49 protein-coding genes are annotated in these 50,307 nt (G+C 63.4%); 21 read left to right on the top strand and 28 right to left on the bottom strand.

Annotated features, from left to right (window positions below; genetic code table 11):
• Nucleotides 1-323 precede the first annotated feature (323 nt).
• From WCJ41_RS07715 to WCJ41_RS07675, 9 genes are all read right to left on the bottom strand, one after another.
• Nucleotides 324-758 (bottom strand): CBS domain-containing protein, encoded by a 435-nt coding sequence (locus WCJ41_RS07715; protein ID WP_336905267.1) that lies wholly within the window; start codon nucleotides 756-758, stop codon nucleotides 324-326.
• Nucleotides 759-899: 141 nt separating this feature from the next.
• Nucleotides 900-1,880: an LLM class flavin-dependent oxidoreductase gene (locus WCJ41_RS07710; protein WP_336905266.1), complete on the bottom strand. Its 981-nt coding sequence runs from the start codon at nucleotides 1,878-1,880 to the stop codon at nucleotides 900-902.
• A 4-nt stretch (nucleotides 1,881-1,884) separates the two neighbouring features.
• A complete protein-coding gene (locus WCJ41_RS07705; protein WP_336905265.1) occupies nucleotides 1,885-2,838 on the bottom strand; it encodes a UDP-glucuronic acid decarboxylase family protein in 954 nt (317 codons plus the stop codon).
• Nucleotides 2,839-2,844: 6 nt separating this feature from the next.
• Nucleotides 2,845-4,209 carry a UDP-glucose/GDP-mannose dehydrogenase family protein gene (locus WCJ41_RS07700; RefSeq protein ID WP_336905264.1) on the bottom strand — a complete coding sequence of 455 codons (1,365 nt, stop codon included), beginning with the start codon at nucleotides 4,207-4,209 and terminating at the stop codon, nucleotides 2,845-2,847.
• Nucleotides 4,210-4,340: 131 nt separating this feature from the next.
• Complete coding sequence (ugpC, locus tag WCJ41_RS07695; RefSeq protein WP_336905263.1) at nucleotides 4,341-5,408, bottom strand: sn-glycerol-3-phosphate ABC transporter ATP-binding protein UgpC; 1,068 nt, start codon at nucleotides 5,406-5,408, stop codon at nucleotides 4,341-4,343.
• A 7-nt stretch (nucleotides 5,409-5,415) separates the two neighbouring features.
• Entirely contained in the window at nucleotides 5,416-6,243 is an 828-nt protein-coding gene (locus WCJ41_RS07690; RefSeq protein ID WP_336905262.1) for a carbohydrate ABC transporter permease, read from the bottom strand.
• Nucleotides 6,243-7,160, bottom strand: coding sequence for a sugar ABC transporter permease (locus WCJ41_RS07685; RefSeq protein ID WP_336905261.1), 918 nt, complete (start codon nucleotides 7,158-7,160; stop codon nucleotides 6,243-6,245). The genes WCJ41_RS07690 and WCJ41_RS07685 overlap by 1 nt, the downstream gene beginning before the upstream one ends.
• Nucleotides 7,161-7,246: 86 nt before the next feature.
• Nucleotides 7,247-8,503, bottom strand: a complete 1,257-nt coding sequence (locus tag WCJ41_RS07680) for an ABC transporter substrate-binding protein (RefSeq protein ID WP_336905260.1) — start codon at nucleotides 8,501-8,503, stop codon at nucleotides 7,247-7,249.
• Between the two features lie 34 nt (nucleotides 8,504-8,537).
• Nucleotides 8,538-9,428: an N-acetylmuramic acid 6-phosphate etherase gene (locus WCJ41_RS07675; RefSeq protein ID WP_336905259.1), complete on the bottom strand. Its 891-nt coding sequence runs from the start codon at nucleotides 9,426-9,428 to the stop codon at nucleotides 8,538-8,540.
• A gap of 76 nt (nucleotides 9,429-9,504) precedes the next feature.
• Between WCJ41_RS07675 and WCJ41_RS07670 the strand changes: the two genes are divergently transcribed.
• From WCJ41_RS07670 to WCJ41_RS07645, 6 genes are all read left to right on the top strand, one after another.
• Nucleotides 9,505-10,386, top strand: coding sequence for a BadF/BadG/BcrA/BcrD ATPase family protein (locus WCJ41_RS07670; RefSeq protein ID WP_336905258.1), 882 nt, complete (start codon nucleotides 9,505-9,507; stop codon nucleotides 10,384-10,386).
• Nucleotides 10,383-11,384 carry an SIS domain-containing protein gene (locus WCJ41_RS07665; RefSeq protein WP_336905257.1) on the top strand — a complete coding sequence of 334 codons (1,002 nt, stop codon included), beginning with the start codon at nucleotides 10,383-10,385 and terminating at the stop codon, nucleotides 11,382-11,384. The genes WCJ41_RS07670 and WCJ41_RS07665 overlap by 4 nt, the downstream gene beginning before the upstream one ends.
• On the top strand, nucleotides 11,384-12,514 hold the full coding sequence (nagA, locus tag WCJ41_RS07660) for an N-acetylglucosamine-6-phosphate deacetylase (protein WP_336905256.1): 1,131 nt from the start codon (nucleotides 11,384-11,386) through the stop codon (nucleotides 12,512-12,514). The genes WCJ41_RS07665 and nagA overlap by 1 nt, the downstream gene beginning before the upstream one ends.
• Entirely contained in the window at nucleotides 12,511-13,575 is a 1,065-nt protein-coding gene (locus WCJ41_RS07655) for a Gfo/Idh/MocA family oxidoreductase (RefSeq protein WP_336905255.1), read from the top strand. The genes nagA and WCJ41_RS07655 overlap by 4 nt, the downstream gene beginning before the upstream one ends.
• Nucleotides 13,572-14,447 (top strand): protein phosphatase 2C domain-containing protein, encoded by an 876-nt coding sequence (locus tag WCJ41_RS07650; RefSeq protein ID WP_336905254.1) that lies wholly within the window; start codon nucleotides 13,572-13,574, stop codon nucleotides 14,445-14,447. The genes WCJ41_RS07655 and WCJ41_RS07650 overlap by 4 nt, the downstream gene beginning before the upstream one ends.
• Nucleotides 14,448-14,556: 109 nt before the next feature.
• Nucleotides 14,557-15,780 carry a hypothetical protein gene (locus WCJ41_RS07645; RefSeq protein ID WP_336905253.1) on the top strand — a complete coding sequence of 408 codons (1,224 nt, stop codon included), beginning with the start codon at nucleotides 14,557-14,559 and terminating at the stop codon, nucleotides 15,778-15,780.
• Here the strand turns inward: WCJ41_RS07645 and WCJ41_RS07640 are convergent.
• The gene (locus WCJ41_RS07640; protein WP_336905252.1) at nucleotides 15,777-18,101 is read right to left on the bottom strand and encodes a Tex family protein; all 2,325 of its coding nucleotides are present in this window, start codon (nucleotides 18,099-18,101) and stop codon (nucleotides 15,777-15,779) included. The genes WCJ41_RS07645 and WCJ41_RS07640 overlap by 4 nt on opposite strands.
• 187 nt (nucleotides 18,102-18,288) lie before the next feature.
• On the opposite strand from WCJ41_RS07640, the gene WCJ41_RS07635 reads away from it, so the two are divergent.
• A complete protein-coding gene (locus WCJ41_RS07635) occupies nucleotides 18,289-18,879 on the top strand; it encodes an A24 family peptidase (RefSeq protein ID WP_336905251.1) in 591 nt (196 codons plus the stop codon).
• Nucleotides 18,880-18,995: 116 nt separating this feature from the next.
• On the top strand, nucleotides 18,996-21,197 hold the full coding sequence (gene gspD, locus WCJ41_RS07630) for a type II secretion system secretin GspD (RefSeq protein ID WP_336905250.1): 2,202 nt from the start codon (nucleotides 18,996-18,998) through the stop codon (nucleotides 21,195-21,197).
• 5 nt (nucleotides 21,198-21,202) lie between these two features.
• Here gspD and WCJ41_RS07625 read toward each other — a convergent pair whose 3' ends face one another.
• Nucleotides 21,203-21,892, bottom strand: a complete 690-nt coding sequence (locus WCJ41_RS07625) for a hypothetical protein (protein ID WP_336905249.1) — start codon at nucleotides 21,890-21,892, stop codon at nucleotides 21,203-21,205.
• Nucleotides 21,889-22,467 carry a type II secretion system protein GspM gene (gene gspM, locus WCJ41_RS07620; protein ID WP_336905248.1) on the bottom strand — a complete coding sequence of 193 codons (579 nt, stop codon included), beginning with the start codon at nucleotides 22,465-22,467 and terminating at the stop codon, nucleotides 21,889-21,891. The genes WCJ41_RS07625 and gspM overlap by 4 nt, the downstream gene beginning before the upstream one ends.
• Nucleotides 22,468-22,533: 66 nt before the next feature.
• On the opposite strand from gspM, the gene WCJ41_RS07615 reads away from it, so the two are divergent.
• Nucleotides 22,534-22,941: a hypothetical protein gene (locus WCJ41_RS07615; protein ID WP_336905247.1), complete on the top strand. Its 408-nt coding sequence runs from the start codon at nucleotides 22,534-22,536 to the stop codon at nucleotides 22,939-22,941.
• A gap of 11 nt (nucleotides 22,942-22,952) precedes the next feature.
• On the opposite strand, the gene WCJ41_RS07610 is transcribed toward WCJ41_RS07615, so the two are convergent.
• The 9 genes from WCJ41_RS07610 to WCJ41_RS07570 all read right to left on the bottom strand — a co-directional run bounded on the left by WCJ41_RS07610 (nucleotide 22,953) and on the right by WCJ41_RS07570 (nucleotide 30,804).
• Nucleotides 22,953-24,035 carry a PilN domain-containing protein gene (locus tag WCJ41_RS07610; RefSeq protein ID WP_336905246.1) on the bottom strand — a complete coding sequence of 361 codons (1,083 nt, stop codon included), beginning with the start codon at nucleotides 24,033-24,035 and terminating at the stop codon, nucleotides 22,953-22,955.
• 2 nt (nucleotides 24,036-24,037) lie between these two features.
• Nucleotides 24,038-24,994 (bottom strand): hypothetical protein, encoded by a 957-nt coding sequence (locus WCJ41_RS07605; RefSeq protein WP_336905245.1) that lies wholly within the window; start codon nucleotides 24,992-24,994, stop codon nucleotides 24,038-24,040.
• Nucleotides 24,991-25,686: a prepilin-type N-terminal cleavage/methylation domain-containing protein gene (locus WCJ41_RS07600; RefSeq protein WP_336905244.1), complete on the bottom strand. Its 696-nt coding sequence runs from the start codon at nucleotides 25,684-25,686 to the stop codon at nucleotides 24,991-24,993. The genes WCJ41_RS07605 and WCJ41_RS07600 overlap by 4 nt, the downstream gene beginning before the upstream one ends.
• Nucleotides 25,683-26,057, bottom strand: a complete 375-nt coding sequence (locus tag WCJ41_RS07595) for a prepilin-type N-terminal cleavage/methylation domain-containing protein (RefSeq protein ID WP_336905243.1) — start codon at nucleotides 26,055-26,057, stop codon at nucleotides 25,683-25,685. The genes WCJ41_RS07600 and WCJ41_RS07595 overlap by 4 nt, the downstream gene beginning before the upstream one ends.
• Entirely contained in the window at nucleotides 26,041-26,493 is a 453-nt protein-coding gene (locus WCJ41_RS07590) for a GspH/FimT family pseudopilin (RefSeq protein WP_336905242.1), read from the bottom strand. Before WCJ41_RS07590 ends, WCJ41_RS07595 begins: the two co-directional genes overlap by 17 nt.
• A complete protein-coding gene (gspG, locus tag WCJ41_RS07585; protein WP_336905241.1) occupies nucleotides 26,474-26,929 on the bottom strand; it encodes a type II secretion system major pseudopilin GspG in 456 nt (151 codons plus the stop codon). Before gspG ends, WCJ41_RS07590 begins: the two co-directional genes overlap by 20 nt.
• An 18-nt stretch (nucleotides 26,930-26,947) precedes the next feature.
• Nucleotides 26,948-28,159 carry a type II secretion system F family protein gene (locus WCJ41_RS07580; protein WP_336905240.1) on the bottom strand — a complete coding sequence of 404 codons (1,212 nt, stop codon included), beginning with the start codon at nucleotides 28,157-28,159 and terminating at the stop codon, nucleotides 26,948-26,950.
• Nucleotides 28,159-29,814 (bottom strand): ATPase, T2SS/T4P/T4SS family, encoded by a 1,656-nt coding sequence (locus tag WCJ41_RS07575; protein WP_336905239.1) that lies wholly within the window; start codon nucleotides 29,812-29,814, stop codon nucleotides 28,159-28,161. The genes WCJ41_RS07580 and WCJ41_RS07575 overlap by 1 nt, the downstream gene beginning before the upstream one ends.
• A gap of 66 nt (nucleotides 29,815-29,880) precedes the next feature.
• A complete protein-coding gene (locus tag WCJ41_RS07570) occupies nucleotides 29,881-30,804 on the bottom strand; it encodes a hydrogen peroxide-inducible genes activator (protein ID WP_336905238.1) in 924 nt (307 codons plus the stop codon).
• Between the two features lie 149 nt (nucleotides 30,805-30,953).
• On the opposite strand from WCJ41_RS07570, the gene katG reads away from it, so the two are divergent.
• The gene (gene katG / locus WCJ41_RS07565; protein ID WP_336905237.1) at nucleotides 30,954-33,161 is read left to right on the top strand and encodes a catalase/peroxidase HPI; all 2,208 of its coding nucleotides are present in this window, start codon (nucleotides 30,954-30,956) and stop codon (nucleotides 33,159-33,161) included.
• 50 nt (nucleotides 33,162-33,211) lie between these two features.
• On the opposite strand, the gene WCJ41_RS07560 is transcribed toward katG, so the two are convergent.
• Genes WCJ41_RS07560 through WCJ41_RS07545 form a run of 4 tightly spaced genes read right to left on the bottom strand, consistent with a single transcriptional unit; the run spans nucleotide 33,212 to nucleotide 35,721 of the window.
• Complete coding sequence (locus WCJ41_RS07560) at nucleotides 33,212-34,033, bottom strand: LssY C-terminal domain-containing protein (protein ID WP_336905236.1); 822 nt, start codon at nucleotides 34,031-34,033, stop codon at nucleotides 33,212-33,214.
• A 5-nt stretch (nucleotides 34,034-34,038) separates the two neighbouring features.
• The gene (locus WCJ41_RS07555; protein WP_336905235.1) at nucleotides 34,039-34,938 is read right to left on the bottom strand and encodes a PP2C family protein-serine/threonine phosphatase; all 900 of its coding nucleotides are present in this window, start codon (nucleotides 34,936-34,938) and stop codon (nucleotides 34,039-34,041) included.
• Entirely contained in the window at nucleotides 34,935-35,273 is a 339-nt protein-coding gene (locus tag WCJ41_RS07550; protein WP_336905234.1) for an STAS domain-containing protein, read from the bottom strand. The genes WCJ41_RS07555 and WCJ41_RS07550 overlap by 4 nt, the downstream gene beginning before the upstream one ends.
• 25 nt (nucleotides 35,274-35,298) lie before the next feature.
• Nucleotides 35,299-35,721, bottom strand: a complete 423-nt coding sequence (locus WCJ41_RS07545) for an ATP-binding protein (protein ID WP_336905233.1) — start codon at nucleotides 35,719-35,721, stop codon at nucleotides 35,299-35,301.
• Nucleotides 35,722-35,843: 122 nt separating this feature from the next.
• Between WCJ41_RS07545 and WCJ41_RS07540 the strand changes: the two genes are divergently transcribed.
• A complete protein-coding gene (locus WCJ41_RS07540) occupies nucleotides 35,844-36,569 on the top strand; it encodes a GPP34 family phosphoprotein (protein ID WP_336905232.1) in 726 nt (241 codons plus the stop codon).
• 54 nt (nucleotides 36,570-36,623) lie between these two features.
• Here WCJ41_RS07540 and budA read toward each other — a convergent pair whose 3' ends face one another.
• On the bottom strand, nucleotides 36,624-37,349 hold the full coding sequence (gene budA / locus WCJ41_RS07535; protein ID WP_336905231.1) for an acetolactate decarboxylase: 726 nt from the start codon (nucleotides 37,347-37,349) through the stop codon (nucleotides 36,624-36,626).
• Nucleotides 37,350-37,557: 208 nt separating this feature from the next.
• On the opposite strand from budA, the gene WCJ41_RS07530 reads away from it, so the two are divergent.
• Genes WCJ41_RS07530 through WCJ41_RS07510 form a run of 5 tightly spaced genes read left to right on the top strand, consistent with a single transcriptional unit; the run spans nucleotide 37,558 to nucleotide 42,492 of the window.
• Nucleotides 37,558-38,049, top strand: coding sequence for a ubiquinone biosynthesis methyltransferase UbiE (locus WCJ41_RS07530; RefSeq protein ID WP_336905230.1), 492 nt, complete (start codon nucleotides 37,558-37,560; stop codon nucleotides 38,047-38,049).
• The gene (locus tag WCJ41_RS07525; RefSeq protein WP_336905229.1) at nucleotides 38,046-39,215 is read left to right on the top strand and encodes a class I SAM-dependent methyltransferase; all 1,170 of its coding nucleotides are present in this window, start codon (nucleotides 38,046-38,048) and stop codon (nucleotides 39,213-39,215) included. The genes WCJ41_RS07530 and WCJ41_RS07525 overlap by 4 nt, the downstream gene beginning before the upstream one ends.
• Nucleotides 39,212-41,584 (top strand): SpoIIE family protein phosphatase, encoded by a 2,373-nt coding sequence (locus WCJ41_RS07520; RefSeq protein WP_336905228.1) that lies wholly within the window; start codon nucleotides 39,212-39,214, stop codon nucleotides 41,582-41,584. Before WCJ41_RS07525 ends, WCJ41_RS07520 begins: the two co-directional genes overlap by 4 nt.
• Nucleotides 41,585-42,133 carry an ATP-binding protein gene (locus WCJ41_RS07515; RefSeq protein ID WP_336905227.1) on the top strand — a complete coding sequence of 183 codons (549 nt, stop codon included), beginning with the start codon at nucleotides 41,585-41,587 and terminating at the stop codon, nucleotides 42,131-42,133. It abuts the gene before it with no gap.
• Nucleotides 42,134-42,153: 20 nt separating this feature from the next.
• Nucleotides 42,154-42,492, top strand: a complete 339-nt coding sequence (locus WCJ41_RS07510) for an STAS domain-containing protein (RefSeq protein ID WP_336905226.1) — start codon at nucleotides 42,154-42,156, stop codon at nucleotides 42,490-42,492.
• Here WCJ41_RS07510 and WCJ41_RS07505 read toward each other — a convergent pair whose 3' ends face one another.
• Together WCJ41_RS07505 and WCJ41_RS07500 are read right to left on the bottom strand one after the other, a co-directional pair.
• On the bottom strand, nucleotides 42,493-43,473 hold the full coding sequence (locus WCJ41_RS07505; RefSeq protein WP_336905225.1) for an NAD(P)H-binding protein: 981 nt from the start codon (nucleotides 43,471-43,473) through the stop codon (nucleotides 42,493-42,495).
• A gap of 43 nt (nucleotides 43,474-43,516) precedes the next feature.
• Nucleotides 43,517-44,074: a YecA family protein gene (locus WCJ41_RS07500; RefSeq protein WP_336905224.1), complete on the bottom strand. Its 558-nt coding sequence runs from the start codon at nucleotides 44,072-44,074 to the stop codon at nucleotides 43,517-43,519.
• Nucleotides 44,075-44,205: 131 nt separating this feature from the next.
• On the opposite strand from WCJ41_RS07500, the gene WCJ41_RS07495 reads away from it, so the two are divergent.
• The 5 genes from WCJ41_RS07495 to WCJ41_RS07475 all read left to right on the top strand — a co-directional run bounded on the left by WCJ41_RS07495 (nucleotide 44,206) and on the right by WCJ41_RS07475 (nucleotide 50,083).
• The gene (locus WCJ41_RS07495; RefSeq protein ID WP_336905223.1) at nucleotides 44,206-44,664 is read left to right on the top strand and encodes a hypothetical protein; all 459 of its coding nucleotides are present in this window, start codon (nucleotides 44,206-44,208) and stop codon (nucleotides 44,662-44,664) included.
• Between the two features lie 131 nt (nucleotides 44,665-44,795).
• Nucleotides 44,796-46,190 carry a cytochrome ubiquinol oxidase subunit I gene (locus WCJ41_RS07490; protein WP_336905268.1) on the top strand — a complete coding sequence of 465 codons (1,395 nt, stop codon included), beginning with the start codon at nucleotides 44,796-44,798 and terminating at the stop codon, nucleotides 46,188-46,190.
• A gap of 3 nt (nucleotides 46,191-46,193) precedes the next feature.
• Nucleotides 46,194-47,198, top strand: a complete 1,005-nt coding sequence (gene cydB, locus WCJ41_RS07485; RefSeq protein WP_336905222.1) for a cytochrome d ubiquinol oxidase subunit II — start codon at nucleotides 46,194-46,196, stop codon at nucleotides 47,196-47,198.
• A gap of 311 nt (nucleotides 47,199-47,509) precedes the next feature.
• Nucleotides 47,510-49,543: a hypothetical protein gene (locus WCJ41_RS07480; RefSeq protein WP_336905221.1), complete on the top strand. Its 2,034-nt coding sequence runs from the start codon at nucleotides 47,510-47,512 to the stop codon at nucleotides 49,541-49,543.
• Between the two features lie 27 nt (nucleotides 49,544-49,570).
• The gene (locus tag WCJ41_RS07475; protein ID WP_336905220.1) at nucleotides 49,571-50,083 is read left to right on the top strand and encodes a hypothetical protein; all 513 of its coding nucleotides are present in this window, start codon (nucleotides 49,571-49,573) and stop codon (nucleotides 50,081-50,083) included.
• Nucleotides 50,084-50,307 lie beyond the last annotated feature (224 nt).

The following is a 50,307-nucleotide window of genomic DNA, read 5'->3' as shown; positions in this document are numbered from 1 at the left end:
GTATTGGCGAACTCGTTAACGTCCTGAGATCAGCACGGATTGCCGCTCTATCGCGGAAGGTGCCTCATCGGTCGTGGGGATGCAAGGGGACGCGCCCGTGACTCGGTTCGAAGTTACGCGATTGACAATTGCGGGCATCAAGCACCACGTGCTCGCGATCCGATCGGGAACCGAACACGGCCAGCAGCCACTAAGTGTCGGTATTTTTGTCGGTATTTTTATCAATTCGAGTGCTAAAAATGCTATATTTTATGGTTGCTTTTTGGGTATTCGAGTCACCTAAGCGCACCAGTTTTCCGAACATGCAGGGTTGGGGTCGGTCGCTATTTCAGCGACTCCGCCTCTTGGCGGATCGTGCGCATCATTTCGTCGATCTTTTCGATGCGCAGGCGGATGACGTCGCGCAGCGAAACGATGCCGGTGAGCTTGCCGCCGGCGAGGACGGGCAAGTGGCGCATGCCCTTGGCGTTCATGCGCTCCATGATATCTGTCTCGGGGTCTTCCGGGGTGCAGGTCTCGATGTCCCGGGTCATCACGTCTCCCGCAGTCTTCGTCAGCGCGGCGGCGGCATTGCCGGACAGCGCCCGGATCACGTCGCGCTCCGAGACGATGCCGGCGAGCGTGCCGCCCGGCCCGGTGACGACGAGGACGCCGACATGATGTTCGGCGAGCGCATCGACAACCTTCTGAAGCGGCGCCGAAGCCTCGACCGTGAAAACCTTCCAGCCCTTCTGATTGAGTATGCGTGAAACTGTCACCGCCGCCTCCCTGTGCTGAATTCGTGCACAAAGCTAACACGGTGCGGCGGAAGCCATATCAGCAAAACTACCGTAGGGCATGAGCGGCCACCGGATAATCGGCGTGGTTGCACGATTGCCCGCTTGGCGGACCCCGCTCGACTAGAAGCTCAGTCCCTTGATGAGTTCGAAGGAGCGGAACTTGGCACGCTGGTCGAAAATGGCGGAGGCGACGATCAGCTCATCGATGCCGGTGTGCGCTACGAAGTCTCGCAACTGACGCTCCACCGTCTGCGGCGCGCCGACGAAGGAGCATGTGAGCATGCGCGAGGCATGGATCTTCTCGGTGGGCGTCCAGTAGGTTTCGATGTCATCGATCGGCGGCGTCAGCAGGCCGAGCTCGTTGCGCACCATGCCGACGAAGCGCATCTGCACGGAGGTGAAGAGACGGCGGGCCTCTTCGTCACTGTCGGCCACGACGACGTTGGCTGCGGCCACGGCATAGGACCTGGCCAGCTGCTGCGAGGGCTTGAAGCGCTCACGGTAGATCGCCATTGCCTGTTCCAGCGCGTCGGGCGCGAAATGCGAGGCGAAGGCATAGGGCAGGCCCAGAAGGGCCGCGAGCTGTGCGCCATAGAGGCTGGAACCCAGGATCCACAACGGAACCTCGGTGCCCGCCCCCGGCACGGCGCGGATCATCTGCCCGGGCTCAGCGGGGGCAAGGAAGGCCTGCAGCTCCAGCACGTCATCGGGGAAGCTTTCGGCGGCCATCGCCTCGCGGCGCAGGGCACGCAGGGTGGCGCGGTCGGTGCCGGGCGCGCGGCCAAGCCCCAGGTCGATACGATTGGGAAAGAGAGAGGCGAGCGTGCCGAACTGCTCTGCGATGATGAGCGGCGCATGGTTGGGCAGCATGATGCCGCCGGCACCCACGCGGATCGTGCTGGTGTGGCCCGCGATATGGCCGATCACCACTGCCGTTGCGGCGCTGGCGATGCCTTCCATGTTGTGATGTTCGGCCACCCAGAAGCGGGTGTAGCCCAGCGCCTCGGCGTGTTGCGCCAGGGCCGCACTTTCCTGCAGCGCCTCACGCGGGGTGAGGCCCTGCCGGACGGGAACGAGATCGAGAACAGACAGTGCTGTCATGGCTTCACGTCAGCTTCCTGAAATAGTCGAGCGTCCGCTTCAGGCCCTCGGCGAGAGGGACCGTGGGCTGCCAGCCGAGTTTCTCTTTTGCGAGCGTGATGTCGGGCTGGCGCTGCCGGGGATCATCCTCCGGCAGCGACAGGTGAATGAGCTTCGAGCGCGAACCGGTGAGCTTCAGCACCTGCTCGGCCAGTTCGATCATGGTGAACTCGCCCGGATTGCCGAGATTGACGGGGCCTGTCACGTCCGCAGGCGATTCCATGAGGCGGAGGAAGCCTTCGACGAGATCATCGCTGTAGCAGAAGGAGCGCGTCTGCTTGCCATCACCGTAGAGCGTCAAATCTTCGCCGGCCAAAGCCTGGGTGATGAAGTTGGAGACGACGCGGCCATCCATCGGGAGCATGCGGGGCCCGTAGGTGTTGAAGATGCGCGCGACCTTGATATCCACCCCGTGATGGCGGTGATAGTCGAAGAACAGGGTTTCGGCACAGCGCTTGCCCTCGTCATAGCAGGCCCTGGTGCCGATGGGGTTGACGTGGCCCCAATAGTCCTCGCGCTGCGGATGGACTTCCGGGTCGCCATAGACTTCGCTGGTGGAGGCCTGGAAGATGCGGCAGCGCAGTCGCTTGGCCAGGCCCAGCATGTTGAGCGCCCCCATCACCGAGGTCTTGGTGGTGAGCACGGGATTGTGCTGGTAGTGCACGGGTGACGCAGGGCAGGCGAGATTGTAGATCTCGTCCACCTCGATCTTCAGCGGATTGCACACGTCGTGGCGCAGGAACTCAAAGCGCGGGTGATTGTGCAGGTGCTCGATGTTGCGCTTGGAGCCGGTGTAGAGATTATCCGCGCAGATGACCTCGTGGCCCTGCCCGATCAGGCGGTCGATGAGGTGGGAGCCGAGAAAGCCGGCTCCGCCGGTGACCAGGATGCGCTTGCGGCTTTGGTGGAGACGCGCCATGCCCTGCTACACTGCCTCCGACTTGAAGGGGATGACGTCAGCCGTCTGGCTGCCGGCGGGAATCACGCTGGTCCGGCCGATCGAATGATAGGTCATGCCCGAGTTCGCCGCATCGGCGATCGAGAACAGGTTGCGGAAGTCGACCAGCACCGGCTGGCGCATGTCACGCGCCAGGCGCTGCAGATCGAGGCCGCGGAACACGTTCCACTCGGTGAGGATGACCGCGGCATCGGCACCGATTGCCGCCGAGTAGGCATCGGCACACCATTGCACGGCGGTAAGTGCCTGGCGGGCATTGTCCATCGCCACCGGATCGAAGGCTGCCACCGAGGCGCCGCGCTTCTGCAATTCCGGAATGAGGGTGAGGGCGGCGGCATCCCGGATATCGTCGGTCTCGGCCTTGAAGGCGATGCCGAGAATGGCGATGCGCTTTCCTGACAGTGTGCCATCGACCGCCTGCTCAACCCGATCAGCCAGGGCCAGCTTGCGCGCCTCATTGGCGGCGATGACCCTCTCGACCAGTGAGAAGGGCCTGCCGTGCTGGCGCGCCGTGTGGGCGAGCGCGCGCGTATCCTTCGGGAAGCAGGAGCCGCCGAAGCCAGGACCTGGCGACAGGAACTGCAGGCCGATGCGCTTGTCGAGACCCATGCCGCGCGCGACATCTTCGATGTCCGCCCCGACCGTCTCGCACAGGTCGGCCAATTCGTTCACGAAAGCAATGCGCGTGGCGAGGAAGGTGTTGGCGGCATATTTGATGACTTCGGCCGCCTCGCAGGAGGTGACCAGAAGCGGCACGTTGCGCGTGGTGAGCGGACGGTAAAGCTGTCTCAGGACCTTTTCGGCCCGCTCGGAATTGACGCCAACCACTACGCGGTCCGGGCGCAGGAAATCCTCCACTGCGGAGCCCTCGCGCATGAACTCGGGGTTGGAGGCAACCTCGAAGTCGCCATCGGGCCTTGCCTTGGCGATGACCTCGCGGAGCTTCGCTGCCGTGCCGACCGGCACGGTGGACTTGGTGATGATGACGGTGAAGCCCTTCATCGCCCTGGCGATTTCCTCGCCTGCCGCGAAGACATAGGAAAGGTCTGCCCCGCCCTCGCCCTCGCGCGTGGGCGTGCCCACGGCGATCAGCACCACGTCGGCCTGGGCCACGGCATCCTTCAGATTGTCGGTGAAGGTGAGCCGGCCTGCGGCCCGGTTGGCGGCGACAATGGGCTCAAGCCCCTGCTCGTAAATCGGGATCTTGCCGCTTTCGAGGGCGGCGAGCTTGCGCGGGTCCCGGTCGACACAGGTCACTTCATAGCCGAAATCGGAAAAACAGGCGGCGGAGACAAGCCCGACATAGCCTGCGCCGATGACCGTGATCTTCATGACGTTGTCCTTGGTGCTGGGTGTAGCCGGGCGGATTTGCACTGGTATTTAAACGGTTCCATGAATTGAGGAAATAGCCATTACCCGGCGTGGCTTGTGCCGGTGTGGACGGGCTCGGCACGAATGCACGCTCAGCTGATGCGGCGGCCGTCCGGACCGAAGAGGTGGAGATGGGCGGGATCAAGCGCCACGGCGGCATGATCACCCGTCCGGAGGCCGGTATCGCCACGGATTTCTGCAATTGCCACGGTGCCGGAAGGCAGCCGCAGATGCACATATCCGGTTTCGCCGAGGCGCTCGACGAGTTCGACCACGGCGGCGAGCCGGGGGCCGCCACCCTCGTCCCCGGCAATCCTCATATGTTCCGGGCGAATGCCGAGCGTGACCTTGCAGCCCAATCCGGCTGCCGGCAGCGGCACAGCGAGCATGCCATCGGCGCCGAGGTCGATGCCATCAGGCGTGACCGTGCCCGGGAAGAAGTTCATGGCGGGCGAGCCGATGAAGCCTGCGACGAAGAGGTTGGCCGGCTTGTAATAGAGCTCGAGCGGCTTGCCCTGCTGCTCGATGCGGCCGTGGTTCATCACCACGATCTTGTCGGCCAGCGTCATCGCCTCGACCTGGTCATGCGTGACATAGACGATGGTGGCGGCGAGCAGCTTGTGGAGCTTGGCGATCTCGACCCTTGTGTTGATGCGCAGTGCTGCATCGAGGTTCGACAGCGGCTCGTCAAAGAGGAAGACCTGCGGCTTCCTCACGATGGCGCGGCCGATGGCGACACGCTGGCGCTGGCCGCCCGAGAGTTCGCGCGGGCGACGCTTCAGCAGCGGCTCCAGCTGCAGGATGCGGGCGGCTTCGCCCACGCGGGCTTCGATCTCTGCCTTGGGTGTTCCTGCAAACTTGAGGCCGAAACCCATGTTGGCGGCGACATCCATGTGCGGGTAGAGCGCATAGGACTGGAACACCATGGCGATCTCGCGCTGCGCGGGGGCGAGGTCGTTGACCTTGCGGCCACCGATGGTGATGGTGCCATCCGTCACGGGTTCCAGCCCGGCGATTGACCGCAGCAGGGTGGACTTGCCGCAGCCCGAGGGGCCGACGAGGACGACGAAGGAACCGTCCTCCACGTGCAAGTCGATATCCTTGAGCACCTCGACGGCGCCGAAGGACTTTTTCAGGTTTTCGATGCGGACTTCGGCCATGGGCGCCTCACTTCACCGCGCCCGAGGTGAGACCCCGGATCAGCTGGCGGGAGAAAATGACATACAGGAGCAGGACCGGTACGATGGCCGTCGACAGCGCGGCGAGCACCGCATTCCAGTCGGTGATGTATTGACCGAGGAACTGCTGCACGCCCAGCGTGATCGTCTGCTTGCCACCCGCTGGTGCGAGCAGCAATGGAAACCACAGATCGTTCCACACCGGGATCATGGTGAAGACGGCGACGGTGGCCATGGCAGGCCGGATCAGCGGCAGGATGATGTGGAAGAAGATGTTGTATTCCGACAGCCCGTCGCAGCGTGCTGCCTCGCGCAGGTCCTTCGGGATCTGGGCAATGAATTCGGAAAGAATGAAGATGGCGAGCGGCAGGTTCTGCGCGGTGTAGACGAGGATCAGCGCGGTCAAGGTGTTGATGAGGTTCAGCTCCGCCACAAGCTGGATGATGGCGACGGAGCCGAGCCGGATCGGCACCATGATGCCGATCGACAGGAACAGGGCGAGCAGCGTGTTCCAGCGGAACTTGTATTCCGTGAGCGCCCAGGCCGCCATGGCACCGAACAGCAGGGTAAAGAAAATGGTGCCGACCGTCACCGTGATGGAATTGAGGTAATAGAATGCCAGCGAGCTGTCATCAAAGACGCGGGCATAGCCGATGGGATCGAAGTTCGAGGGCAGCGGCGGGCGCAGCGGCGTGTTGAAGATGGCGCGCTTTGCCTTGAACGAGTTCATCACCACCAGCACGATGGGGAACAGCGCCAGCAGCGTGTAGAGCCCCAGTATGGCATGGACCATGAAGGCGGAGAGCGGCTTGCGCATCAGAAGCTGTACCTCTGGATGCGGCGCTGCACGAGAAAGAGATAGGCCATGACGCCGATCAGGATGATCAGCAGCATCATGGTGGCGATGGCCGATCCCATCGACGGGTCACCCAGCTGCAGCTGGTTTCCGAAGAAGGTGCGGTAGAACAGCGTGCCCATGATGTCGGTGGCGAAGTTGGGGCCGGCAAGCGCGCCCTTCATTGCGTAGATCAGGTCAAAGGCGTTGAAGTTGTTGACGAAGGTGAGAATGGAGACGAGCCCGATCGTAGGCCAGATCAGCGGCAGCTTGACCCAGATGAAGGCCTGGACCTGGTTGAGGCCATCGACCGTCGCGGCATCGATCAATTCATCGGGGATGGCCAGCAGCGCGGTATAGATCAGGATCATCGGGATGCCGACGAACTGCCAGACCGAGATCAGCGACACGGTGATGAGGGCCGAGGATTCAACGCCCAGCCACGGCGCGAAGAGAAAGCCCAGGCCGAAGAAGCCGAGGAACATCTTGGCCACGCCCCAGAGCGGCGACAGGATGAGTTGCCAGGCGAATCCGATGACCACGACGGAGAGCATGGTCGGCATGAAGATCAACGTGCGATAGGTGGCGCGGAAGCGCAGGCGCGGCAGGCTGAGCAATGCAGCGAGAAGCAGCCCGATGGGGTTCTGCACGCACATGTGGATGAGGAAGAAGATGAAATTGTTCTTCAGCGCATTCCAGAATGGCCCCGACCAGGTGGGATCAAAGAGCAGCGTCTGGAAGTTGCCGAGCCCGTTCCACAGATAGCTGCCATCCGACTGGCGGCTGTAGAAGGCATTGAAAATGGTGTCGAGCAGCGGATAGATCGAGAACAGCGAATAGATCAGCACCGCAGGCCCGAGGAAGAACACCAGAAGCCGCAGGTATGTGCCCTGCGCCATTCCGACCAATCCGCTGTGCTGTTCCTGCGCCATCCATGAAGACAGAGGGGCCGCATGCGCTTGCGCACGCGGCCCCTCGCGTCAGCCTACTTCTGCTGCGGCGCGTACCACTTGGCCAGGCCGTCCTGAAGCTGCTTGGCTGCGGCGTCCGGCGTCAGGGTGCCGTTGATCACCTGGGCGGAAACGTTCCACATCTCGTTCTCGAGATTGGGCGTGCCGCGCGACAGGATCTGGTAGGAGTTGCGGATCGTCGACTTGCACTCCTTGCGCCAGTTGACGAAGGTCTGGGCCACGTCGTCGTTCAGCGTGACGGAGGCATTCGACAGCGGGAAGAAGCCCGGCAGTTCGTTGCCGAGAATGTTGGCAAACTCCTCCGAGCCGATCCACTCCAGGAACACCTTGGCGTCGGCCGGGTTCTTGGTCTTGGCGTTCATGCCGATGCCGATGTCGGTGTGGTCCGAGATGTAGCATTCGCTGGCGCCCGCCGGCAGCGGCGGCTTGAAGGCACCCATGTTGACCTTCTGGGCGCGGAAGGTGGAGATGTCCCACGAGCCGGCCGCATAGATCGCACCCTTGCCGAGACCGAAGAGGTTCTGGCTGTCCGGATAGGTCTGTGCCTTGAAGCCGTCACCCATGTAGGGCGCCCACTTGGCAAGCGTCGCGAAGGTCGAGACATAGGCGGGATCCGTCAGCTTGCCGGTGCCGTCGATCAGTGCCTTGCGGCCTTCCTCGCCCTTCCAGTAGTTGGGGCCGATGTTCTGGAAGCCCATGGTGGCGGCTTCCCACTGGTCGTTGGTGCCGAGCACGAGGGGCACATAGGTGCCGTTGGACTTGATCTTCTCGAGGACGGCGAAGAACTCGTCTTCGGTCTTGGGCTCCTCGAGGCCGAGTTCCTTGAAGACGTCCTTGTTGTAGATGAAGCCGTGGATCACCGAGGCCATGGGCACGCAGAAGGTGGTCTTGCCATCATCGGTCGTCCAGGCGCTCTTGGCGACGTCGGAGAAGTTGCCCATCGTCGAGAGCTCGTTGAGCGAGACGAGATAGCCCTTGTTGTAGAGTTCCAGCGAGGCATCGAAGGGGCGGCAGGTGATGATGTCGCCCGCGGTGCCGCCTTCGAGCTTGGCGTTGAGCGCGGCGTTGTATTCCTTCGGCGCGGTGGGCGTGAACTCGACCTTGATGTCGGGATGCGCCTTCTCGAAGGCCGGGATGATCTTGTCCTTCCAGATCTGGGCGTCGTCGTTGCGCCAGCTCTCGATGGTGAGCGTTCCGGCCTGAGCCGCACCCGACAGTGCGAAGGCGGCGGCGGCTCCGAGCAGAAGAGTCTTCAGTCCCTTGGTCAGCATGTTGGTTCCTCCCATTGAAATCTTCTGACGAGCATTATGTATCGGCATTCCGTGCGATGGCCAGACGTAAGTTGCCGTTTGCGGCATCCAAAAGCCGCTGCGCCGCAGCAATGTCTTTAGCACCCGCACACATGAGCACGGCAGGCTTCACGTGGCCGCCTGCCAGATCGAGCGCTTCATCGGCACGGGCGACCTCGACACCTGCAATGGCGGCGACGATGCCTGCGGCGCGGCGGCGGAGCTTGGCGTTGCCGGTCTCGACATTGACCATCAGCCCATCATGCACCGCACCAAGCTTGATGTGGGTGAGGGTGGACAGCAAGTTGAGCGCTGCCTTCTGGGCCGTTCCGGCGGCGAGGCGGGTCGACCCGGCGATCACCTCCGGACCGGTGGCGAGGAGGATTTCGAGATCGGCGGCGGCGGCCAGCTTCGAGCCCGCATTGTTGACGACGGCAATGACGAAAGCGCCTTTCTCCCGCGCCCGTTTCGCCACGGCGACCGTGAAGGGCGTGGATCCGGAGGCCGCGACCGCGATGACCGTGTCGGCAGCTGTCAGGTCATCGGCCTGCGCGGCACCATCGGCCTCATCATCCTCGGCATCCGCAAGGGTATCGAACATCGCGGCGCGACCGCCGGCGATGAGATAGAGGATCTTCGCCTCCGGCATGCCGAAGGTGGCGGGGAGTTCGGACCCATCCTGCACGGCTACGCGGATCGACGTGCCGGCGCCCGCATAGGCGAGCCTGCCGCCTGCAGAGAGGCGACGGGCAAGACGATCAGCAGCCTCAGCAATGGCGGGCGTGGCTTGCCGCACTGCAGCGATGGCCCGTTCCTGCCCCGCAACAAGTGCTTCGAGAATCTGCACATCGGGCCAGGTGTCGATGCCGCGATAGCTCCCGGATTGCTCTGTCGGACGTTCTGTCATGACGACAATAGAGGATCGGAAGCCGGATGAGGTCAAGGTGCTTTCCCTGCCCGCCCGATTTGCTAGCATGCCCTTCATGAGCACGGAGCCATTCTTCCTCGGGATTGACGGCGGCGGCAGCCGCTGCCGGGCACGCATCAGGAGTGCCGATGGCACATTGCTTGCCGAGGCAATGGGCGGGGCTTCCAACATCTACCAGGATTTCAAGGGTGCGCTCGACACCATCATGCACACCTCGCGCGATGCCGCGCGCATGGCCGGCCTGACGACCGATCGCATTCACGCCGGAATGGGAATCGCCGGAATCGTGACTTCGGTCGGGGCAGAAAAGATCGTCGATGCCGCCCTGCCCTTTGCGAGCGTGACCGTCGACAATGATGCCTATGCCGCCTGCGTGGGCGCCTTCGGCGGCGGTGACGGCGGCATCGTGATCGCCGGAACGGGTTCCATCGGCTTCGCGCTGGTGGGGGGCGTGCGGCACATGGTGGGTGGCTGGGGCTTCCAGCTTGGCGATCATGGCTCCGGCGCATGGGTGGGCCACCACGCGGTGCGGCGCGCGGCGCTGGCACTCGACGGATTGCTGCAGCCGACACGGCTGATCACCGAGGTCCTGTCGCGCACGGGCGGCAACAGGCTCGATCTGTCGCGCTGGTCGGAGCAGGCGAAGCCCCGGGACTATGCACAGTTCGCACCGCTGGTGTTCGAATGTGCCGCGCAGGGCGACGTGCAGGGCATGATGATCGTGATCGAGGGTGCTGGTGCCATTTCCAACCTCGGGCGCGCGCTGCTGGCGCGCGGCGCCAAGGCGATCTGCCTGCTGGGTGGACTCGCCGGAGTCTATCCGCCCTATCTTGATGCCGACGTGAAGCGGGCGCTGGTCGAACCGCAGGCTGATGCGGTGGATGGCGCCATCATGATGGCCAGGCGCGGCCAGGGGTTTGCGGAGCGCTGGTCATGAGCCTGATGGCCATGGAGGCTGCGGAAGCTCCGCAGGCGGTGGCACGTTTCCTCGCGCACAATGCTGCCGCGCTGGAAGACCTCGGAGCGCGGCTGCGGCGGGCGCCACCGACAGTGGTGCTCACCTGTGCGCGCGGCAGCTCCGACAATGCGGCGGGATATTTCAAGTATCTCTGCGAGATCACGACGGGCGTGCCCTGTGCCTCCGTAGGGGCTTCGGTGGTCTCCGTCTATGGCGCCAGGCTGAAGGCCGAGGGCGCGCTGTGCCTGACCATCTCGCAATCGGGCCAGAGCCCGGACATCGTGGCGCTGCAGCAGGCCGCGAAGGTGGCGGGGGCGCTGACCGTGGCGCTGGTCAACGTCGCGGACTCGCCCGCCGCACGCAATGCCGACATCTGCCTTGAACTCCACGCCGGCACGGAGCGCAGCGTGGCGGCGACCAAGAGCTTCATCACCTCCTGTGCGGCGGCTGCGGCAATCGTCGCGCAGTGGTCGGGCGATGCCGCCTTGCTGGGCGCCGTGGCACGGCTGCCGGAGTCGCTGCAGCAGGCGGTGCGCATCAGCTGGCCGGGCTTCACGGACTTCGCGCGGGATGCGGCCTCGCTCTTTGTACTGGGCCGCGGCCCTGCCTACCCCATCGCCCAGGAAACGGCGCTGAAGCTGAAGGAGACCTGCGCCATCCATGCCGAGGCCTATTCGGTGGCGGAGGTGATGCATGGGCCGTGGGAGCTGATGGAGACGGATTTCCCCGTGCTCATCTATGCGCCGGACGATGCGGCGCGCGACAACACGGCTGCGGCTGCGGCGAAGATGCGCGCCACGGGGGCCGCGGTGAGCGTCGTGGGCGACGACCTGCCCTTCGCGTCGACCGGACACCCGCTGCTCGACCCCATGAGCATGATCGCCACCGCCTATCTGGAAATCGAGCGCGTTGCCCAGGCGCTGGGTCGCGACCCTGACCGGCCGCGGCTTCTCAAGAAGGTGACGGAGACCACGTGATGGCCATTGCCCTGACAGGCGCGCGCATCTTCACCGGCGAGACATTTCTCGACCGGCACGCCGTGGTGATCGACGGCCAGCGCATTCGGGGCGTGGTGCCCGAAGCCGAGATCGGGCTTGCGGAGCGGCGCGATCTCGGTGGTGGCCTGCTGGCACCGGGCTTCATCGACGTTCAGGTGAATGGCGGCGGCGGCGCGCTGATGAACGACAACCCCAGCGTCGAGACGGTGCGCACCATCGCCACCGCGCACCGGCGCTTCGGCACGGTGGGGATGCTGCCCACCGTGATCACCGATGCGCCGCAGGTGATTGCACAGGCGGTTAAGAGCGTGACCCGCGCCATGGCGGAGGGCGTGCCGGGCGTGCTGGGCATTCACATCGAAGGACCTTTCCTCGACGTGGCCCGCAAGGGTGCCCATGCGGCGCGCTTCATCCGCGAGATGGAAGACGCCGACGCCGATGCCATCGCCGGATTTTCGATGTACTGCCCGGTGATGCTGACGCTGGCGCCGAACCGTGTGACGCCGGAGCTTGTCCGGCGGCTGACGCAGGCGGGCGTGCTGGTGAGCCTCGGGCACTCGGATGCCAGTTATGACGAAGCGCGGCAGGCGCTGGATGCCGGCGCGCGGTCCATCACGCATCTCTACAACGCCATGAGCCAGATGACGGGCCGAGAGCCCGGCATGGTGGGTGCAGCCCTTGCTGATCAGGAAAGCTATGTTGGCATCATCGCCGACGGGCATCACGTGCATGACACGGCGATGCGCGTGGCCCTGGCAGCCAAGCCGCCGTCACGCCTGATGCTGATCACCGACGCGATGCCGACCGCAGCAGGGGGGCCTAACCACTTCGAACTGCAGGGCCGCACCGTGACGCGGAGCGGCGGGCGGCTGTCGCTGGCCGACGGGACGCTGGCGGGCTCCGACCTCACCATGGATGCCGCCGTGCGCCATTGCATCGAGAGACTGGGTCTGGAGCTGAGTGCAGCGCTGCGCATGGCTTCGCTCAACCCCGCCTCCTTCCTGTGCTGCGCGCATGAATTGGGCCGCATCGCGCCGGGCTATCTTGCCAGCATGGTCCACCTCGGCGACGATCTGCACGTCAAATCAACATGGATTGATGGACAATGAAGAAGATCAGGGTGCTCGTCGTCGGCCTCGGCAACATGGGGCTGAGCCATGCGCGGGCCTACCAGGCAATCGACGGGTTCGAGATCGCGGGACTCTGCAGCCGCAACATCGGCGAGCGGCAGGAGCTGAAGGCTGAGTTTCCCGACGTGCCGCAGTTCAACGACTATGCCGAGGCCCTGGCAGCGCTGAAGCCCGATGCCGTATCGATCAACACCTGGCCCGACACCCACGCCGCCTTCGCGCGCATGGCCTTCGAGGCCGGCGCACACGTCTTCATCGAGAAGCCGCTGGCCGATACGGTTGCCGAAGCGGAGGACATCGCGGCGCTGGCCAAGGCAAAGGGTCTGAAGCTGGTGATCGGCTACATCCTGCGGGTTCACCCGTCCTGGGTGCGCTTTGTGGAGGTGGGGCGCACGCTCGGCAAGCCGCTGGTGATGCGCATGAACCTGAACCAGCAATCCTCGGGCGCGCAGTGGCAGGTGCACCGGCACCTGATGAATTCCATCAGCCCCATCGTCGACTGCGGCGTGCATTACGTGGACGTGATGTGCCAGGTGACGGGCGCGAAGCCCGTGAGCGTGCATGCCGTGGGCGCCAGGCTCACCTCCGAGATCGATGCAAAGATGTATAACTACGGCCACCTGCATGTGAGTTTCGATGACGGCTCGGTGGGTTGGTACGAGGCCGGCTGGGGACCGATGATGAGCGAGACCGCCTTCTTCGTGAAGGACATGATCGGCCCCAAGGGTTCCGTCTCCATCGCCATGGAGGAATCCAAGACGCAGTCGGCGGATGTGGACAGCCACACGAAGACATCGGCATTGCGCGTCCACCACGCACTGCTCAATCCGGAAGGGAGCTTCGTGACGCCTGACGAGATCATCCGCATGGATGACGAACCGGGCCACCAGGAGCTTTGCAACAGGGAGCAGCTCCTGTTCCTCGACGCCATCCGCAATGACCGGAACATGGAGCAGCATGTGCAGGACGCCATCAACTCGCTGCGCATCGTGCTGGCCGCCGACCACAGCGTGAGGACGGGCGAGGTGGTGCGCCTGTGAGGCTGATCGGAGCGGTGAGCGAGGGCAGCGGTGCGGTGAACGAGGACGGCTTCGGCTGGCTTGGTTCACAGGATGATGTATCCGCCGCCTGGGTTTTCGATGGCGTCACCGGTATCAATGGGCGCAACTACCTTGGCGAGGGCACCGATGCGCGCTGGCTTGTCTGGCGGGCCCACGTACGGCTCACCGACCTTGCAGCGCGCGACATTCCCCTTCTGGCGCTACTGGAGGAACTGGTTGGGGGGCTCATTGCCGATTTCGCAGCGGCGGCAGAGGGCAAGGACATTCCACCCAACTATGACCCGCCGGCGGCCTGCCTCATCCTTGCGAAGCGCTACAAGGATGGGTGGCAGGCGCTTCGGCTGGGCGATTCATGCCTGTTGACGCGAGATGGCGGCGGTGAGCACCGCATGCATGCGGCATCGCCGAACAATGTTCTGGACCATTGGTTGACACGCGAGGTGGCCAAGCGACGGGCGGCCGGGGTTCTCGACATCAAGGCCTTGCTGGCCGAATTCGCGCCGCAGCTGAAGGACGGCCGATCGAAGCGCAACCAACCCGGCGGATACTCCATCCTGGAGGCGAGCCCCGCTGCGCTGACGATGCCGGATATCATCGAGCTGGGCGCACCTGCCGAAATGCTGCTGTGCACCGATGGCTATTACCGCGCGGTGGATCACTATGGCCTTCATGATGATGCGGGACTGATCGATGGCAGCGCAGGCGATGTCGAGACGGTGCTTGCGGCCCTGCGCGCGGCGGAGAGGAGCGACCCCGACTGCAGCCGCTACCCTCGCTTCAAGCCGGCGGACGACGCGACGGCCGTGATGCTGGTTCGCCAGCCGTCGCCGCACTTGCACAGGTCGCCTTGAAGGCTGCAACCTTTCATAGCCATTTGACGACTTCGAGCTGCCCTGGGTTGCTTTCCCTTGCTGAGCGGCTCTAATCATCGATGCTTGCGACTCACACCCCGAGGTTCTGATGCACTCATTCTTCAAGCTTGCCGGACTTGCCCTGCTGATCACCACGGCAGCTGCCGGCGCCCGTGCTGCAGACGTGGAAAACCCGCCCACATTCAAGGCGAGCACGCTGCTGGGGCCGCAGGCGCAGGGGCCGGGCTACAAGGTTGCCCAGTCGGTGCCCAGCAATGGCTATGTCCGCATCTATACGGTGCAAACGCCCTGGGGCTCTGATGTGGTCCGTGGCGACCACCGGCTGCAAACGCGGTTCAAGGAACTGGCTGCCATTGACGCCATGGAGCAAACCTCGCAGTCCAAGGAATTCGGCAATGCGCTGGTGAAAGCTGGCCTCAAGCCCGTGCAGTTCGCCGGCAAGCTGGTGACGGCCCCGGTCGACACCGTGAAGAACACCGTTTCGGGTGTGGGCAACCTGTTCAACTCGATCGGCTCGGGCATCCGCAACATGGGCAAGACGCAGGAGAATGCGGTTCAATCCATTACCGGGGCCGCCAAGCAGCGCCGCCTGATCGCCTATAACTACGGCGTTGACCCCTATTCGCAGTTTCCGCCGCTGAAGCAGAAGCTGGACCAGATGTCGAATGCGGCGGCAGCGGGCGGCCTGGTGGTGACGGGTGCCTTCATCGCCATTCCGGGTGCTGCCGGCACCGTCATTTCCAACGTGTCGACGGCGGGCACCCTCAACGAGATGCTGCGCGACTATTCGGCCGCACAGCTTCTCGACATGAACCGCAAGTCGCTGCTCAAGATGGGCGTGTCTTCCGGGCTCGTGGAGCAGCTGCTGGCCAACCCCAACTACACGCCGACCGACATGACAGCGATGACCGGCGCGCTGGGCGGGATGGGCAAGCTGAAAAACCTCGATGCGCTGCTGGGCCTTGCCGCGCAGGTGGCGAACAGGGATGACGCGGAGTTCATGCGCTGGCGCGTTGAGCTGATGGCTTCATACCAGCAGAAGATGAAGTCCATCACCGGCTTCATTGCCATCGCCGGCGTGCCGTTGCCGATGGCGACGACGCGCGACAATGGCCTGCTCGGCATTTTCCCGTTCGACGCCCTGTCTTGGACGGCCAGCACCAGCCAGGCGATCACATCCGTCACGCAGGCGGCACGGGCACAGGGGATCACCGGACCGATGAACCTGGTGATCACCGGAACGACGACGCCGCTGGCCCAGAAGCAGCAGGCAAAGCTCGGCTGGAGCGTTCAGCAGCAGGCCTTCAACTAACGTTCCTTGCGCTGCATGGCCTCAAGCAGGGCGGCACCGAGGCTGCCGCTCTGCGCAGGTGCAGAAGGCTTCGCGGCACCGTGCTTGGCAACCTGCTTGCCAGCCCTGGGGTCAGCCTGATTGTCACGCGACAGGCGCTGCTCGCGGGCTGACTCCCCACCATCCTTGCGCATGGTGAGGCCGATGCGATTGCGCGCCACATCCACTTCGACCACGCGCACGCGGACAACATCGCCCGCCTTCACGACCTCATGCGGATCCTTCACGAAGCGATCGGCCAGCTGGCTCACATGCACGAGGCCATCCTGGTGGACGCCGATGTCAACAAAGGCACCGAAGGCGGCAACATTGGTCACCGTGCCTTCAAGCTGCATGCCGGGCTTGAGGTCCTTGATGGTTTCCACACCATCGGTGAAGGTTGCCGTCTTGAAGCTGGGGCGCGGGTCACGCCCCGGCTTCTCGAGCTCGGTCAGGATGTCCTTGACGGTGGGAAGGCCGAAGGCCTCGCTGACGAAGTCCTGCGGCTTGAGCGCGCGCAGCTTCGTGGTATCGCCCATCAGGCTGCGGATGTCGCGGCCACAGGATTCGACGATCTTGCGGGCAACGCCATAGGCTTCCGGGTGGACGGATGATGAATCGAGTGGCTCCTCGCCATCGCGGATGCGGAGGAAGCCCGCCGATTGCTGAAAGGCCTTGGGCCCGAGGCGCGACACCTTGAGCAATTCCTGGCGCGACCTGAAGGCACCGTTGGCCTGGCGATGTTCCACGATGGCTTCCGCCAGGCCCGGGCCGAGGCCCGAGACATAGGCGAGCAAGGGCGCCGAGGCGGTGTTGAGATCAACACCAACCGCGTTCACCGCGTCTTCCACCACGGCGCCGAGAGAGCGGCCGAGCTGGTACTGGTCCACATCATGCTGGTACTGGCCAACGCCGATGGACTTAGGCTCGATCTTCACCAGTTCGGCCAGCGGATCCTGCAGGCGCCGGGCGATCGAGACTGCACCACGCAGCGAGACGTCGAGTTCGGGAAACTCCTTTGCGGCGAGCTCGGAGGCTGAATAGACCGAAGCGCCCGCCTCGGACACGATGACCTTGGTGGGCGCCTTCACGTCCTTCGGCAGAAGCGACAGGGCGTCGGCGACCAGACGTTCGGTTTCACGGCTGGCCGTGCCGTTGCCGATGGCAATGAGGTCAACCCCGTGCTGCGTGACGATGCGGAGCAGCGTTGCCTGTGCACCGCGCAGATCATTCTTGGGCTGGAAGGGATAGATCGTGTCGGTCGCGAGCAGCCTGCCGGTGGCATCGACCACCGCAGCCTTGACGCCGGTGCGGATGCCGGGATCGAGGCCGAGGATCGGGCGCGAACCGGCAGGCGCCGCCAGCAGCAGATCCTTGAGGTTCCGTGCGAACACCGCAATGGCCTCGTCCTGGGCGCGGCCGCGCAGATCACCCAGGAGGTCGATCATCATGGCGACCGAGAGCTTCACCCGCCACGTCCAGTCTGCGACGGCGCGCAGCCACTTGTCGCCAGGAGCTGTTCCATCGATGCCAATGGAGGTGGCGATGATCTGACCCGCGCGCGCCGGCCCGGTTTCGGGATCGGGCGCGATGTCGAGCGAGACAACCTCTTCCTTGGAGGCGCGCAGCATTGCGAGTGCGCGGTGGGAGGGAACCGATTTCCAGGGTTCCTTGTGGTCAAAATAATCGGAGAACTTCGCGCCCTTCTCTTCCTGACCCGCAACAACCTTCGAGGTGAGGAAGGCATCGGCCTTCATGAAGGCTCGGAGTTCGCCCAGCAGCGCGGCGTTTTCAGCCAAGCGCTCCATGAGAATGTCGCGCGCGCCGTCGAGGGCTTCCTTCACCGTCTTGACGGTTTCGGTGATGTAGGCGGCGGCGAGCGACTCCGGCTCTGCGCTGCGGTCAGCAAGGATGCCATCGATCAGCGGTTCGAGGCCATTCTCGTGGGCGATCATCGCCTTGGTGCGGCGCTTTGGCTTGTAGGGGAGGTAGATGTCCTCGAGTTCGGACTTGGTCTTGGCCACTGCAAGAGCATGGGCGAGTTCGTCAGTCAACTTGCCCTGCGAGCGGATCGACTCCACGACGGCCTTGCGGCGGTCTTCCATCTCACGGAGATAGCCGAGGCGTTCGGACAGCTTGCGCAGCTGCGTGTCATCAAGGCCGCCGGTGACTTCCTTGCGGTAGCGGGCCACGAAGGGCACGGTTGCCCCTTCATCAAGCAGCCCAACTGCGGCGGCCACCTGCCTGGGTTGCGCGCCGATTTCATCGGCAATGGTCTCGAAAATCTGTGCTGAACTGTCCAAGGTCTTCTCTCGTCAATCGATCGGGATTCGCATCCCACATGACTGTCCTGCCGATGGCGACGGCAGGGGTCAAGGCAGTAAGATTTCTGTGGATGGCGGGGGCAGGCAAGATATCGCCAACCATGCAATCGCTTGTGGCATTTCCTTTTCTCCGCAGCTCGTCCAATCTGCCGATGTGGATGAACCTGTGACAGACGACGACACGCCACTGCTGAGCCGGAAGGTGATTGCAGGTGCGATAGTCTTTGCGGGCATTGTGGCAATCGCCGTTTTCATTCTGGTCTCCCCGGTGGCGGCGGTGGCGACATTCGTGCTGGCGCTCATCATGGCGCTGATCACCCTCACCGACCTCAAGCATTTCATCATTCCCAACGCATTGTCCTTTCCCGCAGTGCCGCTTGGCATCATCGCCAACATCGCGGTGTTCCATGCCGATGACTGGACGGCGGGGCTGACGGAAAGCCTGCTGGGCGCGGTTCTGGCCGGCGGCAGCTTCTACCTGCTGCGCGCCGTCTGGTTCCGGCTCCGCCGCTATGAAGGGCTGGGCCTGGGCGACGTCAAGCTCGCCGCCGTTGCGGGAGCCTGGCTGGGACCCGCACTTCTGCCGACGGCATGCCTGACTGCAGCGCTGGCGGGGCTCGCCGGCGTGGCCGTCATGGCCATTCTTCCCGGGCGGCGCATCGACATGACGGACCAGATACCCTTTGGCAGCTTCATTGCGCCCGTGGTGCTGGTGTTCTGGGTCCTGCGCCTTCTCGAACCCGTTTCATTCTGGTGATTTCAGCAACCCAGCATTAAGGGTTTGATTACCGAATCGACGCATAAGTTTCACCGATTATTAAGTTTTTTGCCACCGGTCAGGGTCCGAGCACCCAGGCCGCAGGGAGTATCGCCTTGCCTTCGGCCGGTTTTCGTTACGGCATCAGAACCCGCTTTCTCGGCCTCGGCAGTGCCACCCTGCTCGGTTGCGCGAGCATGCTGCTGGCATCCTGCCAGTCTCCCACCGCCTCGCTCGACAGCGCCAACCAGGTCGATCTCACGGCCAAGACCCCGCAGAAGGTAACCAACCGCGGTGGCGGCCCGGTGATGAAGCCGGCAGGTCAGGCGGCGCGCTATGAGGTGTTCCCCGGGGCGACGGGGTCAATCGATGCTGCAGAGGATGATCCTCCGGCGGGTATTGCCGAGCAGGACACTGGCAAGTTCACCATCAACGTTGACAGCATGACGGTGACCGAGGCCAGCAAGCTCATTCTCGGCGAGACACTGGGATATAATTATTCGGTCGACCCGAACCTGAACTCCACCATCACCATGGTGAGCAACCGGCCTCTCGGCGCAAGGCAATTGCTCGATGCCTTCGAGGCGGCGCTGAAGATGGCCAATTCCGCGCTGGTCCAGTCCGACGGCAATTTCAAGGTCGTGCTGCTGCAGTCACTGGAGGGCGAAGCGTCGAACCTCGACATGGGCAAGGACGTCTCTGCCGGATATGGTGTGAGCGCCGTGCCGCTGCGCTATGTGGGTCCCACCCAGATGGTGAACCTGCTCGACGGCTTCATGCAACAGATGGGCTCGGCGCGGGCCTGGAATGCCGGCAACATGATCCTGATCCGCGGTCCGGCCACGCAGCGCCGCTCGCTCGTCGAGGTGGTCAGGAATTTCGACATCGATGCCATGCGGAACCAGACCTTCGGCATGGCCGCACTTGAAAATGGCCGCGCCGAGGAAGTGGCAACACAGGTGCAGAAGATCTTCGCGCAGGACAGTGCCGCCGCCGGATCGAACGGTCTCAAGCTCATTCCTGTTCCCGGCATCAATAGCCTGATCATCATCGCCAATGACCAGGCGAAGGTGAGGCGCGCCATCACCTGGATCAAGCGGCTCGACCGCGAGAGCATCGATGCGCCGAAGTCCTATGTCTATGCCGTGCAGAACGGAAATGCCATTGACCTGGCGAAGATTCTGAATGCCACCTATGGCAGCGGCTCCGGCGATGCCGGACCGACGGCAGACGTTGCCCCGGATTCGAAGCCGATGGACGTTTCAATCGAAGGCGATGGGCAACAGCAACCGGACCAGCAGCTGCAGCAGGACGACATGGGCGGCGGACAGCCGCCCGAGATGGGCCAGCCAGACCAGCAGAGCGGCAGTCCGATGGCCGGCTCGACGGCATCCACGACCACTGTGCCGGACAGCGGCAGCGGAGCCGCAACAGGCGCATCGGGCAAGGGCATTCGCATCACCCCCATTCCGGCGAACAACACGCTTCTCATCAGGGCTTCGCCACGGGATTACCGCGAGATCCTGTCGACCCTGTCGCAGATTGATTCACCGGCCACACAGGTGCTGATCAACACCACGATTGCCGAGGTGCGGCTCAACGATACCCTGCGTTACGGCGTGCAGGCCTATTTCCAGAGTGGCAACTTCAGCTTCATGCTGAGCGACTCCAAGTCGCTCACCGACAGCGTGATCACCCCGAAGTTTCCCGGCATGAATTTCGTGCTGGGCGGCGTCAAGAGCCCGCAGCTGGTGGTGGATGCGCTCGCGAAGGTCACCAATGTGCGCATCGTCTCCTCGCCCTCGGTGCTGGTGATGGAAAACGAGACGGCGACAATCAAGGTGGGCGACCAGGTTCCGATCCAGACGCAGACCGAGACGACGCAAGGCGGCCAGACGGTGAACTCCTACGAATATCGCGATACCGGCGTCATTCTCAAGGTGAAGCCACGGATCAACGCCAATGGCGTGGTGTCGATCGACCTCGGACAGGAACTCTCCGCCTTGCAGGACACGACGGGCATCAACGGCCAGCCGCAGTTCTCGCAACGGACCATCAGCAGCAAGGTTTCGGTGAACGATCAGCAGACGGTGCTGCTCGGCGGCCTGATCAACGGCACGGAGGATCGCAGCCGCATGACGGTTCCGGGTGCCGACAAGTTGCCGCTGTTCGGCAAGTTGATCGGCACCACCGGCGGAATTGCCACGCGCACTGAAATGATCGTGTTCATCACGCCCACCATCATCAGGAACGGCGATGAAGCGGCGCGCACGTCTCAGAACCTGCGCGACAGCATGAAGAACCTGAACTTCAACTGAGGACGCTAACCGCCGGTGTCAGGCGGCAGCGTATGCTGCTCCGGAAGCTCGGGCTGGCCAGAAGGCGGCTTCGGCTGAACGGGCATGGGCAACGGCAAGGGGAGCGGCAGAGGCTGCGCCTGCCCCGGAACTGCCGCAGCCGGTTGCCCGCCATCTGACTCGGTGTCCGCATCGCTGCTGTCGAACATCGCGTAGGTGACGGAGCTCTCCGGCGTGCCGATGGCCACCGTCCGGTTGCCCACGTCGACGACACTCCAGCTATCGACACTCTCACCCTTGCGCAGATAGACAACTTCGCCACTGGCCGAAACCCGCACCGCCGCAATGCGCCCGTCAGGACCTGACGACACGCCAAGCAGCTTGTAATCTTCAGGACCCGGACCCTGAGCCATTGGCGGCGGCGGTGGCGGTTCCTCGACCATTGGCTGTTCAGGAGGCGGCGGCGCCACGGGTTCTGCCGGGCGGGGCTGCCGCGTGGGGTTGAACAGCGGCTTCTCAATGATGGCGGAGAACGACTCCGGATCAAGGTCCTGCAGCGGATTGAGCTTCACCGCCACCGTGCCCGGTGCCACCACATCAGCCGGGGGTGTAACACCGACGTCGCCTCCTGCATTGAACAGCCCAGTTCCCTGGACAAGGAGGTAGCCACCAAGAAGTGCTGCGACGACGCTGAGGCCGACGAGGCGCGTGTTCATGGCTGCGCCCTCCACCCATAGGCTTCGATGCGGACCGTCATGCGGAGTGCCTCGGAGGGATACTGGTCGCCCTCCCCTTCCGCCGCAGACGGCTGCATTTCGAGGCCTGTCACGAACATGATGGGAAGTCCCGACTCGATGTCCGCCAGAAAATCACGCATCTGCTCGATGCTGCCTTCCACATCCACGCTCAGGCGATAGGGCATTGTCCCTTCCGCGTCGCCAGTGTCGACGGGTTGCATGCGCTTCACTTCGAGACCGGCGGCACCCGCTGCCTCTCCCGTGATGCTCTGAAACTTTGCAAAGGCAAGCCCGGGCGTTGCACCATCGAGGAACATGGGCGCCACATTGTCGGCGTCGGTCAGGCGCGCCACGCCATCCTGCTGGGCCTTGGCGGCACGCGCGGCGACCATTTCATGCTCTGCTTCCGCCTGGCGCAGGCGCTCGGCCGCAACGGAATGCCAGCCGACGGTCACATAGAGCAGGCAGGCCAGCGCCAGCCCCGCCACGCCAAGCACGGCCATGCCCTTGCGGGCCTCGGCGGAAAATCCCTGTATGGGCCGAATGAAACTCATGCGCTTACCGCTATCAGGCTTGCGGGCGCGTCGACAAGCACCTGCACTCCCGCTATGAGTTGCTGCATGTTAGCTGCACCCATCCGCTCACTCATGCCCCTGCTCCTGCTGGCAGTGACCATTTCGGCCGGTCCGAAGACGGCTCAAGCGGAAACGCTCGATTGCCTGATCAGCCGCGGCAACCTGTGTTTTTCGACGGGATGCACCAACAGTGCCAAATTGCAGCGGCTGACGCTCGACCTGGGCGCCGGAACGTATCGGCTGTGCCCCAACAGGTTCAATGACCAAGGCTGCAACGAAGCCCCGATGCAATTCGACATTCGCGACTCGGCCATCATCGGCATCAGCAAGGATGGCCCGGAGATTTCCGCCCGTGCGGTGTTCATGAACCGTGCGACGGGCGCGATCTCCACCTCGCTGCTGGCCGCCGGCATGTCCGCCATCGACTTTGGCAGCTGCGATATTCCGCGCTAGGGCAAGCCCGATCATGGCGCGGCCTCCGGCGGCGGCGCCTTTTCGAGTGTTGAAATGAGCGAGAAGGCATCGGCTTTGCTGTTCTGGTCGAGTTCCGTTGCCGCGGCAAAGTTCACGCTCTGGAGATCAGGCGAGGCCTCGAGAATCTGGATGAGCCCCGGCACGCCACTGCCCTGCCCCTTGATGGTCAGCTGGTCACCATCGAGCGCCAATGATACGAGATGCACCGTGTCCGGCAGGAGCTTCGACACTTCGTCCAGCACCGCCACCACGGGCAGCCGCTCGCGCCGCGACTGGAGCAGGCGGTTGGCGGCTGAGACCAGAGGTGTTTCACCAGCCGGCACGCCGTTGGGCTTCAGGGAAGACATAAGACTCAGTGTATCGTTCTCGAGACGAGACGCTTCCGCCGAGGTACGGTAGACCCAGAAAAGGCCGAGCCCCACGAGCAGGAGGGCGGCGGCGGCGGCCATCTTGGACAGGCGCGCCGCGTTGGCACGCGCGACACGGCGAACATCATCGGAGCCGAGCGCGATCTCGACTTCGTCGCCGTCGGGCAGAGTGACCGACAGGGCCTTCACCTCCGCACCCGACTGGCGCAGCGTGGCAACGAGCTCATCGAGCAGGGCGCGGCTCACCACCGCGACCTCGACCGACACGTGTTGCGGATCGCCTGCGACAGGCGCGGCGCGCATGCCCCACAGGCATTGCGCCAGTGGCCATGGTGCGAGGCTTTCAACCTTGTTGCGCACGATCGCCCGCAGTACCTCATCTGGCTGTTGCGGCAGCGTGAGTTGCTGGCTGATCGACTGGTCGGCGGCAAAGCACAGGGCAATTTCAGGCCCGATTCCTGCCGCGAGACGCTGTACGACGTCCTTGAGGGCGGCCTGCGGGCGACCGGCAACAGTGAGAACCGTCTCGCGGCTTGCGCCATTGCCGCGCATGGCATCAACGCCACCAGAGCGGATTCGGAGTTCCATTGCCGGATGATCACCCGAGGCACGGCGCAGCGCCATTTCTTCCACAAGCGCCATCACGGGCGTGGTCAGGCCATTCCATATGCTGGAGAAGGACAGATTGATATTCTTGTCGTCCATCGTCACTCTTCCTCAAGCGTCAAGGTTCCGAAGGGAGCCTTGCCCTCCGGTAGCAGACGCACCACGGCATGTGCGCTGCTGCCCGGCAAGACTCCTGGGCCACGATCGATCGCCACGTCGACCATGAACACAGTCGGTTGTTCGGTGGTGAGCACGCCTGGCAGGCGCTGCATGATCTGCTGCAGCAGGCCATCCTTGGTGCTCATTCCCGTCTTCTTTGCCATGGCAATGTCCGCAACATCCTGTTCCGAAAGGCCCGGTATGGCCTGCAGCACCTGCTCGGGCGCGGCAAGGGGATTTATCGCACCAGTCGGATTAAAGACAGTGAGGCCTTCGCCCAAGGCCTTCGCATCGTCAGCCGAAATCCCGAGAATGCCGGGTATCTGGTCGACCGAGAGAAAGATGATTGGCGGAGGCGGCTGCCTGGCCTTGTCTGCCCCCAAGGCTGGAGGCTGTGCGGCTGTGGCGCCACCGGGAACTGTTCCCGCCTTCGCAGGTGGCTTAGGCTGCGCTGTGCCGGGCTGGTCAGGTGCGGCCTCCTTGCGCAACTTGGCAATGCGGTCGGCCAAGCCATCTGCCTCGTCATTGCCGAGACCCGCGAAACGCGCCACGGCCTCGATGAGCTTGGGGTCGGAGCGGTTGAGATCGGCAAGCCCCGCCGCATCGCGCAGGGTGACTGTGGCCATCACCCCATTTCCGAGATCAACCGGAAATTCCTCGCCACGCAGGGAGAGGCGCTGGTCTTCCGGGGTTGCGAGGATCAAGGCCTTTGCCGCCTCAACGCCGGAACGCAGCGCGAGGTGCGAGGCAAGGCGACGCTGCTCGAGTTCCTCATTGCCGATGCCGGCACGCGTGAGAGCGGCACCGGCGACAACCATCACCGCCATGATCGCAACGGCGAGCAGAACGGCGATCAGGATGATGCCGCGCTCATGGCGGCGGAGCAGCGCCGCTGTCATTGCTGCGCCCCCTCGGGCACAGCCGTGCCGCAACGTGCTTCACGGTTGCCTGCGCACTCGACTTCGGAGTCGATTGCCAGCGATTGCACGAAGCCAGGGACGCGCAACCGATCCGTCGCGCGGTTGGTGATGGTCAGGCGAATCTGTTCCGGCATGGCTTCCGTGGCCTGCCAGCTGCCGTTCCAGTCACGCTGGCCGGAGCGCTGGGCGCGGTAGGCGAAGTCAATGTCATAGGGACCCTTCAGCAATTCCACCGCGTCGCGCCATTGTGGCAGCGCTGCCGAATCGCCTGTGGGCAATGGGGCGCGTTCGCGAAGCAGGGTTGTCTGGCCATCCTTGTGCTGCACGCTGAGGCGCACGAGATAGAGCCCAGGCTCAGTCAGCCCTTCTTGCTCACGCAGGGGATAGACGATGGCATCGGACCTTCCATCGAAGACATAACCCGCGAAATCACCCGGCTTGGCGGGGCGGCGAATCTTGGCAATGCGCGACACATCACGGCCGAAGATGTCGACGGCGGCGCCCAGTTCGGATTGCTCGCCGAGGCTTCGGCGCGTATGGTCAGTTCCCTTGCCCACTGCAGACATGGCCATGTTGAGCGATACAAGGATGAGCGACGCAAGAACGAGGGCCGCCAGCACTTCGATCAGCGTGAAGCCTGCCTCGTGGCTGGATGTGGGGATACGCTTCATCGGCCGAGCTTCAATGCCGTGCCGGTGACTTTACCGCCCCTGCCCCAGCCGACGGAGGCCGTGAGACGGTACATGCGATAGGTGGCGGGAAGCTTGCCCGGTGCGTCAACGGGTTCAATGTTCAAGCGCCAGCGATAGGGACCGGTTTCACCCTCGCGCTGCGCCGGCGCGGTTTCACCGGCCGCAAGTTCATCCTCGAGGATCGTCTGCAGGACAAGGCGGGCACCAAGATGCTGGTCGAGCTTGTTGGCGCCCCTGATCGAACCATCAACACCTCCCAAAAGCACCACGATGGCGCTTGCCGCCACCGCCATGGCGCACAGCACCTCGACCAGCGAGAAACCCTTCTGCCCATCAGAGCGTCTGCGCATCGGCCCGCCCTGTCAGCCAGTTGATGCGCAGGCCATAGCTGCGGCCACGGAAATTGAAGGTGATCTGACCACCCGTGGAGCCGCCGGACGGAAAGAAGCGGACGGACGGAAGCTCACCCGACTTCGGCGCGGCCACCTTGGCATCGAGCGAAACGCCCTTCGGCACTTCGAGCATGCGGCTGCCGTCCGACATGCTGAGGCGACGGCCCTTGGCGTCGATCATCACCGACGTCTGGGCCTGGTTCTCGATGGCGGCCGTGCGCGCGTCGCGGAACATCGCCTCCGCTTCGACCATGAAGGAGCGCACCCGCGCCGACTCGAGGCTCGAGCGACCCACCGACATGACGGCGGTGGCCGACAATGCCATGATCACCAGCACCACCAGCAGTTCGAGCAGGGTGAAGCCTGCCTGTGCCTCAGTTCGAGACGTCGGCATTCTCGTCGGCACCGCCTTCCTTTCCGTCGGCGCCCAGCGACTTGATCTGGAAGGAGCCGCCATTCTGGCCCGACTGGTAGATATAGGGACGACCCCATGGGTCCTGCGGCACATCGCCCTTGGAAAGATAGGGGCCATTCCAGCCGGCAATGTTACCGGGCGACTTCACCAGCGCGCTCAGGCCTTCGGTGCTGGAGGGATAACGACCCACGTCGATGTGGAAGAGTTCCATGGCCGTCACCAGGCTCTCGATCTGGATGTGCGCGGTCTTGGCGCGGGAACTGCCGAGATAGCCAATGACCCGGGGGCCGATGATGGAGGCCAGCAGCACTAGGATGACCAGCACGACGAGCAGTTCGACGAGCGTGAAGCCGCCTTCGTCCTTCCTGCGCTGAACCTTGTTGCGGAGCCGCTTCTGAATGCTGTGCGAAATCATGACGTCAAACCCTGTGTGTCAAAGTGCCAGATCGTTGATGGAAATGACCGCGCTCATGAGCGAGGTGATGATGAAGCCGACGAAGACGCTGAGCACGAGGATGATGATCGGACCCAGCAGCGAGACGGTGCGGTCGGTCATGCGATCGACGTCGTCGTCGAGGATGTCGGTGACGCGCAGCAGGCTGGGCGTCAGGTTTCCGGTTTCGGCACCGACCTTGATCATGCGGGCGAGCAGAGGCGGCAGGATGCGTGACCGCTCGAGGGGAGCGACGAAATCCTCGCCGCGGCGCAATGCCACTTCCATGTCTTCCGCCGCCTTGAGAATGCGCCGATCGGGGGTGGTGGAGGCGATGAGCTTGAGGCTGGCTGGCAGGTTCATGCCGGCCGCCGAGAGTGTTCCGAGCAGGCGGCAGAACTGTGCCACCTCGGACTTCATGAGCAGCTTGCCGAGCAAGGGCAGCCGCAATGCCATGTCACGGATCAGGCGTGGCAGTGCCGTGCGTGTCCACAGCAGTGCCATTGCAATCGCCGTGAGGGCCACGATGATGGCCAGCGTGATGCCGTTGGCGATGAGCCAGTCGGACACGTTGAGCACCATCTTGGCGGTTTCGGGAACGGGCGCACCGCTGCTCGAGATCATGTCCTTGATGCCGGGCACCACCGAGACCATGAGGAAAATGACGACGCCAATCGACAGCACCACAAGCATGATCGGATAGACCAGAGCCGAGATGACCTTGCCGCGCACCTTCTGTTCGCGCTCACGGGCAGTTGCCAGACGGTCGAGCACGGATGCAAGCGTTCCCGTGGCTTCACCGACTTCGACCATGGAGAGATAGAAGGGCGGGAAGGAGCCCGTCTCCTCCAGCGCATCATGGAAGCTGCGGCCCTTGCGAATGTCGCCCCGCACGTCATTGAGTGCTGCCGAGAGCGGCTTTGAAAAGGTCTCGCCCGAGAGGATTTCGAGTGAGCGGTTGAGCGTGGTGCCGGCCTGCAGCAGCCAGGCAAGCTGGCGGGTAAAGCCGGTCAGTTCCTGGCGGGGAATGCGGGTTCCGGACAGGCTCATGAACGAGGCGCCCCCGCCGTCGCCACCGTCTTCCTGGATGTCGATCGGGTGGAGCCCCTGCTCGGACAGGCGACTGATTGCCAGCGAGCGGTCAGCACCTTCGATGGTGCCGGCAACCCTTTCGCCCGAGTCCCTGATCGCCGAATAGCGGAAGTTTGCCATCAATCCTCCGACGTCACGCGCCCGAGTTCTTCGATGGTGGTGAGGCCCTCGCGGCATTTGGCGAAGCCGTCCGCCATCATGCTTGCGGTGCCCGACTTGCGTGCCGCGTGGGCGATCACGTCGGCCGAGACGCCGGGCTTGATGAGGCGCCGGACGTGATCGTCGATCACCATCACCTCGAAGATCGCGGCGCGACCGGCAAAGCCCGTGTTGCCGCAATAGGTGCAGCCACAGGCCTTGTAGAGCGTGACGCTGCCATAGCCTGATGCACCGGCACTGTCCGGAAGCTGCGCCAGAAGCTCAGGCGAGGCTTCATAGGGCTCCCGGCAGTGAATGCAGAGCTTGCGGACGAGGCGCTGGGCCACGACGCAGCGCAATGTCGAGGCAATGAGATAGGCCTGGACACCAAGATCAAGCAAACGCACCACGGCGCCCGCTGCTGAATTGGTGTGCAGGGTGGTGAGCACAAGGTGGCCTGTGAGCGCGGCATTGACGCCGATGCCCGCCGTTTCCGCATCGCGCATTTCGCCGACCATGATGATGTCCGGGTCAAAGCGCAGCAGCGAACGGAGCGTGCGCGCGAAGGTCAGTCCGATTTCGCTGTGGATCTGGATCTGGTTGGCGCCCTCGACCTGATATTCGACGGGATCCTCGACGGTGACGATCTTGCGGTGCGGATCGTTAAGGACGCCGAGCACTGCGGCGAGCGTGGTGGTCTTGCCGCTGCCGGTGGGGCCCGTCACCACGAGCATGCCGTGGGCATGCTGGATCTGCTGGCGGAGCTTCTCAAGATCGGCAGGAGACAGGCCGAGCCGGTTGATGTCGGGCGCTTGCGTGTTGGAACTGAGGAAGCGGATGGCGATGCTCTCGCCGTGGATGGTCGGCATGGTGGCCACGCGAATGTCGTGCTCGCGCTCGGCGATGCGGAGCCGGGCACGGCCATCCTGCGGCAGGCGCTTCTCGGCGATGTTGAGATTGGTCAGGATCTTGAGGCGCGAGACGGCCGCCCGGCCCAATTCGGTCGACAGGCGCTCACGGTCTTCCAGCAGGCCGTCCACACGGTGACGTACTGTGACGTAGCCACGGGCCGGTTCGATGTGAAGGTCGGTGGCACGCGCCGCGGAGGCTTCGCGGAACAGGCGGTTGACGAGGTCGATGACCGGCGCATCGAGAGCCAGGTCCTTCAGCGTGTCGTCATCGTCCGTGCCGGATGGCCCGCCGGTTTGCTCGTTGGTGGCACGTTCCTCGTCGAGGCGCTCGATGGCCGAGAGAATCTGGTTGTCGGTGCCAAGCGACAGCGAGAGATCAAGGCCCGAGGCGAGGCGCAGCGCGTTGAGCGTTGCCTCATCCGACGGGTCGCTGACGATCACGGACAGCTTGTCGCCCTCCACCGCGACGGGCAGCAGATGGCGCTCGCGCATGAAGCGCAGGGAGATCGCATCCGGCAGCACCCGCTCGCTCGGCCACTTGGTGGCGATGGGCAGGTCGAAGGCGCGGCCAAGCTCGGTGGCAAGCACCTGCTGGTCGACTATGCCCTGGCGCAACAGAAGGCGAATTTCGGTTTCACGGCTCTCCGCTGCCTGGCCGACAATGAGCGCTGCCTGCTCGTTCGAGATGAGCGCGCGCTTCGAGAGATCGCTGAGAAGGTGTTTCACGGGTTCACAGTCTACAGGGCGAGGCTTAACCGCACAACAAATGGTGGCCGCAGTGGCGAGGCTTGCTCATGCCGGTTGCAGGGGGTGGGCGGGCACCCGCAGGGCATCCGCCGCCTGCCGGACGATGTCGGCAATGTGCTGCAGCTGACCGGCCAGGGGGCTGGTCCGCCGCCAGATCATGCCAATGGTGCGGCAGGGCGGGGGATCAGCAAATCGGGCCAGTGAAACATCAGCCGAGCGCGTTTCGACAGCGGCGGCCATTTCCGGGATGAAGGTGACGCCAATGCCCGCCCCGACCATCTGGACCAGTGTCGACAGGGAGCTGCCCTCCAGCACCTCGCGCGGCAGGCTTGAGGCCATGTTGCAGAAGGCCAGTGCCTGGTCGCGGAAACAGTGCCCTTCCTCCAGCAGGAGGAGGCGCATGTCCTTCAGCATCTCGATGTTGGGAACCGGCTTGAGGGCATCTTCCGATGGCCTGACAAGCAGGAATTCCTCAGCGAATATAGGGGCTTCAGTCAAAGTCGGCTCGGATACCGGAAGCGCCACAATGGCTGCATCCAGGCGTCCCTCGGAGAGCTCACGCAGGAGCTTCGCAGTCAGCGTTTCACGCACATGGATGTCGAGCCCGGGGTGCAGGCGGTTCAGGTTGCCCACGATGCCTGGCAGAAGATAGGGTGCCACGGTGGGGATAATCCCGAGGCGCAACCGGCCCGACAGCCAGCTTTGCGACGCGCGGGCCAGATCGCCCAACTCATCCACCGAACGGAGAATTTCCCGAACGCGAAGGGCAAACTCTTCGCCGAGGCGGGTCAGGCGCACCTGGCGAGGGCTTCGCTCGAACAGCTCGGCTCCAAGCGACTCCTCCAGATCCTTGATCTGAAGCGAGAGGGCAGGCTGAGACACCGCACAGGTCTCCGCCGCCCGGCCAAAATGGCCGTGACGGGCCAGCGCTTCGAAATAGCGCAGCTGGCGGAGCGTGAGATTGTTCATAAGATCTTCTTATCGTAATGATCAGAAAATTCAACTATTCCTAATCGACGGGCTGGAGTAGAGAGGGCACAGCGTTGGGGGAAGGCCCGTCCGGCAACGGCCCGGGGCCTCGAAGCACTCGTCATTCATCGTTCATTCGGAGAGAAGTCATGGACAAGAAGGTTGCCGACACTGCCGCCGGGTGCCCGTTCCACGGAGCCCCCAAGCACGCCACGTTCACCGGCCGCTCGAACGCCGACTGGTGGCCGAACCAGCTGAACCTGAAGATCCTGCATCAGAACTCGGCGCTTACCAGCCCGATGCCGGCGTCTTTCAACTACGCCGAAGCCTTCAAGACGGTCGACTACAAGGCGCTGAAGAAGGACCTCGCTGCGCTGATGACCGATTCGCAGGATTGGTGGCCGGCCGACTATGGCCATTATGGTCCGCTCTTCGTGCGCATGGCCTGGCACTCCGCCGGCACCTATCGCACCGGTGATGGCCGTGGCGGTGCGGGCAATGGCACGCAGCGCTTCGCCCCCCTCAACAGCTGGCCGGACAATACCAACCTCGACAAGGCCCGCCGCCTGCTGTGGCCGATCAAGCAGAAGTACGGCAACCAGATTTCCTGGGCCGACCTGATGATCCTCGCCGGCAACGTTGCCATGGAGACCATGGGCTTCAAGACCTTCGGCTTCGGCGGCGGCCGCGCCGACGTGTGGGAGCCGGAAGAGGACATCTTCTGGGGCAACGAGGACACCTGGCTGGGCGACAAGCGCTATTCAGGTGACCGCGACCTCGAGAACCCGCTCGCTGCCGTGCAGATGGGACTTATCTACGTCAACCCCGAGGGCCCCAACGGCAAGCCGGATCCGGTGGCCTCGGCCCGCGACATCCGCGAGACCTTCGCGCGCATGGCCATGGAGGACGCAGAAACCGTGGCGCTCATCGCTGGCGGACACACCTTCGGCAAGACCCACGGCGCAGGCCCAGCCAGCGACGTTGGCCCCGAACCCGAGGCAGCCGACATCACGGCACAGGGACTGGGCTGGATGTCGAAGTACAAGAGCGGCAAGGCGGGCGACGCCATCACCTCCGGCCTCGAAGGTGCGTGGACGACGACGCCCACGCAGTGGAGCAACAACTACTTCCACAACCTGCTGAGCTATGACTGGGAACTGACCAAGAGCCCGGCCGGCGCATGGCAGTGGAAGCCCAAGGACGCCGACGCGCAGGGCACGGTGCCGGATGCCTTCGATGCTTCGAAGCGCCATGCACCCACCATGCTGACGACCGACATCGCACTCAGGGCGGACCCCGCCTATGAGAAGATCTCGCGCCGCTATCATGACAACCCGGCTGAATTTGCCGATGCCTATGCGCGCGCCTGGTTCAAGCTCACGCATCGCGACATGGGGCCCAAGGCCCGCTACCTCGGCCCCGAAGTTCCGGCCGAAGACCTGATCTGGCAGGATCCGCTTCCTGCCCGTGACTTCGACCTGATCGACGCCGCCGACGCAAAGGCGCTGAAGGCGAAGATCCTCGGCACCGGGATGGGCATCGCAGCGCTTGTTGCCACCGCATGGGACTCGGCCTCGACCTTCCGCGGCTCGGACAAGCGCGGCGGCGCCAATGGCGCGCGCCTCCGCCTGGCTCCGCAGAAGGACTGGGAAGCAAACCAGCCGGCGAACCTCGCCAAGGTGCTCGCAGCACTCGAAGGCGTCCAGAAGGAGTTCAACGGTGCGCAGACGGCCAGGAAGCGCGTGTCGCTTGCCGACCTCATCGTTCTCGGCGGCTGTGCTGCCATCGAAGAGGCAGCCAAGAAGGCAGGCCACAGCGTCGAAGTTCCCTTCACGCCGGGCCGCGTCGACGCCACGCAGCAGCAGACGGATGTCGAATCCTTCGGCGTTCTCGAACCGACGGCCGACGGCTTCCGCAATTACCTGAAGACCAAGTACTCGCTCTCGGCCGAAGAACTGCTGGTCGACAAGGCGCAGCTGCTGACGCTGACCGCACCGGAGATGACGGCACTGGTGGGCGGCATGCGCGTGCTGAATGCGAACCACGGCCAGTCGCAGCATGGCGTGTTCACCAAGCGCCCGGAGACGCTGACCAACGACTTCTTCACCACGCTGCTCGACATGGGCCTGGTGTGGAAGGCGACGACGCCGGCGGAAGACCTGTTCGAACTGCGCGACCGCAAGACCGGTGCCGTGAAGTGGACCGCAACCCGCGTCGACCTGGTGTTCGGTTCGAACTCGCAACTGCGCGCACTCGTCGAGGTCTATGGCCAGTCGGATGGCGAGAAGACCTTCGTTCAGGACTTCGTGAAGGCCTGGAGCAAGGTCATGAACGCCGATCGCTTCGACGTGAAGTAGGCGACACCATATCGAGAATGACGGAAGGGCGGCGCAAGCCGCCCTTTTCGTTAGCTGGAGAGTGTGGCCACGCCCACATCGCCATCGAAGATGTAGCGATTAACGCGCTTCGACGGCAATTCGCCGCGTTCGTTGTAGGACGTCACCTCCCCGACGAGCTGCTTGCTGCGAAGCTCGGACAGGATGAGATCGCGCTCGGAATTGGTGTCCGCTGCTGTTCGATGTGTGATCTGGAAGGTAAGCCAGGTGAGCGAGAAGCCGGTGTCTCGCGTTGCCGCGCCAACCCACAAGGCCTGCTCTCCATCAGCCGGGCGATCCGTGTTGAGCCAGAAGCCCGGCGTTCCGAGCGTCTCCTGAACAGCAGTTTGGCTGATGCCCCAGAACCGCACGTGGTGGCGCTTGCGCGGGCTGTTGTCGATGGCCATCTGAAACCCGATGTCCTGGCCGCGGCCGAAGAGGAAGAGCGTGCTGAAGGGCGCACTCGGATAGGGTTTGTTCAGCGCGAAGGCGCGCACCATGCGCCAGGAGCTTGCCAGGTTCAGCCTGTCGGCCTCGGTCCAGCCGATGGCGGTGAAGGCAGCGCGCAACTGCGGCAGCGTGCCGACCAGAGCAATGTTCACCGGGTCACCCGGCAACCCATCACCCGTGGTCGTGTATTCCGGCACGTGCTGGCGATGCAGAACCTTGAGGCTCATCCGGATGACGCGCGGAAGGATGACGTAGGCTGCAAGACCGTATGTGACGGCGACGGCGAGAATCCACGGCAGCGTGTTGTCGGTCACCTGGAAGACAACGAAGACGATCAGCCAGACCGTGACCACCCCGATCAGGAAGACGACAATGTGCCGCCAAAGCCGCCGCAGGAGCCACATGGCGGTTAGAACTGGATGTTGAGAAGCGAGAAGTCGTCTGGCAGCGGGCCCGGCCCATTCAGGCCGCGCACCCATTGCAGCACTTCGCCGGGGGTTTCGCTGCGGGCGAGCCGCTCGACAAAGGCCTGGAACTCCAGCATTTCGCCGGGAGCGGTTTCCACCTCGAAGGTTCCGTCGCTCACGAGATGCAGGCGGTCTCCTGCACCGATCATGCACTGCGCGGCGCGATAGCTCATGCCTTCCAGCATGCCGATGGCGACGCCGGGCGTCGACAATGTCTCGACGCTGCCATCCGCCCGGCGCAGCACGGAGGCCGGGTGGCCGCCACTGGCATAGCGCAGTTCATTGGTGCTGCGCTTGAGAACGCCGTACCAGATCGTGAAATACATGTTGTTCTGCCTCTCCATCGGAAAGGCTTCGTTGAGCGCCGCAAGCACCGCACCGGGATCGCGGAAGTCGGTGTTGGGAAGAGCGGCCGAGCGCAGCACGTTGATGGCGGTGACCGAGAGAAGTGCCGCACCCACACCATGGCCGCACACATCAAGCAGGTAGAAGGCGATGTGGTCAGGATCGATCTCATGGTAGCCGAAACTGTCGCCGCCCAGTTCAGTGGAAGGCTCGAGCAGCCATTCCGTGCGGGGCGCAACCGTGCGCGGCGCGGGAAGGATCGAGAAGATGTAGTTCGCGGCTTCGGTGAGTTCTTCCGAGAGCCGCTTCTGTGTGGTCTGCAGCGCCAGGTTCGCCTCGGCGAGCTGATCTTCCACGGCCTCGCCATGCTCGATCGTTGCCTGGTAGAGCAGGTTCAGATCGTCGAGTTCAGCCTTGGTTGCGGCAAGTTCCGCCTCAAGGACTGCGAGCCGGTCTTCGGGACCGGCCACTGCCTCGATACCGACCGAAGCGCTCACGCGAGCGAGGAAATCGCCTGGGCGACGCTGTCGTGCAGGCCGAAAATGTTGTCGAAGCCGGACACGGCAAGGACCTCCTTCACGTTGTTCTTGGCGCAGGCGATCGTGAGGCCGCCACCGGCCGACTTTGCCTTCTTGGCGGTCGTGAGGATGACGCGCAGGCCGGCGGAGGAGATGTAGTCGAGGTCGGTGGCGTCGATCACCACCTTCTTGGGGCCCTTGTCGAGGAGGGCCGCAGCTTCATCCTCGAACGCCTTGGCGCTGCTCGAGTCGATGCGGCGCGACGGCTTGAGGACGAGGGCGCCGTTTACGGTTTCATGGTTGAGGCTGGTCACGTGCTTGTCTCCCTGCTGAGGCAGCCTAGGCTGCCTTCACTTTCATTTCCATAGTCAGACGGTTGAGCCCATCGACACGCCTGTAGTCAAGACGGTCCATGAAGCTTTTCACGAGGGTGAGGCCAAGGCCCCCCACATCGCGGGTTTCGATGTCGCCCACGGGCGGCTTGGTGTCGGTGGCAAGCGGGTCGAACGGCGGGCCGTTGTCGGCAAGTTCGGCGTGAAGTGCGCCATCACGGTGCTCGATGGACAATGTAATGATACCGTCGCTGCGGCCCTCCAGCCCGTAGGAGATGATGTTGGTGATCAACTCGTCGAGGACCAGGCCGAAACGCAAGGACTGCGCGACCGGAACGCCATTTTCGGCGCCGAATTCCTCCAGCGTGTCGATGACGCGCCCCACTTCCTGAACGTCGTTCGCCAGCGACATGTCGATGCGGGCGCTCACGCGGAAATCCCCCTGAAAATCTCTGTCGTGGCGGGTATCGCACGTCAGTGCCGCAGGTCAAGCCCTCCCGGGAGCCGTCACACCTTCAAGGATCGCCACACCGCGACAAATGAGGATTTCGCTTGGCCGGAAAACTGGATATGGTGCTCGCCGCGGCAGAGACCGCTGATCTTACATTTTACGACGGGGCAATTGCCATGCTGACAGTTCCGGAGGAGTTCCTCCTCCTCACCCTCAAGGACGAAGACGGCGGATTTGTCGATATTCCGCTGGAGTATCAGCGGGCCGGTTTCGTCGGTGCCGCAATCATGGAACTGGCGCTGCAGGGCCGTCTCGACAATGACGTCAATCGCGTCTGGGTTGTAGATAAGACACCGACCGGCAATGCCTCGCTTGACCCGGTGCTTGCCCGCCTCTCGGCCCCGGACTTCGACACCAGCGCCGACAACCTCATCAACCAGCTGATCGAGCTCGGCGACCCGGTGCGCGAGCAGGCGTTGAAGCGACTGTGCGACAAGAAGATCCTGGTGGAGACCGAGGGCCGCCTGCTGTGGTTCCTCAAGACCCGCCGCTATCCGGCGATCGACGGCAAGGAAATGCGCGAAGTGAAGCTGCGCCTGCTTGAGGTGCTGTTGCGCGACGGCCTGCCTGATCCGCGCGATTGCTGCCTGATGTCGCTGGCCGAGACCTGCGGCATCATCCGCCAGATCGTGCCGCAGTCCGAGCTGAAGCTGGCGCGCGAGCGGATCGCCAAGTTCTCCAAGATGGAGCTGATTGGCCAGAACGTGAACCACTACATCGAGATCTTCGAGCGTGCCATGGCGCTGGCCACGCCGGCTCACATGTAATCGAGCTGCAACTGCAGATCAGCGGCGCCGGGATGACCGGCGCCCTTTTTTGTTTCAGCGCTCGACCTTGTTGAGGTCGGCTTCGATGTCGCGCACGCGCTCCATGGTCAGGAAATCCAGCGTCATCGGCAGTCCCAGCTCGACCGAGGGGGCGTGCTGCAGCTTGACGCTGGCGCTGCTGGGGGCCGCTGCGAGAAGGTGGCCACCGCGGGTGCGATCCTTGGTTATGAAATGCAGGTGCAGGCCGGGCAGGTGCACACCCGCAAGGAAGTTCGGCGTATAGAAGCCGACGATTGTTCCTTCGACGTCGCGGAACTCGAACACCGTCTGAAGCTTGGCGATCTCGGCCAATGGCATGTAGTTCATCATCTTGGGCACCGATCGGGCGCGCACATAGTTGAAATGTCCGTCGATGCGGATCGCGTACATCAGGTTCGTGGACGGCACGAGATCGAGGAGCTCATGCTCGAAGTTCGCGTCGTCGACATTCGCGAACTGGTCTTCGGTATCGCCCTCGAACTGGGTGGTGAGCGCGAAGGGGGTGCGGATGTCATCGGCAATCACCTCAGCGTCGCCCTGCGGCCGCAGGCAGTAAACCTTGCCGTCCAGCAGCACGAGCTCGCCGTCGAGATCATTGAAGGTGCCGATGCCGAGATTGCCCTTCTGGCGGAGGAGACCGATCGTGGTATCCGCCCGGTAAATGCCCTCGACCAGCGCAGCAATCGGCGCGGAGATGAAAACGGGAGGTCGGGCCTTCCTGCCGTTGTTGTTTGCCGTCACGCGGGTGTTCCCTTCAGGTCTCAACGGACGCTAAATTGAGGCGCGGACGTCGCAAGCGCAAGCTAAATTTCCTTGTTCGGGCAATGCGCTGCGGCTACGATCATGGATGGGGCGGCTTCTGTCGTAACTTTCAACCTTTGCAACATTCCTCCGCGAATTGCCTTCCGCAACTCGCCGGGCCTCCTGAGGACATGCCGGGACCAATGGAATGCGTGGCACCAGACCGCTAGTCGAGATCTCAATGGGCATCGAGGCCTTTGCCTCGGAGTGGCTGCACTGCGACCGGATCTCCTCCTACCTCGCCCGCATGGTGAGCCACAACCGCACGGACTCCCTGCTCTATGCAAACTTGCTGAGCTCGGCCCTCAATGAACTTCTCGAAACGGCCTTCGCACACCACGGACCGGAGGGTGACTTTTGCTGCCGTGTGAGCCGTGCCGGCAATGCGGATGTGATCGAACTCGACTTTCCCTGCGACGCGAAAACCCTCTCGTTCTACAACGAGGCCGCAAAGCGGTTGCAGCAGGCCGACCTCACAGAAACTTACCACTCGGCACTGTTCTCCGGTGGCAAGCCAGACCCGCATCTCGGGCTCCTCGAAGTGGCCGTCGATTACAAGGCACAGATTTCAATCCAGCAGGAGAAGGGCAACCGATTGAAGCTCGCTGCGGAACTCGCGCTCGAAGGAGCCACAGCATGAGCATCGATCGCAGCTACCAGGCAAGCTTCAACGAGAACAACCAGGAATTCGTCATCTCCGGCAGGCTCCGCCCGCAGAGCGAAGCCGAGATCAAGCCACTCACCGAAGCGCTTGCCAAATCGCTCGCGCAAGTGCGCGGCACCTTCTACCTCAACGTCAAGCGGCTGGCGCGCCTCAACAATGTTGCGTTTCGTACCATCTCCAACCTCGTGACGCAGGTGTGCGGCACGCGTCCGGACTTGCGGGTGGAGGTGGTAACGTCAAGCGTAATGGGCTGGTCCACGCGCAAGTTCCTGCCTCTGGCAGAGCGCCTGCCGAATTTTTCCGTCAATGAATATGACAAGGACTTCTATCCTGGCCAGTCCTACCTAGAGGAAGGCGGCTTCATTCCCATCCTTCGCAACCAGACCAAGCTGACGTGGCATCATGAGAAGTACATCCTGCCACGCCATGGGCTGAGGCCAGGCATGAACATGGCGGACGTGTGTTGCGGCATCGGCGACTTCGCGGTGCTGGTGCAGAAGGAACTGAAGCCCGCCCGCATCCTGGCGCTCGACCACTCGCGCACCAGCCTCGACTATGCGCGCAAGGTGGCGGCGGACTTCGGCATCTCTGACATCGAATATGTCTATGGCGATGCCTCGGAGATGGCGCTGGAAGACAATCAGTTCGACTTCGTCACATGCCGGCACTCGCTGCAGGTGTTCGACCGGCCGGAACTGATCCTCAGGGAGCTGTTCCGGATCTGCAAGCCGGGTGGACGCGTCTACATCACCAACGAGAAGAACTCGCACTGCCTTGGCGAACCACGCGCCGAGTCGATTCAGTGGACATACAATGAGGTCGCGCGACTGTGGGCCGACTACAAGATGGACATTGAGCTTGGCCCCAAGAGCCGGCGCTTTCTCATCGATGTGGGGTTCGAGGACATCAAGGTCGACAGCTTCATGGTCACCAACCTCGATGGAGACCCGCAGGGTTTCGCCGACATCATCCAGTCCTGGGAAAATGTCTATGCCGGTGAGATGGCGCGTGACCGCGGCGACACGCCGGAGTTCATCGCGAAGTTCCGCAAGGGCTTCCAGGATCACATTTACGCAGCCCTCCATCCCAAGGGCTATGCCGGCTGGCCGATCTGGGCCGCCTCAGGGCGGAAACCCGCATGAACAGCGAAACTGCCGGCCCTCCGGCGAAAGCCAGTTTCCTGAGCAGCGCCCGCACGCGCTTCATCGCACTGGTCGGCGCTCTGGTGATCCTGTCGCTTCTGGTGGGCGGCGTGGTCGCGCTGTGGAACGTCAACAAGCTCTCGCGTGATGCATCGAGTGAGATCGAAAGCGGCCTGACCAAGGCCAACGAAGAATACCTCACACGCTACATCGACATGACGGCGCAGCGCGCGAACCTCATGTTCAACCGAACCTTCGATCAGGTGACGGGCCTCGCCAAGCTGAGCCAGAGCCTCATCGACAATCCCCAACTCAATCAGGACCTCAACAAGTTCCTCGAGCAGTATCCGGGCTTCGGCGATGCGATGTCATTCAATCGCGACGCCAACTGGCTGCAGAATGCGCGCGGCGAGCCGTCGGTGATCAGCGTGTGGGGCTACCTGCTCGACAGCGATGGCCACATGCGTCCCGATGTGGTCGAGGCGGTGCGCAACACGCAGTTCTTCGACCTCGTGGTGCCTTCGCTCATGACATCGGGCCAGGACAAGCTGCAGATGTATTACGTCGGTCCCAAGGAGCGGCCGATCATGCGCACCATGCCCTATTCCGACCAGGCGCAGACCTTCGACCAGCTCTATCCCGGCAACAACAGCCAGAACTGGTGGGACTTCTTCTTCCCCGGCGTTTACGAAGCCTGGCAAGGCTGGCTCAAGGACCCGTCCACCCGGCCGGTGCCCACCGACATCACTGTGCTGTCGCCCTACGTCGATGCCATCACGGGCAAGCTGATCGTCAGCTATTTCCATCCGCTCTACACCAAGTCACGAGACGCCGTTGCCGGCATGGTGGCGATGGACGTGACGCTGGAACAGCTCACCAGGCTCGTCGACGATGTAAAGATCGCCGAAACCGGATTCGCCTTCCTGTCGCAACAAAATGGCAACGTCCTCACCGTCACCAAGGAGGGCGAGGCCCTTCTCGGCCTTACAGACGTTTCTGCCACGGGTGCTGGGGTCACGGGCCATGAGCGCAGCCTGCTCAAGAGCACGTTCAAGGACGTCTCTAACCTCCGCATGCCGCGCCCGGGCGCCACCACCATCGACCACGTTACCGTCGAGAAGGACGGCAAGCCCATGGGCCTGCTCGTGGTCATGCACCCGATTGACCCGATGAACATGTGGCAACCCAACAAGGGCATTGCCGCCGAAAACCTGATGCTCGGCTTCGTCGTGCCGGACAGCGAGATCTATTCCGCGCTCTATGCCGCGCAAGAGCAGATCGGCTCGGCAACCAACAGAATCGTCAAGGGTATCCTCGCCTCGGTGCTGGGCTTCCTTGCCCTGGCGTTGTTACTGACCACATTGCTGTCGCGGCGGTTCACGGCGGGCCTTGTTGGGCTGGCAGACGCAGCCGGCCGTCTCACACGTGGCGATTACAGCGTCCAGGTGCCTGTGCAGGGACGCGACGAAGTGGCCCTCGTGGGAACCGCCTTCAACTCGATGGCGCGGGAAATCCGCGAGCACACCGAGATGCTGGAACATCGCGTTGCCGAGCGTACCAGCCAGCTCGCCTCAGCCACTGACGAGATCAAGCGACTCTATGACAAGCTGAAGGACGAGAACCTGCGGCTTGGTGCCGAACTCGACGTCGCGCGCAAGATACAGTTGATGGTGATGCCGGCGCCGGGCGAGTTGGAGCGCATCCCGGACCTCGACATTGCCAGCTACGCCGAGCCGGCCGAAGAGGTTGGCGGCGACTATTACGACGTTCTCTACATTCCCGGCGGCGCCAAGATCGGCATCGGCGACGTCACCGGCCATGGCGTCGAGAGCGGTGTGCTGATGCTGATGGTGCAATCGGTCAGCCGCGCCCTCTACGAGCGTGGCGTCACGGACCCGCGGGAGTTCCTCGATGTCCTGAACCGTTCGATCTACAAGAACATGGAACGAACACGTTCCGACCGGCACCTGTCGCTGGCCTTCGTTGACTACGCCGACGATCAGGCGGTCATCTCTGGCCAGCACGAAGAGGTGATCATCGTCCGCGACAATGGCGCAGTCGAGCGACTGGACACGATGGACTTGGGCTTCCCGATCGGTCTCGAGCCCAACATCAACGACTTCCTGGCCAGCACCACCGTGCCCTTCAACAAGGGCGACACGATGGTGCTGTTCACCGACGGCATTACGGAAGCTGAGAGCGAGGACGAAAAGCTCTATGGCATCGACAACCTGATCGCCTCCGTGCAGCGCACCCACAAGGCAAGTGCTACAAGCATTGCCGCTGCGATCATTGCCGATGTCCGGGCGCATATCGGCAAGCAAAAGGTACACGACGACATCACCCTCGTCGTCCTGAAGCACAGGTGAATGATGAAGCAATTCGGAGACACTGCGCGCAACAACAGTTCCGGTGCATTCACCATGCGTATCGTCATCTCGGATGGCCCCCTGGGCGTGAACTGGCAGCATGCGAGTGAGACTTGCGAGTTCCTCGGTGACGTGTTTGCCCTTCACCACGCCAAGGGCGGCTCGGACTACACCGATGCGCGCCACTCGATCATCTATCTCGTCAACGAGTTGCTCGAGAACGCAATCAAGTTCCGCGTGCCCGGAGCAATCCGCATCGACTGTTCGCTTGAAGACGGAAACTTCGAGCTGACCGTGAGCAACGATACAGCGCCAGAGGTTGCCACCCGATTCCAGGCCCTGATCGAGGAGATCATCTCACGTGATCCGGGTGAACTGCTGATCGAGCGCATCGAAGCCAATGCTGCCGATGAAAGTTCCTCGGGCTCCGGCCTCGGACTGCTTACCTTGATGAACGACTACGGAGCGCGTCTCGGCTGGGACTTCATCTCTTCCACATCTGGCGCTGCGGTGACTCTCAGCACCCATGCGGCCCTCACCCTCAACTGAACTCCAAAGGTTTGTCTCACATGGAAATCAAGACTGGCGAATACAATGTGTGGAACGAGGGTTCCATCATCCATTACGAGGGAACGCTCCGCCTCTCAGGCACGGACGCCTACCAGCCGATCCTCGAACTGATGCAGACCGTTCTGGCAGAGAAGCCGCAGAACCTGGTGCTCGACCTCACACAGCTTGAATTCCTGAACAGTTCCGGCATCAACCTGCTGGCCAAGTTCACCATCGAGCTGAGAAAGCACCCGGACTTGCCCGTGAAGGTGCTCGGCTCCACCAAGATTCCGTGGCAGTCGAAGTCGCTGCCCAACCTGCAGAAGCTGCACAAGGGCGTGGAACTCGTCATCGTCTGATCAGAACACGCGGTGTGCGCCGAGGTCCTGCTCGGGCGCACCAGCGATGATTGCCGCATAGTGGTCACGCAGCGTGTCATTGCCGAAGGATGGCGTGGCATCGGCATCGTAACGGCCGGACTTGTCATCCCACACGAGCATCGACTCGGTTGCGTAATAACGGCCGATGCGAGCGAGTTCTGCCTTCGCCCTGAGTGTTGGTGACAGGCGGCCCAGCACGGAGAGTGCTGAAATGATCATGTCAAGCATCCGGACCGGCACGCTGCGGAAGCGCGGAGCCTGACCCAGCATGCCGAACAGCCACTCTCCCTGCTCGCGCTGCGTAAAGGCGGGCCCCGGGCCTCCGATGGGCAGGATTCCGCGCAGGGATGGATCACGCAGGCACAGCGCCAGATAGCGGCCGAGGTCAGCATCGCTGATCGGCTTCGTGGCGGTTAGCTGCCCATCCCCGAACAGCAGGAAGGGTTTGCCCTTCCTCACACGGCCGATCTGGCCGGACATCGACTTGAAGTAAGCAGTGGGCCGCACGATCGAGTATGCGAGGCCTGACTTTATCAACACCTCCTCGAAGGCCAGCTTCGCGTGCTGGAAGGCGAGCTTGGGCTTCTGCACGCAGATCGCCGAGAGGAGCACCACGTGGCGGACGCCTGCCCGCTTCGCCTCCTCCAGGGCCGCGACATGCGCGGCATGGTCAATGGCCCACGCATCCTGCGGTGCGCCACTACGTGATGCGAGGCATGAGACGAGAACGTCAAAGCTCTCACCCTTGAAGCCATCCCTGCGAAGCGATTGTGGGTCCGTTACCTGGCCGCTGCGCAACACGGCGCGCTGTGGAAGGCCGGTCGCACCCGGGCGGTTGAAGCAGACGACCTCATGGCCGTCATTCAGCAGAGCCTGTGCGGTGGCGCGACCGATGGTGCCGGTGGCGCCGAGCAGCATAACGCGCTGCGAAAATGTGTTGGGCGCCCCGGCTTCAGTCATGGAGGCAACCTTAAGGCGGAGCGGGGCCGCCGCTCAAGTGGCGTCAGGCAGCGCGGGCCACGGCGCCGCCGGCGGCCTGGCGCATCACCTTGTGAAGCTGGCGGATATGGTAGTTGATCTCGTCCATCGCCTTGAGGCCGACATAGCCGGAATTGTCCTCGTCATGGTTGTTGTAGCAGGTGCCGAGCACCACCGAGAGCGACTCCTCGGCATGGTCGAGTGCCGCCTGCCAGGGCTGCGGATTGGCCTCGATGGCCTGCAGGAAGCCTTCGGCCCAGTCAGCCGCGAAGTACCAGCCGTCACCGGCATGGGGCAGCGTGGTAACGCTCAGCGGCCGGTAGCCGCCAAGCCCGCGTCGCACCTGCTCCTCCAAGTCCAGGAGCTCATCAAGGACATTCTGTTCCTCCATCGCGGAGTCGAATTCGGGGTCCTCGCCAGACCACACCCAGCTTGTCCAGTGTCCCTCGGGCACGGGGCCCGCAATGGCCAGCGCGGTGAGGAAGCCATGAAGGTCGGCGGGACCCATGGTCCAGGCCGGGGCCCTGCCGGATTCGATGTAGGACCGGAACCACGGAAGCTGTGCGAGGAGTTGGTCTGACATGGGGCTGAACCGTCTTTGCTGTGGTTAGCAAAGGATTGCGCTACATGGTTAAGATAGGCTTACGCAACAGCCTCCGGCAGCCAGGAATCCGCGAGTTGTCCGGTCGCGCGGCATGGGCTAATCAACGGAGCATGAAAACGATCCTGCTCGGCCTGTTCCTGATCATCGCTGCGGCCCTTCCCGCCCGCGCGGAAAACGCCTGGGTGGCGCTGGCGCCCATTCCCTACGGCTTCGTGGTGCCGCAGGACCTCGCCTCACACCTCTCCACCGGGCCGCTCACCGGCGTCTGGGCGGAACAGGTTGAGGCTGCCGGGGCGCGGGCTGCGGTCGCCGTGTTTTACCAGCCGGAGACGGGCGACAAGACCATCCTCTTCACCGCCTATTACTTCGACGCCGATGCATGGGACGCAGCACAGAAGCCGGACGAGCCGCCGCCCTTCGGGCAGCAGGTGGTCCGCGGCGACGGGCGGGTGCTGTCGGTGGCGGGCCCGCATGACACGATCTTCGATCCGGAAACCCAGGACGGCAAAAACGTCATCAAAGCCAGCGAATATCTGCAGGATGCGACGCGCTTCCAGCCTGTCGAATAATCAGGCAACGGCGCGGGGCGGCGGAAATGATTGGTGGCGGACCAGCCAGGCCGCTAGAATTTGCCATGATGTTCGAAGGACTTGCAGCATGACAGCGACCGGCAGGCACGACACTCAGTCCGGAGACCATGATGTTCGGTGACATTTCAGCCCTCGACCTGGCGCGGCTGCAATTTGCGTTCACGGTTTCCGCCCACATCATCTTCCCCGCCTTCACCATCGGGCTTGCGAGCTATCTTGCGGTGCTGAACGCCATGTGGCTGTGGACGCGGGATGAGGCCTATCTCGCGGTGTTCGAGCAGTGGAAGACGATCTTCGCCGTGGTCTTCGGCATGGGTGTCGTCTCCGGCGTCGTCATGTCCTACCAGTTCGGCACCAACTGGCCGGTCTTCGCCGACAAGGTGGGGCCGGTGCTGGGGCCGCTCATGGGCTATGAGGTGCTCAGCGCCTTCTTCCTCGAGGCGGGCTTCCTCGGCATCATGCTGTTCGGCCGCAAGCGCGTGGGCGAAGGGCTGCACATGCTGGCCACCGCCATCGTCGCCGGCGGCACGCTGCTCTCGGCCTTCTGGATCCTGAGCGTGAACAGCTGGATGCAGACGCCGCAGGGCTATTCGATGAATGCTCAGGGCCAGTTCATTCCGGAAGACTGGATGGCCATCATCTTCAACCCGTCCTTCCCGCACCGCTTCCTGCACATGGTGCTGGCCGCCTATCTCACCACCGCCTTCGTGGTCGGCGCCACCGGCGCCTGGCACCTTCTCAAGGACCGCACCAACCGCGGCGCCCGCATCATGTTCTCCATGGCCATGTGGATGGCGCTGATCGTGACGCCGATCCAGCTCTTCGCGGGCGACTCGCAGGGGCTCAACACGCTTGCCTACCAGCCGGCCAAGATCGCCGCCATCGAAGGGCATTTCGAGACCCATGAACAGGGCCGCGCACCGCTGATCCTGTTCGGATTTCCCGACGAGGCGACGAGCACAACCAATTACGCCATCGAGATCCCGCTGCTCGGCTCATTGATCCTCACCCACAGCCTCGACAAGCCGCTGATCGGCCTCGACGCCTTTCCCAAGGCTGACCGGCCGCCGGCGCTGATCGTGTTCTGGAGTTTTCGCATCATGGTGGGCGTCGGCCTGCTGATGCTGCTGCTCGGCCTGTGGTCCGGAATCGCGCGCTTGAAGGGACGGCTGTATGACTGGCCATGGCTGCACCGCGCGGCCGTGGTCATGGGTCCTGCCGGCTTCCTCGCCGTGCTGTGCGGCTGGATCACCACCGAGGTGGGCCGCCAGCCCTTCACCGTCTATGGCCTGCTGCGCACGGCGGACAGTGACTCTGCACTCCGGGCCGATGCCGTGGGATATTCGCTCACGGCCTTCGTCATCATCTACTTCTTCGTCTTCGGTTCGGGCGCCTTCTATGCGCTGCGCCTGATGTCGCGCACGCCGGAGGACCACATCACCATCGACGAAATCGGGCCGACGCGCACCGCCGGCATCACCCCCATCGCCCAGGCGGGAGAGTAAGCCATGGTGATCGACTATGCCTTCATCTGGGCCGGGCTCATTGCCGTCGCCGTGCTGATGTATGTGCTGCTCGACGGCTTCGACCTCGGCATCGGCATCCTCTTCCCGTTCCTGCGCGATCACAATGAGCGCATGCTGGCCATGAACAGCATCGCGCCGGTGTGGGACGGCAACGAAACCTGGCTGGTGCTGGGCGGCGGCGGCCTCTTCGCGGTGTTCCCGCTGGCCTATGCCATCGTCATGCCGGCCCTCTATCCACTCATCATCGCCATGCTGCTGGGCCTCATCTTCCGCGGCGTGGCATTCGAGTTCGTGCATCGCACGGAACGCATGAAATTCTTCTGGGAGGTGGCCTTCTGGGGCGGCTCGCTGGTGGCGGCCATCGCCCAGGGCATGGCGCTCGGCACGCTCGTCCAGGGCGTCATCGTTTCCGGCCGTAGCTATGGCGGCGGCAACTGGGACTGGGCGACGCCCTTCTCGCTCCTGACGGCTGTGGCCCTCGTGGTGGGTTATGCCACACTCGGCGCAACGTGGCTGATCATGAAGACGGAAGGTGCCACGCTGGCGCGCGCCCGCCGCATGGCGAAACCGCTGGGTCTCGCGCTGCTCGCCCTCATCGGTGCCGTCAGCATTGCCACGCCGATGCTGCGGCCTGAATACCTAGCACGCTGGTTTGGCTGGCCGTCGGGCCTCTACAGCGCCATCGTGCCGCTGCTGCTGGCGGGTGCGGCCTGGATGCTGTGGACGGGGCTTCGTGATGGGCTCACCTACCGGCCCTTCCTCGCCACCGTGGCGATCTTCATCCTCAGCTACATTGGTCTCGGCATCAGCTTCTACCCCCATCTCATTCCGCCGTCGGTGACAATCTGGGAGGCGGCGGCCCCTGACACCTCGCTCGAGTTCCTGCTGGTGGGTGCCGTGGTGCTGATCCCGATGATCCTCGCCTACACCGCCTATTCCTACTGGGTGTTCCGCGGCAAGGTGCGGCCGGACGAGAGCTATCACTGATGCGCCGCTGGCTGTGGTTCCTCGGCCTCTATCTGGCCGGGGTGGCCGTGGTTGCAGGAGTGGCCTATCTGATCAGGCTCGTGCTGCTCTGACCGGGCGCTGAGCCCTCTGCGCTTGTGCGGTGCGGCTGAGATCGACCCGACCCAATTGCCTTTCATTTTTCTGCAATCTGCAATTAGAGATCCAAGAGCGCACTCCATCCTGACAGGTGGCTTTATCCACAGCTCGCCGGATTTCGGTTTGCTTCACAGCGTGGATGGCGACATCATTTCGAGCTTTGTTGGCTCCGCAGGAGCCGGGGGATTGTGCAGATGGCGAAGTCGAGAAAGAGAACCGCCCAAAACCTGCAGCTCGATGAGATTTACCTCGAAGGCGCGCAGGATCGCGCCGGTTTCTGGTCGGACGAGGGTGCAAGCGCAAAGCCGGTATCATCCCGCAAGGACATCGTAGAATTCGAAGCTGTTCAGCGCCCCGCCAACGACGAAGGCCGGCGATCGCGCCGCCAGTTCCAGCAGCCTTCGGATTTCTTCGGCTCGCGCTACTTCCTGTTGGCACTTGCTGCCACCTTCGTGCTCTGCGGGTTGTTCGCGCTGCTCATGGGTTTCAGCAATGCCGCGGCCTTTGCAGCCCTTGCCGGCAATCCGGGGCAATACGCCATGTTCTGGGCAGCGCTGGCGGTGATCGCCACCATACCGTGGCTGCTCGCGCTCTCCGCCCACCGCCAGTCTGCCAGCGATGAGCTGTTGCGCCGCGTCATGATTGCCACGCAGCGGCTGCAGGAGCCCGGCGTGCTGGCAGCCGATGCCGGCCGCCGCATCAACACGTCCTTCGAGCACGTCTTTGCAGACATGGACGCCCGCATGTCTCAGCTGGACGAGCGGAGCGCCAAGCTGGCGAACAAGATCGCTGCCGCCATGCAGCACTCCACGGAGGCAGCAGACGGCAACATCACCAACATGCGCAGCATCGTCGAGTCGAGCGAGACCCAGCGCGAAGCGCTGCATCGCACCGGCATGATGATCTCGACGGACATCCTGCCAGTCATCTCCAAGCTCGAAACGACCGTGCAGTCTCTCAAGTCCGTCTCGCAGACGGCGGGCGGCGTTCTCGATGGCATTGGCCTTCGGCTGCAGCAGACCACGCAGGATCTCAAGTCCTGTCTCGATGCCTTCACGAATGCCAACCATACCGTGGCGCCCGAAATCGAAAGGCGGATGGTGAAGTTTGAGGCCTCGATCGCCCAGCTTCCCGAGCAGCTCGATGCCACCATCAGTCGATTGACCCCCCTGTCGGAGACCATTGCCGACGCGGCCTTGCTCTCCACCGCCAACATCGAAGTCATCGATCAGCTGGCGAAGGACATGACGGCAGCGCTCGAGAAGAGCCGCTCGACCTTCGCCGATCTCTCGGTAACCGGCGCGCAGCTGTTCGAACAGGCGGTGGATGCCCACGCCGACCGCTACCGGGAATTGCTGCAGGCCATCGTCGCGCAGGAGGCAAACCGGATCTCCGGGCTGTCACGCGAGATCGATCACCTGGCCGATACGGCCACCGCCGTCGTCAGCCGGCTACAGCAGCCAGTGGGCGAGGTGACAGCCGCAACCGACCGGGCGCTTGCCAATGTGAACGACGCGATTTCGGCGCTCGACCAGCGCATCGAAGCAAACCTTGCCGGCTGTGTGGCAGACCTGAATGACACGGCAGCCCGCCTCGTCAGCTCGGTCAATCGCGAGATCGAGACTTCCTCCGTCAGCATGCAGACGCGGCTTGCCGCCGGGGCGACCGAGCTCATGCAGCGCGTCCATGCGGACACGATGCGCTTCGAGAGCCTCATTGGCGAAACTGCCGAACGGAGCTCGGCGCGCATCGCTGCTGTCATCAAGGACCTGCCGGCCGTTCTGGCCCAGCGCATGGATACCGAGATCGCCAAGATCGATGGGTCGCTCAAGGGTTCGATCTTCGGTCTTTCCGACCAGATGCGGCAGATCGTCGATGCGGTTCCGAACCGGTTGTCCGCCATGACGCGCGACACGCTGCAATCGCTCGAGACCAATCTGCTGCACTCGTTCGAGGACGTTGCCCAGCGGTCCGAGCAACTCAACGAGCAGTTCCGCCGCAATGCCACGGAGACGACGGAGGCCGTACTGCAAGGCTATGTCGACTTTATCTTCATGGCTGCTGCCCGCTTCCGGGAGGAATTGGAGCAGGTGAACGAAAGCTTCAGCACCAACCTCGAAGCCAGGTTGCAAGCACTCCCGCGCGGTGGCCCGGCCACGCTTGCGGCTTCCGCCGACCAATCGGAGCCTCTGGCCAACAGGGAACCGGGCGACTCTCCGGGCGCTTGACAGCGATCGAGCCAGCGAGGCGCTGCGATGCTGGGACTGTTCTCACGCCTGCGCAAACCGGTGGAGAGGGTCCATGCCATTTCATCGCGCCCACTGCGGATCCTCGAGTCGCGCCAGTCTTCGCTCGCACCGATGCAATGGCAGTCGCACTACTGCAGCACGATGGTCTATTTCTGGGTGGCGGTCGTCACCGAGGAAGTCTGCAGAAGCAAGTACTCGGAAGACGAAAAGCACCGGGTCCTGCAACGGGTGTTTGCGCGCATCGTGAAGGAGATGCGGGGCGTCCCTGCAATCGCAAAGAAATGCGTCTTGCCAGATGGTCATCCTCACCGCCTGAAAACCCTGGCAGATCTGAAGCGTGCCGTCGAACTCCGCCGTAACGGCGCGGATGCGCGGCTGATGATCTATGCAGATTACCGAGAAGCTGTCGAAGGCGATGGGCGACCTGCGGTTTTCGGTAACCACTGGGGCGTGCGGACAGAAGCTGCACATGAAATCCTGCTCGCCCGCTATCTGGCGAGCAATCTCACGGCCCGCTAGAGCGGCCGACTGTTTCGGATCAAGGACAAGCAAGCGGGTTTGATCCCCATGAGGGACCTGCCAACGGGCGTAAATTCATCCCTCCGCGGAGCGATCTCAAGCCGGCCGTTTACCTTGACGCGCGACCGCTCGCCGGATCTCGCGACAGGGGGCTACAACTATGCTATGAAAAATGGGCGCTCTGCTCGGCAGTGCAAGTTTTTCAACCTGGGCGAGAACGCTGT

Origin of the sequence: Aestuariivirga sp. (assembly GCF_037139295.1) — a bacterium.
In the GTDB taxonomy this organism is placed as follows: Bacteria; Pseudomonadota; Alphaproteobacteria; order Rhizobiales; family Aestuariivirgaceae; genus Aestuariivirga.
The sequence above is the reverse complement of the archived record's forward strand: the minus strand, read 5'-3'. Positions and strand labels throughout refer to the sequence as shown.

Bases quoted from the DNA above. Each gene is read 5' to 3' on its own strand.
- WCJ41_RS07680 (WP_336905260.1), bottom strand. From the start codon at position 8,503: ATGCTGACCAAGGGACTGAAGACTCTTCTGCTCGGAGCCGCCGCCGCC.
- WCJ41_RS07675 (WP_336905259.1), bottom strand. From the start codon at position 9,428: ATGACAGAACGTCCGACAGAGCAATCCGGGAGCTATCGCGGCATCGAC.
- WCJ41_RS07590 (WP_336905242.1), bottom strand. From the start codon at position 26,493: ATGCCGACGTCTCGAACTGAGGCACAGGCAGGCTTCACCCTGCTCGAA.
- WCJ41_RS07625 (WP_336905249.1), bottom strand. From the start codon at position 21,892: ATGAACACGCGCCTCGTCGGCCTCAGCGTCGTCGCAGCACTTCTTGGT.
- WCJ41_RS07605 (WP_336905245.1), bottom strand. From the start codon at position 24,994: ATGACAGCGGCGCTGCTCCGCCGCCATGAGCGCGGCATCATCCTGATC.
- cydB (WP_336905222.1), top strand. From the start codon at position 46,194: ATGGTGATCGACTATGCCTTCATCTGGGCCGGGCTCATTGCCGTCGCC.
- nagA (WP_336905256.1), top strand. From the start codon at position 11,384: ATGGCCATTGCCCTGACAGGCGCGCGCATCTTCACCGGCGAGACATTT.
- WCJ41_RS07690 (WP_336905262.1), bottom strand. From the start codon at position 6,243: ATGCGCAAGCCGCTCTCCGCCTTCATGGTCCATGCCATACTGGGGCTC.
- WCJ41_RS07570 (WP_336905238.1), bottom strand. From the start codon at position 30,804: ATGAACAATCTCACGCTCCGCCAGCTGCGCTATTTCGAAGCGCTGGCC.
- WCJ41_RS07615 (WP_336905247.1), top strand. From the start codon at position 22,534: ATGTTAGCTGCACCCATCCGCTCACTCATGCCCCTGCTCCTGCTGGCA.
- WCJ41_RS07665 (WP_336905257.1), top strand. From the start codon at position 10,383: ATGAGCCTGATGGCCATGGAGGCTGCGGAAGCTCCGCAGGCGGTGGCA.
- WCJ41_RS07530 (WP_336905230.1), top strand. From the start codon at position 37,558: ATGCGTGGCACCAGACCGCTAGTCGAGATCTCAATGGGCATCGAGGCC.
- WCJ41_RS07610 (WP_336905246.1), bottom strand. From the start codon at position 24,035: ATGGACGACAAGAATATCAATCTGTCCTTCTCCAGCATATGGAATGGC.
- WCJ41_RS07475 (WP_336905220.1), top strand. From the start codon at position 49,571: ATGCTGGGACTGTTCTCACGCCTGCGCAAACCGGTGGAGAGGGTCCAT.
- WCJ41_RS07560 (WP_336905236.1), bottom strand. From the start codon at position 34,033: ATGTGGCTCCTGCGGCGGCTTTGGCGGCACATTGTCGTCTTCCTGATC.
- ugpC (WP_336905263.1), bottom strand. From the start codon at position 5,408: ATGGCCGAAGTCCGCATCGAAAACCTGAAAAAGTCCTTCGGCGCCGTC.
- WCJ41_RS07525 (WP_336905229.1), top strand. From the start codon at position 38,046: ATGAGCATCGATCGCAGCTACCAGGCAAGCTTCAACGAGAACAACCAG.
- WCJ41_RS07655 (WP_336905255.1), top strand. From the start codon at position 12,511: ATGAAGAAGATCAGGGTGCTCGTCGTCGGCCTCGGCAACATGGGGCTG.
- WCJ41_RS07710 (WP_336905266.1), bottom strand. From the start codon at position 1,880: ATGACAGCACTGTCTGTTCTCGATCTCGTTCCCGTCCGGCAGGGCCTC.
- WCJ41_RS07520 (WP_336905228.1), top strand. From the start codon at position 39,212: ATGAACAGCGAAACTGCCGGCCCTCCGGCGAAAGCCAGTTTCCTGAGC.
- WCJ41_RS07490 (WP_336905268.1), top strand. From the start codon at position 44,796: ATGTTCGGTGACATTTCAGCCCTCGACCTGGCGCGGCTGCAATTTGCG.
- WCJ41_RS07580 (WP_336905240.1), bottom strand. From the start codon at position 28,159: ATGGCAAACTTCCGCTATTCGGCGATCAGGGACTCGGGCGAAAGGGTT.
- WCJ41_RS07670 (WP_336905258.1), top strand. From the start codon at position 9,505: ATGAGCACGGAGCCATTCTTCCTCGGGATTGACGGCGGCGGCAGCCGC.
- WCJ41_RS07600 (WP_336905244.1), bottom strand. From the start codon at position 25,686: ATGAAGCGTATCCCCACATCCAGCCACGAGGCAGGCTTCACGCTGATC.
- WCJ41_RS07515 (WP_336905227.1), top strand. From the start codon at position 41,585: ATGATGAAGCAATTCGGAGACACTGCGCGCAACAACAGTTCCGGTGCA.
- WCJ41_RS07685 (WP_336905261.1), bottom strand. From the start codon at position 7,160: ATGGCGCAGGGCACATACCTGCGGCTTCTGGTGTTCTTCCTCGGGCCT.
- WCJ41_RS07645 (WP_336905253.1), top strand. From the start codon at position 14,557: ATGCACTCATTCTTCAAGCTTGCCGGACTTGCCCTGCTGATCACCACG.
- WCJ41_RS07480 (WP_336905221.1), top strand. From the start codon at position 47,510: ATGGCGAAGTCGAGAAAGAGAACCGCCCAAAACCTGCAGCTCGATGAG.
- WCJ41_RS07595 (WP_336905243.1), bottom strand. From the start codon at position 26,057: ATGCGCAGACGCTCTGATGGGCAGAAGGGTTTCTCGCTGGTCGAGGTG.
- gspM (WP_336905248.1), bottom strand. From the start codon at position 22,467: ATGAGTTTCATTCGGCCCATACAGGGATTTTCCGCCGAGGCCCGCAAG.
- WCJ41_RS07700 (WP_336905264.1), bottom strand. From the start codon at position 4,209: ATGAAGATCACGGTCATCGGCGCAGGCTATGTCGGGCTTGTCTCCGCC.
- WCJ41_RS07510 (WP_336905226.1), top strand. From the start codon at position 42,154: ATGGAAATCAAGACTGGCGAATACAATGTGTGGAACGAGGGTTCCATC.
- WCJ41_RS07500 (WP_336905224.1), bottom strand. From the start codon at position 44,074: ATGTCAGACCAACTCCTCGCACAGCTTCCGTGGTTCCGGTCCTACATC.
- WCJ41_RS07705 (WP_336905265.1), bottom strand. From the start codon at position 2,838: ATGGCGCGTCTCCACCAAAGCCGCAAGCGCATCCTGGTCACCGGCGGA.
- katG (WP_336905237.1), top strand. From the start codon at position 30,954: ATGGACAAGAAGGTTGCCGACACTGCCGCCGGGTGCCCGTTCCACGGA.
- WCJ41_RS07495 (WP_336905223.1), top strand. From the start codon at position 44,206: ATGAAAACGATCCTGCTCGGCCTGTTCCTGATCATCGCTGCGGCCCTT.
- gspG (WP_336905241.1), bottom strand. From the start codon at position 26,929: ATGATTTCGCACAGCATTCAGAAGCGGCTCCGCAACAAGGTTCAGCGC.
- WCJ41_RS07505 (WP_336905225.1), bottom strand. From the start codon at position 43,473: ATGACTGAAGCCGGGGCGCCCAACACATTTTCGCAGCGCGTTATGCTG.